Below are 57671 nucleotides of genomic sequence, written 5' to 3' on the forward strand. Positions count from 1 at the left end.
CCGAAACACTGTTTTGCCTCATTATGTATGCATTTTTAAATTAAATAAAAGCTGAATATCAAAGGTCATCGAAGAAGGTGCCAAACGAAGATATCCTTATCTAGCGAATAACGATTTATACTTATACAAATTTACCCTGTTTTTTGTCATTTCTACCAGTGAATGATAAAAATGTCGACTACATTTACATACTAGTGAGCATAGATTTTAGGCATGTTATTTATTCACCGTTGGTCTGACACAGAATTAGCCGTTAATCTAATTTAATAGTTGAAGACCATTAAATTACTATTTTATGGATTCTCGTATCGTTAGAGAAAGCATATTACAGGGCAACACTGCTCTCGGTATTGAACTGGGTTCAACTCGGATCAAAGCTGTATTAATCGATCCAAATTTTGAAATCATTAGTTCCGGTATCTACGATTGGGAGAATAAACTTATCGACGGTTTTTGGACCTACTGTGAAAAAGAAATAATTACGGGTATACAGGAAGCTTTTAGACAAGTTTCAACAGAGGTACAAAGTAAATTTGGTATTCCATTACGGAAAATAGGTTCCATTGGATGTTCCGCAATGATGCAGGGCTATATTGTACTCAATAAATCTGGAAAATTACTGGTGCCATTCCGTACTTGGCGTAATGCAACAACGTCAGAAGCATCTTCACAGCTCACTCGAAGTTTTAAAAGTAAGATTCCCCAACGTTGGAGTATATCTCATCTCTATCAAGCTATTTTGGATAATGAACCGCATGTCAGTGATATCAATTATATCACAACATTGTCTGGATATGTGCATTGGCTTTTGACCGGTGAAAAGGTTTTGGGAATAGGTGATGCTTCGGGCATGTTTCCTGTGGATGAAATAAAAAAGCAATTTGATGAGGGGTTAATTCATAAGTTTGACACTTTGATTGCTGACAGGAAATACTCTTGGACACTATTGGACATCATGCCAGTTGTCCGGATAGCCGGTGAACCTGCAGGAAATCTGAATGGGCAGGGTGCCATATTGTTAGATCCGTCTGGTTTATTAGGTGGAGGTATTCCAATGTGCGCTCCGGAAGGAGACGGCGCAACGGGTATTGTTGCAACAAACAGTATTCAAAAGCGTACAGGAAACATATCTGTGGGTACATCTATTTTTGCACAATTTGTTTTGGAAAAAAAGCTTAGTAACATCTATTCTGAAATAGATATTATGGCAACACCTGAAGGAAATCCGATAGGGATTATTCTGGCTAATAATTGTTCCAGCGATATTAATGCATGGATTAATATATTCGGTGAATTTTGTAAAAGTATGGGATTGAAAGCAGATAGAGACGAATTATTCAACGTATTATTCAATCAAGCAATGTCAGGTGATCAGGATTGCGGAGGTTTAATGAGCTATGGTTATTATTCAGCCGAAAATATTACAGAAATAGTAAAGGGACGGCCACTATTTATTCGCACAGCCGAAAGCAATTTCAATCTTGCAAACTTTATGCGGACGCAACTTTTTTCAGCTTTTGCCGTGCTCAGGATAGGAATGGATATATTAACAAATAATGAAAATTTTTCTTTTGATCACATATGTGCGCACGGAGGCTTATTCAAGACACCGGAAGTCGTACAAAAAATCTGTGCAGCAGCGCTCAATGTACCAATCTCCGTAATGTCAACAGCTGGGGAAGGTGGGGCGTGGGGGATGGCTATTCTTGCTTCTTACGTAAAAGATAGGTTGGAAGGAGAGACCCTCAGCGCTTACCTTTCCAGTAATGTATTTCAAAAAAAGGAATATCAAATAGTGTATCCTGATCGAATGGACAAAGAGGGATTTGATGAATTTTTGATGCGTTATAAAAGAGGATTAGTGATAGCAAAAGCAGCTGAGAATTATTCCTAAAGTGTCACAAGTTGCTTTTAAAATTGGTCTATTAACGGTATCTGTTATTCAATAAACTAGAAACTATACAACCCATAGATTCGATACACCGATCTATGGGTTTGAAGAGAAGCTAGTTGTATGATTAATTCACTATGGCAAACGGATTACATATTAAGTTAATCCGTTTGCTTAAGTATTTCATGTTGTTGATTATTAAATGATCTCTTCCTAAATGTCAGAAGGCTCTGTTGGCGATTGAAGCGGGAGCCCTTCTGCATCATTTGCTTCTTCATCTTCGGCTATGGTTTCATCGTCAAATTCGCTTTCTTCTTCAAAACCACTTTCTTCTTGGATATCCAGATCATCCTCTTCGGCTATGGTTTCATCGTCAAATTCGCTTTCTTCTTCAAAACCACTTTCTTCTGGGATATCCAGATCATCCTCTTCGGCTATGGTTTTATCGTCAAATTCACTATCTTCTTCAAAACCACTTTCTTCTGGGATATCCAGATCATCCTCTTCGGCTATGGTTTCATCGTCAAATTCACTATCTTCTTCAAAACCACTTTCTTCTGGGATATCCAGATCATCCTCTTTTGAGATCTCTGGATCTTCCTCGGATTCATATTCGAAAAGATCTTGAGCGGGGTCCTGTTGCGAGATTATCGCCAATGCAATGATAGGCATACCTTGATGCTGATCGTGCGTAATTTTTTTCCTGTTCATGTTACACATATTTTATTTGTAGGACACCGCATATTAAACAATTGTTGATTGATTAACTACGCTATAAATGCCACTTTATACGTGAAAGTCCAGCTATACGCCGTTTACATTTTTTAATGAGCAACGTGTTTCTACTTTTTGTGACCGATTTATGCGTGAATTGTCGAATCCATTAGCTTTGATCGAACGAAAGTACTGCGGTCGCTGTTAGTTTTTTACAAAATTGTATATATGTGGCGAGCGTAAGATAGAGATTCGCTCACCTAAAATTGATTCAGTCATTATAAATTTATAGAGAAAATGGAAAAACCAGCAAAAATGGATAGACGTAAGGCTTTGGGAGCAATAGGTACTAGTGTGTTAGCTTTAGGATTAGTGGGAGGATGGCGGCCAGCTGAAGCTCAGCAGGGTGGAAATTCTATTTTACAGAATCCAAATGACAAATATCCTAGACCGCCTTTTCAAAAGCAAATCCAGCCTTGGCCTGGATTGAGCAGTAAAATGAATCCAAAACCCGACCACGGAGAAGAATCATATAAAGGAAGTGGTCGATTGAATGGTCGTAAAGCTTTAATTACTGGCGGAGATTCTGGAATGGGGCGAGCTGCCGCAATCGCGTATGCGCGTGAGGGAGCCGATGTGGCTATTAACTATCTGCCAGATGAGGAGTCTGATGCTAAAGAAGTTGTTGCGTTGATCAAAGCTGCAGGGCGAAAAGCGGTGGCAATTCCGGGTGATCTTCGGGAAGAAAAGTTCTGTACGCGTCTAATACAAGAGGCTACAAACCAGTTGGGTGGTTTAGATATTTTGGTCAATAACGCTGCCCGGCAGCAGACAAAACCTTCCATATTGGATATTACAACTGAAGAATTTGATGCGACCATGAAGACTAACATTTATGCTCCATTTTGGCTTATTAAAGCCGCTTTACCACATTTGAAACCCGGTTCAGTTATTATAGGAACAACATCAGTACAGGCGACAGATCCATCGGAAGATCTTTACGATTACGCGCAGACAAAGGCCGCTACAACAAACTATATACGATCTCTTGCGAAACAGCTAGGACCAAAGGGTATTCGCGTGAATGGTGTAGCTCCTGGACCTATTTGGACACCGCTACAAGTGAGTGGCGGTGCAACACAAGAAAAACTTGTGAACTTTGGAGGGGACACGCCCATGGGACGACCCGGTCAACCAGCGGAACTAGCATCGATCTATGTTCAGCTTGCCGCATCGGATGCCAGTTATGCTAACGGACAGATTTATGGAGCTGCAGGAGGCGGCGGGCAACCTTAAGCTGGTACGATCTACTACGGCATCAACTGTTTTGTCAAATATCTATCTAAGTGTTATCTTGTGTTGCAATCGGCGATAAGCTGATTGCAACTCCTTTTGAATATGTGTTCATGATTTTGTCCAAAATCTGAGCATTTTTATTGTGTAAGGTCTTCATTTCTTCATTATACCCATCGCTTAGTTTACCCTCATAAATAAGCTTATCCCTTAATGCTAAGTCTGCATTTTTCAAATCAATTATTTTTTTTGCAATGTCTCTATACTGCATCATAAGTGCTTTTTCGTAAAGGAATGTTTTGATTAAAAATTCTAAGCATATTCATCGTGGTGGTATATAACTCATTTACTCGGCGACACTTTTTACTATAATTAGATGAGAATTACCGAAGGCCGTAATCCTTTATCAAATTTAATATGTAATTGTTGTATTATCAATAAGTGTTGAAATTCTGATGATCAAGCTGTTTATGAAATTTCCATTTATCACATCTATGGGTTCATTGGGCCTCTTCTGAGTGAAGTATCTTCTTTCGATTGAACTTTCAATAAACCTTTTTGTTTTGTATTTTTACGAAAGCACGGCTGGTATCGCTTCAGCAATTCAGGATGTGTCGGATTAATAATGACCAAACGGATAAGATTATGATAAATATCAAGTTATGTGTTTTAATTTTCTGTTATGCATATTTTTTCGCTCACAGCAATTGTAGTGCTCAGCGTACGAGGAAAAATCATGAGGCAGGTATTCAAAGTATCGAAGGTAATTGGTTCGACAAAAAAAATAAAAGACATCTATCGATCTATCATGAAAAGGGACAGGATTATTTTACCATTAACGATTGGTATGAAATCGGCCGGGGTAAGGAACCGATGATTGATGCCTATAGAGCGTGGCCAAGAGGTAATAAATTGGTCATGCTGCAAAGCACTACAGATCTGAGAGCCCCCTATGCAGAGATTCTACCTTCTGGGAAGTTTCTTTTGTACCGTACAAAAAAGATGAATGATGAAAAAGGTCCTTTTATAGACAGCGCTTTCTTCTCTAGGTACAAATAACGGATTTTCCACCGTTCTATTCATGTCATTAAATTATGTCATTAAAATTGAGAGACCGATAAATTTATAGGTGTTGTCTAGATTTTTTAGTGGCAGCTGGTGAGGCAAAAATAGAAAAAATAGCATACGTAATGCGCAAGTTAAGCGTCATTATCATAACTAGAAGTGTCCCTATTGCCCATTTGTAAGATTTTTTAAGAAAATCAATATTCTGTAATTTAGTTAAAACAAATAGGTAGGGTAAAGCGCAAATAAGCAAAAAACTTTGGTATTTAATTTTGATGAAGTTTTAGAGAGCAAATGGAATATAAGAAAGCAAAGCCTTGCAAAGAGTTAGAACCCTATATTCATTTTTATTGGGAACTTAGCGGAAATGAATCTGAAAAGGGGTGGGAGCGGGTTTTTCCCGATGGTTGTGCTGGCATCCTATTGAATTTAGGAAATAAATGTTTGACTGATAATGGTTGTTTCTCAATGGATTATGGAAAAACCTATGTAGTAGGTGCTATGAATGCTTTTAAAGATAGTCTTATTGATAACGATACACATCTCATTGGTGTTTGTTTAAAACCTGCAACTTTTGCTAATTTCTACCGTTTTGCTGCTCAAAATGAATTGACAAACACTACGGTCGAATTTGAAAAAAACATCTCTTTTAATGTCGATAAAGTACTTGAAGAGCATTTCAATTTTTTTGATCGTTTTTATTTCGAAAGAATAATTACCCAAAAAAAACACTTACACACTGTTATTGGGGATATACATGTGTCAAAGGGAAGAATTAGCATTTTTGATCTGGCAAAAAGAAATTGTACAACCGTCAGACAGCTGGAACGAAATTTTAAAAAATTTATTGGACTATCGCCAAAGCAATATTCGAACATTATCCGTTTTCAGCATGCTTTGTCCTTGATCAGAAATTCGACAGACAGTCGCAGTCTGATGGATATCGCTTTTGAGTGTGGCTATTATGATCATTCGCATCTGAGTCTTGAAATCAGACGGAATACTGGCCTTTTACCATCGTCACTTTAATTTTGTCGCATTTTTACAAAATAACTACGATAGCCTAGTCTTAAATTTGCAGAAACTTTAGAACGCTAAACATATGCGAAAAATTTCACTTTTTATTGCAATGAGCCTAGATGGCTATATTGCAAAGCCTAACGATGACTTGAGCTTTTTAAAATTGGTCGAAAAAGAAGGAGAAGACTATGGCTACACTGAATTTATGTGTCAAATTGATACCATCATTGTCGGCAGAAAAACTTACGACTATGTCGTTCGCGAAATTGGGGCCACCCATTACGACAATGGACAGCGAGATGTTTATGTTATCACAAGAACAGAGAAACCAAAAGTGGGTAGGACGATTTTTTACACAGGTGACTTAATCGAATTGGTAGCCCAACTAAAATCACTAGCTGGAAAAAATATCTATTGCGATGGTGGGGCGGAAGTAATCAATGCGTTTTTAAAGTGTGGCTTAATAGACGATTTTGTCATCTCGGTTATTCCAATTCTCCTAGGTAATGGGACAAAACTATTCAAAGACGGAAGACCTGAGCAAGCCCTACAATTTATGACATCAAAAGTCTTTGATACCGGGTTGATTCAACTACATTATAAGTGTACATAAAGAGCGGCCAGCTGAGAAGTTAATTTAAGGGCTATCCTACTTGGTTAAGTATTGAAACTGCTTTTCACATGGCACTCTTCCAATATATTTTGTTAATTCTACTGACATGATTAACATTTTTAAATGTCATTGAATAAGAAGCAAAAAAGAGTGACTCATCATCTTTAGAGTTGCCCTGTAACGTAAAAACGTTTTACAGGTGATGCTGATAAGTATTATTTTTACAACCGCTACTAAAGCTCGTCAACGAATATCGACTTAAGGTCTGAACGTCAAATAATATTAATAAAAATTGGCAACAAATTGAGACATAAAGACTATTGAAATTTTTGCTTTTCATGTATTTTTCTGCAATTGTAAAGCTTCACATGGAATCTCCCAATATTTGAGAAAAACTTCAGATATCAAGTGAATAATTTAAAGCAGGAAATTCCATTTTGTTACCTCGAACGTCATTTTGCGAAAGGTTGATAATCTAAAAATGATAACTTAGGCTAAGTTAATTGAAGTAAAATCGTTGATAAAAAATTGCGATCAAAATAAACCAAAAAAGTAAAGTATGAGATATGGTGAAAACGATAACATTTTTAACTGCAAAGTTGAAGTTCAACTAACCAAAAATAAGCTAACTTATGAAAAGGATGCTATTTATTTTATTCTTGTTAATATCCGCATCGGTTATTTTTCAAGCGAAGGCACAAACACAAAAAAACAATAATTATGATTTTTTTGATACTGTCGTCAACAATCACAATCAGATCTTTTGGCCTTCAGGTATTCCTTCAGCTATCGAAATGGTGCTAAAGTATTGCAAAGCGGTAGATTTTAATTTCTATGACTTGCAACTTAAATGGCAGAATAAAATAGATGGCTCTTTCCGTGATTTTGACCAAAAAGAACTATATGGGATTACTTTTTCTCAGAAATTTGTATTGCCCCGGGATGAAAGTTTTCCAATGGATAGTCTTTTTCAAACGATAGATAATGAATTGAAATCTGGTAAAAAGGTAATTATCGCACTTCAGGTGGAAACAGGCTGGTCCATTTTTGTCGTCTATAAAAAGAGTCCGGATGGTGAATTAGTTTCATACAGCAAACAAGGCAGCCACACAACGATACTCAGAAATACAAAAGAGATTGTAAAGAAATCTAACGGAACAGAAATCATAACGTACAGCATTTCATCTAATGAATAGAAAAATATAATCATGTCTTGCGCTATCATCAAAAATAATTTAAATTATGAAAAAGATGCTCTTTATTTTAAGTGTGTTACTATCCACATCTATCGGTTTTCATTTGAAGGCTCAAACACAAAAAGATGATGATTTTGAGTTCTTTGATACTGTCGTCAATAACCACAATCAACTCTTTCAAATGTCTTGCATCCCATCCGCTGTCGAGATGATACTAAAGTATTATAAAGTGGTTGATTTTGATTTTGACGGTTTACAAAATGAATGGCAGAATAAGACTGATGGTTCTTTCCGTGATTTTGACAATAGAGAATTATACGGTATTACCTTTTCTCAAAAATTTGTTTTGCCCCTGGATGCAACCTTTCCGATCGACAGTCTTTTTCAAACGATAGCTAATGAGTTGAAGTCCGAAAAAAAAGTTATTATCTCACTTCCGGTAGACGGTGGCTGGCATATGTTTGTTATATGCAAACAAACTCCGGATGGAGACTTTGTATCCTATAGCAAACTTGGAAGTCATACGCTAATCTTTAGAAATACAAAGGAGATTGTGAAAAAGTCTAATGGAACAGAAATCTTAACCTATCGCACTCCTCCGGGAATGTAGCCTTTTAGAATTCTAGAAGAAATATGTGAGTGTTTTTCATCGTTTCAAAGGGGTTTTTCGTCGTGGATGTATATCCGATATGGAAATTAATTCATTGTTCGTGCCAAAGGACCGCGATTTGTTCATGTTCATTGTAGTTTTTTATGATTTAAACGTACTCTTTAATTTTATAGGAGATTATACTTTAAGGACGGGAAATTTTAGCTATCCATTTAGTAATCCGATTGTTCAAAATCCAATATGATCTTTCTTATGATAGGTTGCAAGAATTCGACCCAATTGCGGATATCTGTTTCATCAAAATATACCAACCAGATATCACTAGAGTTTGTGTAGATATTCTCAACTTTCTCAAATTTTTTCTTGTACCAAAGCTGTATCTTTTCATCCATACTAAAAATATAATGACTACTCGGTGGAAAACGTAGTTTGTCTTTAACTCTATTTTCGAGTACGGTTACTGTGGTTAGATCGTCCACAGTTAAAAAGAAGGGTATTCTTTCCCTGAAAACAGAAGGTGAACCAATGTCATTGTTCTTACTAATCTGTACTTCAACTACAAATTTAGAACCAGCATAAGCGTCAAAACCACCTTGGGCACATTGGAACCAAATAACTAAATTGTGATCTTTTAATTGCTTGTAAAAGCCTAGCATGCCGCTTTTAGTCTTTTTAAACCCTAAACTTTTTAATTCGGGAAAGATAATTCTGTTGATTATTCGATATACTTCCGTTGATTTCATTTTGCTTTATAAAGTTTTCTAAGTATTTAGCCTCTAATTTAAATAATTTAGTCCTCATTCTCACTAATAATAGATATGAGTTCCTCTTTAGAATAATTTTCTATAACACACTGTTTGGTTTTAAGATAATCAAAGATGGTAAGATTGTCCAGCCAATGTGATTCCCGAAATTTCTCAATGATTGTTTTTAAATAGGTAATGCTCGGTTTAGTCGAGGATTGTGGATCTTGCTCATTTGTTATCGTAAAAATAGGGAAGCCAATTTCTAAACTGATACTTGTAATCGTCTTCTGTCTGGCGATATCTATCAGTTGGCCTTTTGTTACCAAATAAATTTTTCCATAACTAGACGTAATAGGAGCGAATGATGTTCACGTTTTGAAAGTACTCTTTTTTCGATCTAAATACCTGCCAAACCTTTCAGACTTTGGCGTTGTTCATTCGTTGGATGGATCGGTAAAAACTCTTTCGCAAAATGCCGATTTTCTCCATTTTATTAATGAAGATTCCCTAAGGGTACCGACAATGTAAGGCGTTGACATTTGCACTGGCCCTTACAAATTTTGGAAATCAGATATTGTCTGTATTAAAGTAAAAATAAGTATGAAAAAAGCAGCAAGTAAAAAGATTAGACCGTTGCAAAAGCAGGAGCGACCGGGGTTGGAAATAAATATGACACCAGTTCCTGACACTTCTCCGTTAAAGTATCCTGCAGAAGGAAAGTTGAAAAATAAGGTAGCATTAATTACGGGGGGAGATAGCGGCATAGGCAAAGCCGTAGCGTTGTTATTCGCAAAGGAGGGAGCCGATATTGTTATTGCCTATCTTAATGAAACAAAAGATGCAAAACAAACCAAGAAAGAGGTTGAATCCTTCTCTAGAAAATGTACGCTGATTAAAGGTGACTTAGGAAAAGAAAGTCACTGTAAAAAAGTAATTGAACTTACGATAAAATCGCATAAGAAAGTTGATATCATTGTAAATAATGCGGGGCTTCATTGGGAAACAGCATCCATTGAAAAAATTACAACTGAACAGTTACAGAAAACTTTTCAGAATAATTTCTTTTCCTACTTCTGGATTACGAAGTATGCCATACCTTATCTTAAAAAGGGTGCAAGCATAATTAATACATCCTCTGTGACTGCGTATCGAGGCAGTCCAAAGTTGATAGATTACTCTGCAACAAAAGGTGCAATAATATCTTTTACACGAAGCTTGTCAGCAAATCTTATTGCTAAAGGAATAAGGGTTAATGCTGTTGCGCCAGGCCCGGTATGGACTCCATTGATAGCATCCTCATTTGACTCTAAAAAAAACTCGGAATTTGGAAGCGACTCGCCAATGAGAAGGGCAGCAATGCCAAATGAAATTGCACCTAGCTTTCTATTTCTAGCGAGCGAAGATTCAAATTTTATGAGCGGTCAAGTTTTACACCCTAATGGCGGAGAAGTCGTTAATGGTTAGCGAAGGAATAAATCATAGTTTTTCAAAATAGGCAGCGGAAGGTTTAAAGAAAACGCTTTTTTAACATCTTGTAAGCATTGCGCTCATATCCAAGATCCTTATTTATGCTCTTTTTGCCCAGTGATGAACTATTGCAGTCCGAGGAATGTTTACGGAATAAATGCGGCAATCTTGTTAAGATTTAGTTATTTGAAAGACTATGATTGATATAGACAAAATATTTTCGGACGGAGTTGAAGGCTCGTTTCTTGTGGAAATTGCAGCGAGAACGATAATAATGTTTCTTCTGATTTTGATCATACTCAGGCTTTCCGGTAGGAGAGGTGTTAGACAGTTGACTGTTTTTGAAGTTGCGATTATTCTCAGCCTTGGCTCGGCCGCAGGAGATCCGATGTTTCAGGAAGATTTGCCGATTTCCTATTCGGTTGTTGTTTTTATCTGTGTTATTGTACTTTACAAGTTCATAACCTGGCTCACCTACAAGTCTGAGGTGATCACTCATTTATTAGAGGGTAAAGTTTTACCAATAGTGAAGGACGGAGTATTTCACATCAAGCATGAAGATGATGATAATTTTTCGAGATCGGAGTTTTTTTCAGAACTCAGAAATTTAAACGTAGAACATTTAGGACAGGTTAAAGAGGGGGTGCTAGAGATTGATGGGACATTAAGCGTTTTATTCTATGCTGATGATGATGTTAGATATGGATTACCATTATTTCCTTCCTCCTATAAAATGGTTGATGTGTCAAATTCTGAAGGACCATTTGCATGTATGTATTGTGGCCAAGTTGTGTTTAGTTTTGATAGCGATACTCAATCCTGTACTAGGTGTCATCGAAAGCAATGGAGCAAGGCTTTAAATTCAAGAAGAGTTTAGGGTTGTCAATTTCTGTAAAAATATTCATTCTCTGCGCAGACAGCGCTATCTTGCCAAGATGAGCAAGGCTATAAAAATTACTTTATCGAACTTTACTATAGAACAAAGCTGGATTTGAATTAGGTGACAACGTGAGGCTCCAGCTAACATTGCCCCGCTTATGGGTTACAAGTGGGACCTTTTGATTAATTTTTTTAGACTACCCATATAAATGCTGTGTCCAGATATTAACGTCTTTGTGATGTTTGTCGCTATTGTGTTTATATACAAGTTTTTTACGATATTATGGTCTATCATGGATAGGAGCTGACTTAAAACATTTATATTTACCATTGCACTGGTGGCGTAGTTGTGTCTTCAATATAATATTTTTTAAATTCATAATGCCTCACTTTTTTTATGCGTTTTTCCTAATCGTATTGGACGGTAGTGATGTATTTTTGTAAAATATAATTGATTAACAGCTTCAATGGAACTTATCCGAAAATATTTTGAACGGTGGTTTGAGCTAACAGACCAAGATTGGCAGGCCTTTTATTCTAAACTTACAAAGCAGAATTTCCCTAAAAAACATATCCTCTTAAAGTCGGGGCAGATAGAAAATAATCTGTCGTTCATTGAAACAGGCATTGTACGTTTCTATATCCCAAAAGAAGAAAATGACCTTACTTTTGCGTTTGCATTTAATAACAATTTTGTAAGCGGGTACAATTCCTTTTTAACTCGAAAACCCTCAAATTACTATATAGAGACCTTAACAGAAACAACACTTTGGCAAATAACCTTTGATGATCTACAAAAAATTTACAAGGAAACAAAAATCGGTAATGCAATAGGGCGACAAGCAAGCGAAGAATTGTTTTTGAAAAAGTCGCAAAGAGAGCTTTCTCTGTTGAGTGAAACCGCTGAAAGGAGATACTTAAATCTCTTTACCGAGCGACCGGAGCTTATAAAAGAAATACCACTGAAATATATTGCTTCTTATGTTGGTGTTACACCACAAGCATTAAGTAGAATACGCAGACGAATTTCTTAACTTGGGTTCATTGATTTCTCTAGCGCAATAAACGAACTTTGCCTAAAAAAGATGAAACCGTTAATTGTTTTACTTGGTGTGTTTGCTGTTTCCCTTTTGGTTATGAAATTACTTTATGGGACTTATGAATGTGCTTTATCCGGCAGAATAGCTATGTTTGCGATGTTGATATTTTCTGCTATGGGGCATTTTGCATTTACAGAGGGAATGACTTTAATGATCCCTGAATTTATCCCCTTCAAAACAGCAACTGTTTATCTCACAGGAATTGTAGAAATTATTTTTGCGTTTGGACTTCTATTTCCAAATTATCGTACTTTAACCGCTTGGTTACTTATCGTATTCCTAATATTGGTACTTCCTGCAAATATTTATGCTTCCATAAAACAAATAGATTATCAAAAAGCTACATTTAATGGGCATGGACTAACTTATCTTTGGTTCAGAATACCTTTACAAATATTCTTCATCGTCTGGACGTACCTATCGGCGATCAGTAAATATTGATTTAACCATTCCAGAAATAGAGTTAAATATATTTAAAATGGATGTAGATTTTCGAAACGCCGGATTGGTAATGTTATGTAATAATACGAGCTGGTCGAAAACGCTATGAGGAACAAAAAAAACCTTAAGACTGGTAGGATCTCAAGTTTTCCTAATTACTACCTATTTTAAAAGTACTATTAATACAATATAGAATCCTGTTTGGTTTTAAAAAAATAAAAAAAGGCGAGTTACCATTACTCCGCATATATGAATAAATATTATGAAGTCTTTTTCCAAAAATAGTAATCACTCAGGCTCCAGTATTGATAGCGAACGGCGCGACAAGTGTGGACGATCATGGAAGACCTTTTCGATAAACGTCGGTTGTCGTGAACAACTATTCTCTCAAATAAATTAACTTGTGATGAGTACGCATTGTCGGCTTGTACATCTTTAGAAGTATGGTGTTTTTGATATTAGATCATGAGAACACTAGTAATTGAAACAAATAGCAAATTAAAAGTAACATTTTACGACGTTATTTTTGGCTAAGTATGATAATTTTGAAGAGTGATCCAAGACCGTCAACATGCGATTGTTTCAATTAACCGCTTTTAATTATCCAGCGGTTGAGTATATAAAATTGCGTCATCAATAACCAATTGTAAGTAGAAGATCCATCGCTACAGGATTAGATAGATACATACACACATTTGAATAGGAGAAAAAGACGGAAACTGGTTGAAAGATCGAAAAAGTATCTGTTTAATAGCAATATTTTTTCAAAAACCACAGATCAAAGGCGGTTTATTTTAGCAAAAGTATTAAACCTTATGTTTTATGAGAGCTCACATTAGATTTTTGATTTATTTATTACTCTTGAGCGGTACAGTAACAGCGCAAGATCGTCTTTACAAAACTAATTTTGCTCTAGCGGATGTTAAGCTTTTGGAAAGCCCTTTTAAGCATGCGCAGGACCTAAATGTAACCACATTGCTCCATTATGATGTTGATAGGCTATTGGCTCCTTTTCTAAAGGAGGCTGGTCTGCCGCCAAAAGCTCCGAGTTTTGACAATTGGATTGATCTCGATGGTCACATTGGTGGACATTACCTTTCAGCATTGGCCATTCATTATGCTGCCACAGGTAATATACAATTGAAGATTCGTATGGAATATATGCTTTCTGAATTGAAAGAATGTCAGGATAAGCATGGCAATGGTTACTTAGGCGGTGTTCCTGAGGGTAAACATATCTGGAATGAAGTTGGGGAAGGAAATGTAAATATTGTAGGGCGTTATTGGGTACCGTGGTATAATTTGCATAAGACCTATGCCGGTCTGCGGGATGCATGGTTGTATGGGGGTAATGAGCAGGCTAAGGAGATGTTTTTAAAGCTATGTGATTGGGGTGCGCAGCTGATCAGTAAGCTAGACGATACTCAGATGGAGACCATGTTAGCAAATGAATTTGGTGGCATGAACGAGGTTTATGCAGACGCCTACCAAATGACAAGAGACGATCGTTATTTAAAGACAGCAAAGAGATTCTCACATCGGGAAATATTTGACAGTATGCGTAAAAAAGTCGATAATCTCGACAATAAGCATGCAAATACACAAGTTCCTAAGGCTGTGGGATATCAACGTGTTGCCGAAGTGTCAGATGATATGGATTATGCTACTGCGGCGCGATTTTTTTGGGAGACTGTAGTGGGGTATCGTTCGCTTGCATTGGGTGGAAATAGTCGGCGCGAACATTTTCCGTCCCAGAAGGATTTTTTCAGTTACATAGAAGAACGTGAAGGGCCTGAGTCTTGTAATACAAATAATATGTTGAAGTTAACCGAGGGGCTTTTTAGGATGAGACACGATGCCAGGTTAATGGATTTTTATGAACGAGCACTTTACAACCACATTCTTTCAACACAGCATCCTGAGCATGGTGGTTATGTTTATTTTACATCAGCTAGACCCGCACATTATAGAGTATACTCCGGTGTTAACAGTGCAATGTGGTGTTGTGTGGGGACTGGAATGGAAAATCACGGCAAGTATGGCGAAATGATTTATAGTCATCAGAGTGATAGCCTTTATGTAAATCTTTTTGTGCCTTCGGAAGTTCAGTGGAAAGAGAAGAAAATTACGTTAACCCAGCAAGGTAATGTGCCCGTAACCGGTCAAGGCTCACTAACTATTAATCTTGATATGCCCACTCGAATCAAAGTGTTTGTGCGGTATCCGCTTTGGGCACAGAAAGGCGAATTTAAGGTGCAGGTGGACGGGATCAATTATGCAGATAATAGCAAACCAGGAGAGTATATTGTTATTGATCGCATATGGAAAAAAGGAGACATCGTTACATTAGATACAAAATTGAAATTTCACATCGAAGAACTTCCGTTTAACCCGGATTATGTAGCGCTATTTCGTGGGCCTATCTTAATGGGAGCAAAAGTGGGAACTAAAAATTTGGATGGCTTGGTTGCCGATGACCATCGTTGGGGACATATAGCACACGGCCCGCTGGTTTCGCTGTTCGATAGTCCGATCCTTTTGGGAGAACGAGAGGATCTGCTAAAATTACTGAATGAGAGCCCACCGTTAAATAGCGATTCACTCCATTATAATATGAATGCAGCGGTTACAAGGGGAAATGAAAAGAATTTGATACTTCAACCATTTTATCAAATTCATGATAGCCGTTATATGATGTATTGGCTGTCTGTAACAAAAAATAGATTTGATAATCTCCAAAAGGAAATGGAGCATAAAGAACAGGAAAAAATTGGGTTGGATCAGCGTACTGCGGACATGATCAAGCTAGGAGAGCAGCAACCGGAAGTGGACCATGTGTTGAAAGGCGAAAACATCGCCAAAGGTGTTCATCAAGGTGAGTCATGGCGTCAAACGAATAGCGGAGGTAGCTTTTCTTTTGAACTCCAAACCAATAAGAAACAACCATTAGATCTTTTAGTCCGATATTGGGGATATGAGCTTGGGAATAAGAAATTTGATATTTTGGTTGATGACAAGATACTTGTTGCGGAAGATGTCGGTAAAAAATGGGAACAGAGTAGATTTTTCGATATCACTTATTCCATTCCCCAAGAGTGGACTAAAAACAAAACAAAGATTCGTGTTGAGTTTAAGGCGAGGGAAAACAATAGCACAGGTCGGATATTTCAAGTTCGCCTAGTTGAAAGACATCGATAAGACATATAATATTTTTCACCGTAAACAAATTAAATACAAAATATGATATACAGCATAAAAAAAGGAATTCTTGTCTTATTATTGTTGTCTATGACGCAAATTGTCCATGCTCAGCATACTGTATGGTTAGACGAATTGGACCTGAAAGTAGCAACGGTGGGCCATGGGAATCCCGAAGCAAATAAGTCCGTTAGTGGAAACCCACTAACGATAGCTGGTCAAGTCTATAAACGAGGCTTTGGTACACATGCTGAAAGTTCACTTTTTATTCAGGTAGATGGAAAAGCAAAAAAATTCACAGCATTCGTGGGATTAGACGATGCTGTGCGGGATCACGACGCCGCTGTTGAATTTATTGTTTATGGAGATAATAAAAGATTATGGTCAAGTGGTATTATGCGACCAAAAGATGCTGCAAAGAATATTGATGTCGAGCTGAAGGGGGTTCAAAAGTTAGCCTTAGTTGTAACAGACGGCGGAAATGGTCCATATTATGATCATGCCAATTGGGTTGATGCAAAATTTATTGCAGATGAAAAGGCTATTTTCAAAACTTTTGATCCAATAGCATCAGTTCCCTATATTCTTACCCCAAAAGCAAAAGAGACACCACGTATCAATAACGCTTCGGTGTATGGTGTCAGGCCGGGGTCACCATTTTTGTTTAGAATAGCTGCTACTGGCATAAGGCCTATGCATTTTTCGGTCGAAAATTTACCGAAAGGACTCAGTTTAGACCCAAATACCGGAATCATTAGGGGAGATATCGCGAAAAAAGGCACTTATGAGGTGAAATTAGCAGCTCGAAATGGAAAAGGCACTACTTCAAAGCAATTACGAATCGTATGTGGAGATGAAATAGCACTTACTCCAACCATGGGATGGAACAGCTGGAATTGTTTTGGACATGAAGTATCTGCTGAAAAAGTTAAGCGTGCTGCTGATGCTTTAGTCAAAAGCGGTCTTGTTGATCATGGTTGGAGCTATATCAATATTGATGACTCTTGGCAATTTAATAGGGATCAGAAAGATTCGGCTTTTGCGGGAAATATGCGCGATAAAGATGGCTATATTATCACAAACTCTAAATTTCCCGATATGAAGGGTTTGGCAGACTATATACATGATTCGGGATTAAAGATTGGTATTTATTCCTCGCCGGGCCCTTGGACCTGTGGTGGATGTGCTGGAAGTTACGGCTATGAACGGCAAGATGCAGAACAGTATGCAGAATGGGGGATTGACTATTTGAAGTATGACTGGTGCAGTTATGGCGGAGTTATCAATCGGCCGGCCACGAGCGATCCAAAAACTGTTCCTTCTTTATCTTTTCAAGGAGGTGGAGACCTGGAGAAAGGGGTTTATCCATTTCAGCTTATGGGAGACTATTTGAAGAAGCAACCTAGGGACATAGTTTACAATCTTTGTCAATACGGCATGGGCGATGTATGGAAGTGGGGAAATCAAGTTCATGCGCATTCTTGGCGCACTACAAACGATATTACTGACAGCTGGGCCAGTGTGCGAGACATTGCATTGGCACAGGATAAAGCTGCTAGTTACGCAAAACCAGGTAATTGGAATGATCCCGATATGCTAGTTGTAGGGATTGTGGGATGGGGAAACTCGCATCCGACCAGACTCAAACCTGATGAGCAGTATTTACATATCAGTCTATGGAGTATCTTTTCGGCTCCAATGCTTATCGGATGTGATCTTGAAAAGTTAGACGATTTTACGTTGAACCTGTTGACTAACGACGAAGTTATAGCTGTAAACCAAGATGCGCTTGGTCGGCAGGGTACATGTCAGCAAACGATAGGCGATCTTCGGATTTATACCAAGCATCTCGAGGATGGTAGCAAAGCCGTAGCCTTTGCTAATTTTGGACTCGAAAGGCTCAATCTTTCCTATAGCGATTTTAGTAAATTAGGGATCTATGGCAAGCAGATAATTCGGGATTTATGGCGGCAAAAAGATATTGCTCAAATACAGACAGATACGGATGCATTGCAGCTGGAAGTTCCCGCTCACGGAGTACTATTTTATAAACTAAGCCGCACACAATAGTTTTAAAATAATTGTGTTACTAAATTCTAATAAAATATAATACTCACATATCACTAAAACCTATTAATCAAAAAAATGATTCGCTACATATTGATTTTTATTCTCACACCTACTTCCAAAGGAATATTTGCTCAAAATCCAATCATCCAAACAAAATATACTGCCGATCCAGCACCAATGGTTTACAGGGATACGGTCTATCTTTACACCAGCCATGTTGAGGATGACGCGTTTGGTTTCAAAATGAAAGACTGGCTCCTTTACACGTCTACGGATATGGTCAATTGGACAGACCACGGTGTAGTGGCTTCTCTCAAGGATTTTAAATGGATAAATACCGACAACGGTGCCTAGAGGCTATGAGGAATAAAAAAACCTTGAGTCTGGGAGGATCTCAAGGTTCCTAATTACTACCTATTTTTGAAAAGTACTATTAATACAATATCAAACCCTATTTAGTTTTAAAAAAATAAAAAAAAGCTGAGTTGCCATTACTCCAAAAAAATAAATGCTTAAAGCATGCAGTCTGCAAGAATAAAAAAGTAAATCATGTTACAAAAGTTAATCAATAAATCATTTAAAAATAGTTTAAAAGGTTATAGTTCACTTAATATCCTGGATTTTGGATTAGGTTAGGTTCGACTTGAAAGCTACTCTCATGGAAAGGCCAGAGGTATTGATGTGTCAAAAATTTTCTGTCTTCTATTTTAAGCACATCAGTTGTACCGTCTGTACGTTGTCGCATATGACCTAATGCAGGTTGATTAAGAACCACTTCTGCTGTTTTCCATCGCAGGATATCACTATAGCGCAGGCCTTCACCGGCAAATTCGACCCTTCGCTCATTGCGAATTAAGTCGATCCATTCCTGTTGAGATTTTACCGTTAGATTGACATCCGCTACGCTCATATCAAGTCCTGCACGTTGTCGAATCTGATTGATACAGCTTTTCGCTAATTCATCTACGTTATTCAACATAATTTTGGCTTCTGCATAGGTCAATAACACTTCAGCATAACGAGCCAGCGGAAAGTACATATTACCTCCCGTCCGAAATGCATCAGCTTCATCGACAAATTTCTTAAACCAATAACCAGATCGGCTGCTCCGCAAGTTTTGATAATAGAACAGACTCTTTGAGTCATAAATATCTATTTTCTCTTTGTTGAATAGGTCGCCCTGTCCGAAAATACTAGCAGCATAGCGTGGATCTCGATTTAATTTGGGGTTGAGCTCATATTCCTGCTTACTGTATAAGGGGCATTTATCAATTGGCCGCCCTTGTAGCGTCCAATAGCTATCGACCAACGACTTCAAAGGAACAACATAAGATTGTCCATTTCCAGTCTTATATTGTGGCGCAAGATGCTCGAAGGAATTTGTAGCAGAATTATTGTGGCTTTCCATGTCAAATTTGATGATAAACTCCTTATTGGTTTTATCTGCCTGGTAATTGAATAGGCTAGCATATTGAGGGTGAAGTTGGTATTTTCCACTATCCATTATTTCCTTCGCAAGGGTTGCGGCAAGATCATAACGTCCATTATAAAGAGCGTACCTCATGATCAACGTTTTGAAGGAGTATTTGTTGAACATATAGGCGTTTGTGGTACCTTCATTTTCAGGGAGTCTGTTTGCCACATCGTTGCTCATTTCAAATAGCTTGTCCAGTATTTCAGCTTTCGGCGTTACTGGAGGTGTAGCTTCTTCAAGGGTAACCGGTACTAGGACAAAAGGTACGTCACCCCAAACTTCAGTGATCCTGAAATAATGCCAGATTCGGAGTGCCTCTAAGATTGCTTTATATTTCTGTCTTATCGACTCATTTTCCACATAGGGAATATCAATATTAGCGATGTACGTATTGATCCGCCCCACGTGTTTATTATATAATGTCCAATAGTACTCCGCCAAGCGTGCATTGCTTGTCATATTACCATTGGCAATGACCATATGGTGGTCTGTCTCTATTCGAGCATAGGAGTTATCGCTACGACCATCTGACATATAAAAGAGTAGGCGCCGATCGCCAGGTTCCATAAAAACATCCAAATAACTACTGTATACTACCCGGCGCAGATCTTCTTCTGTGTTGAAGAACTCGTCGAAAGATGTTGCGGTAGGATCTCGTTTATCAAGAAATTTTTCGCAGCTACTTAACGTTGCTAGCGCAATTATCAAGGTTAAAATTTTCTTTTTCATTAGCATAGTTTTTAAAAAATACTGGCACTCAGTCCGACACTGTAGGTTGCCATACGCGGATAATTTCCGTTCCCGTCATTTGTTCCAGGGCTATCGACATCAATACGTTCGGGGTCAAGGCCTTCCCATTTCGTGAACGTGAACACATCTTGTGCATTAACATATATTCTAAAATTTTTTATGCTTTTGCCGATTTTAGGAAATGTATAGCCAAGCTGCAGAGACTTGATGCGGAAAAAGGCTGCATTGCTAAGCCAAACATCACTGAGTAGCGTATTAGGGCTTGGGCCTGTCCATAGACGTGGGAAACGGCTATTCGGATTGTCGGGACTCCAATGGTTTGCTACATATTCAACGCGTGGTGCACCGAGGTCGTTACTATTTCCGTCAACATAAACTGGATAGGCTTCTTGCCCAATCAAGCGGCCCGTGCGCTTTCCGATCCCCTGACCCAATGCTGAGAAATCCCAGCCTTTATAGCGAAAGTCCAGATTTATAGCATAGTTATAATGGGGAAGAGGGTCTGCCAGGTAGCTTCGGTCCTCATCATTGATAATACCATCCTGATTTTTATCTACATAGCGGATATCTCCAGGTTTTGAATTTGGCATTTTAGCAGGAGTTGCATCCACTTCCGCCTGCGTTTGGAAATAGCCATCAGACTGGAAACCATAATAATTGTTGATTGGGACACCTTTGTACCATATTCGGTTATTATCGCCTTTAAAGATCAATCTATCGTTTTCATTGTAACCAGCTTTGAGCATTCGGTTGCGGTTATCAAAAAGCATTCCACCGATGGTATACGAAAAATCGTCCTTTTTGTCTGACCAGCTTGCAGATAGTTCCCAACCATTATTTTCCACGGCGCCGATGTTGACTGCAGATTCAAGACTATTTGATCCCGTGAGCGGAGGAACGGCAAATTGATCATAAATAAGATCGTATGAATTTTTATGATAAATTTCAGCAGTAAAGGATAGTCTATTTTTAAATGCATTGACGTCTAGGCCCAGGTTCCATTGCTTCTGTTTCTCCCAAGAGAAATTTGGATTGGGAACACGTATTGTCCAGCCCCAGGTGTCTACAGATTCCTGCCAGAGGTATGGCGCTACATTTTCGTTTCCTATAAGTCCATAGGAAGCTCGTATCTTAATGTTATTAACTGTTCCCGATTCGAGAATAGGTTTAAAAAAATGTTCGTTATGTAAGTTCCAGGCGAAAGCTCCCGAGGGAAAAAATCCCCAACGATGACCAGGGGCAAACTTGCTGCTTCCGTCTGAACGTCCGGTTAATTCCAAAATATAGCGGTTGTTAAAAGAATAATTTAGTTTACCGAAAAATGAAGCTTTGCTAATTTCTCTAAAATCAGTGAAGGTATAATTCATCACCTCTGACCCTGCAGTAAGATAAATCTTGTCTTTGTCCTGGCGGAGCTCCTTGTTGAAGTTAATCAGCATCCGTGCAGTAAGCTGGCTTTCACTAACACCTTGTGAGGCATTGACATCATTTCCCCAAATTGCTGCCGGAGCACCATTTTCATCAAAGAACTTATAGGTCAGTCTTTTTTGTTTATTGGCCGATTTGTTAATCATGTAGGACACGTTTCCTTCAATATTAAAATTGCTGTTGATGTTATATTTGGGACGTAAGTTGATTGTACTGCGATCATACATATTGTTTTTTGTACCACCGTGTTTTATTGAAGCAATTGGGTTGATATTGTTATGCAGAATATAGTGTTCGGGAAGTTCAGAATCATAAAAAATTTGTTGCGTTGGGTTCAAGCGCCAAGCCTGTTTATAAAGGCCGTGTCCGTCATCATTTGCCAATAATCGATCTACCTGTAAACGGTGTGCGTAGAAGTCGGCCATTAATACAAATTTATCGGCGATGTTAATATTCGTATTGAAGCGGGCTGAAAACTTTTGAGTGCCTTCAATCTTATTGAGGCCATTTTCTTTTATATGGCCGAGCATTAAATTAAAAGTACCAACGCCACCACCCCCGGATATACTCGCGTTATTATTAATCGCTGTCGAAGTCCGTTCCATGACCTGATCGAGCCAATTGACCTCCTTTAATTCTCCGGAGGCATATTGGTTAATTGTTTCTTCGGGGTAGATTGCAGGTTGACCCTGTTGGATTAAGGTTTCGTTTCGCAATTTCATGAAATCGACAGCACCGACAAATTTCGGAAGATCAATCGGTTTGTTGACTGCAAACCAGTTGTTGGTAACGACTTTAAATTGTCCCGTCTGTCCACGCTCCGTTTCGATGATGATAACACCATTTGCACCACGGGAACCATACATGGAGGCTGAGGCGGCATCTTTTAAAACGGTAATGCTTTTAACCTGATTGGGGTCAATGTCGTGGATGCTCTGTTCCATACCGTCGACGATGACCAAGGGATCTGCATTTTGTAAGGTACTTATTCCGCGAATAGAGATGGTAGCCGGAACACTTCCTGGCATACTGTTTCCGCGCATCATTGTGACTCCTGGGATCGTTCCTGAAAAAGCATCTTGCATTTTAAAAATTGGGCGATTTTTAATTTTCTCCATATCCATTTGGGATACGGAAGATGCAATGTGTTTTTTGTCTACTTCGGAGAAGCCAACAACCACAACTTCATCAAGTCCCACTTCATCCGCGTCCATAATAACATTGAGCTCCGATTTATTGTTAATCGGGATTTCCAGCTGCTTAAATCCGACAGCACTAAAAATCAGGGTTCCTTTTTTGCCATCGGGGAGTGTCAGTTGGAACTCTCCTTTCGTATTCGACGAAGTTCCTGTATTGGAACCTTTTAGCAGGATGCTGACAGCAGACAATAGATTTCCCTTCGTATCATGTACTTTTCCTTTTATGACTTGTTGCTGCAGATTGGATATGCCGGAGGTACTTTGTTCTGGCAAAGAAATATCTTCATTTTTACGCTTGATAACAACAGTGCCACGATGTAACATGTAATAAAAAGCGCTACTCTTGAAAATTTGATCCAAGGCCTTATCGAGTGATACAGCTGTGATTTCAACGGTTGCTTTTTCATTTTTCAGCAATCCTTCTTTAAAGATAAAATGTATACCAGTCTGTTTGGTAATGCTTTCCAGCACAGTTTCAATCCTGGTATTCTGGGCATGTAAAGTAATCTGAGCGGAGCTTGAAGCGTAGGCGCCCATCATGGATGTCGCCAATAAGATTCCTGTCAGTTTCATTTTTAATAAATGGTTCAGAGTTTTCCCTTTGTCAACGGGACATAAGGTCCCTTTTGAATAAAATAAATTATTCATAAATTGGTATAGAATTAATGGTTTATGATCAGTGTTAATTCAAATTTGATGCAGGAGTATTTGCCGTACTTCTGCATTTTTATCCTATTAATTTAGGTTTTTCGCTTTTTTACATACAAAGTCCTCCTTAATAAGTTTATCGGTTTACAATTAGTTATCTATTTAAAATTAGTTATCAGTTTACAATTAGTTATCGGTTCACAATTAGTTTATCCTTGTCAATGGTCAATTTATAACCTGTCAAATCTTTTAGTACATTACAAAGTTCCGCCAGCGTTACATCTCTTTTCATGCTACCTTCATATCGTTCATTATTTAAAGGGATTTTGCAATCGACCTGAATTCCATACCAGCGGCTTATTTCATCAAGTATCTGTTGCATATCTTTATTTTTAAAATAAAAATAACCGTCTTTGAAGGCTGTGGCTTCGGCTTTACTGGCTAAAGGAAAAGTTTTCAGTTTTTTTTCGATAATCTGCGTCTCGCTACCGGCATTCATATAGATTTCGTGTTCTTCGTTGCTGACTTTAAGCTTTCCTTCTGTCAATGATACTCTCGTATTTGCACGATAGGAATTTACATTGAAAGCTGTTCCGATCGCTTGTATATTGATATGATTTGTTTCAACGATGAAAGGCCTATGTACATCTTTCGCAACTTCAAAATAGGCTTCACCTTTTAGTATTACTCTCCGCTCTTTTTTATCAAAATTTGCTTTATAGCTGAGCTCTGAGGCAGCATTTACCCACACTTTAGTGCCATCGCTAAGGGTTAATACCATAGTAGACCGTTTGGGAACTATTAAGGTGTTACGTAGGTTTTCTGTTGAGTTGGATGCGTATACAAGTTGCCCATCTTTTAATTCGATACCCTGAGCAAAATATTGGATGGCTTTTTTTTCGGTTAATCGTATTTCTTTTCTCCCCTCAATTTTTAAAATTGCACCTGCTCCACCGGGAAGAACATCATTTTTGTGTCCATATATCTTGTCAGGAATTAAATAGCTTACCGACTTTTCGCGCTGTTGCTTTTGCCATAACAGTGTTAGGGCAAGTATTACAGCAGCCGCTATTCCAATAATTTTGTACGGTATTTTGTTTAAGGAGAGGTATTTCTTTTTTGGTTGTAAAACAGTCTTCTTTGCCGTGAATTTTTGCTGTGTGATTAGCCATTCTTGTTTTACATCAGTACTGCGAAGATCAAATGGAGCATAAATATCAGTATGTGATAGCCGACGAGACAAGCTATCCCTTGCGCTGGGATATTTTTGTAAGAGATTTTTTAATTGGTCTTCTTTGTCGGATGGTAGCTCACCATCTTTTAATAGAAGAGCAATCAGTTCTGCTAATAATATTTTGTCGGTTTTTATCATAATTCATAAGCTAAATAACTTGAAGGATCGATATGGGTGATCGTTCCATCGAAAAAAGTGGAGGATTATTTGTAAAGCGTTGTGTGTTAGAATGTAAAAAACGTAAAAAGTATGTTTAGAAATTTCCTTTTTAGCAGATTTATCGCACGCATCCGTTGTGTTTTTACCGTATTTACCGAAACATTGAGTTCCTGTGCCACCTCCTCGTACTTCATTCCGTCCAGATAGATTAAGCGGCAGACTCGTTGACAACCTTCGGGCAATTCATTGAGTTCCCGGTGAAGAGCTCCGATCAATTCTGCATTTATTAAATTATCCAGGATATCGTTTTCATCCGGCTGGTCAGTATTAAATTCGCTCCGTACACGATCAAATACCACATTTCTTCGCTTGATATTCATCGCTAAATTTTTTACAGCGCTATAGAGGAAGCTTTTAATGACGGGCTCTCCCTTTAGTAGCAAGTCCTGTCTACCCATTAGAACGACAAATGCGTCCTGCACGATGTCTTTTGCAATTTCCTCTGAGCCAACCCATGGAAATGCAAATACGCTGAGTTGCAGAAAATATTTGTTAAAATAATATTCTGTGGATAACATATCGTTTGCTTTTTTATGTAAAATATAAATTTTAAAAGTGATATAAAGAATAATATTAGAGATTTTATGTAGGTAAAACCTTTTACAAATTTGAAGGTTCATGACTGCTGTTCCACTCGTCAGCAGCATAATTCATCGCTTTTACGAGCTGGCACTTGGGTGAAGTGTTCTTTATTTCCTTTGCGAACCATATTCCGATTTCATTGATCAGCAGAAAACCGAGAATTATTTTTGAAATTTATGCATAATCATTTGGTTATCATATATATCCTGGTTGTAGCGTACTTATCAATGTACGTGAAAATAACAGCCCATTAATGGAGTTATTAAAAAAACTGTGCTTATGGCTTGCCGTAAAATAAGAGAATATTTTTCTTAGTATTGTATAATACTATACCAAATTGATCAAATGATGAAAAGAATACTGGGACTTGAATTAGGGACCAGTTCTATTGGTTGAGCATATGTATTGAAAGCGTAGGACAATGAAATTTTCAGGATTGAAAAATTGTGTGTATGCGTCAATCCATTAACGACAGATGAGCAACAATTGTTTAATACTAAAATCCAAAAATGGTTTAAAAAATTGTGTCAAATAAAATTTATATTCTGCAAAAGACTACAAAACTCCTGAAAATTATACTTAGTGATACAATGCTATACGTAATTGAGCGAATTGAGATGTGTTTCAAACTCAATATCGAATTACTTCCATCGTTGATAAGTCAATGGTCACTTACAGTGTATTGCCATTGTTAGCCACAGTTACTTTTTTGATGTATAATATTCTTTCCAGGTTTTTATCCTTGCAACAAACATTTTTAGGTAGTTTTCCGTCAAAAAGATATTCGACCAATCAAACCTTTGTGCTTGAACGCCGAGATAAAAAGCAAAAATAGCTGCCCCAGCTTCTGGAATTAGTTTAATTTCTTTTTTCGTAATCGCTCTTACCTTTTGGTAACCATTAAGGAAGCTTTCAACTTTTGATTCATAGCTTTCTTTATTTATCTCTATGTGAAATAATTGGATAAAGAAATAACCAATATCTAAAAACAAAAAGCCATTACCGCAATTGTCAAAGTCGAAAATGGTTATTTCTTCTTTATTATTTACACTTACATTATCATACCAAATATCGAGATGAACTATTCCTTTCTTAACTTCTGATTGTTCTATTTCTCGAAATGTATTGGAGATTTCAAAACCTATTTCTTTAAGATATTGCATCTCGCTCAAATCCTCTGCGAAATAATGCTTTAATAATTCGTATGATTTATTTAAAAGTAATTCTGAATTATAGTTGGTTCTATTTATGTTTTTATTTGAAGTAATGGTGTGAAACCTTGCCATTAGAGATCCCATTTCATAACAAGTTTCATTATCCATAAATCTCATCTTTTTTCCTTCAGCATATGAAAATAGTACAATGTAGCGCTGCCCTTCAGGAGCATTGATTTCTTGTATCAGATTATTTTCCTTATCTGGAATAGGGAATGAAACAGAAACACTATTTTCTTTCAACAGTTTAAGAAGCCACAATTCTTCTTGAATTTCAGTTTTCGTTCTCCAACCATGGCAATATACTCTTATTACATACTTTATTTTTTTGTCAGAGATAAAGTAAGTATGATTTACACCTGTTCGGAATAATGTACACTTAAATCCCTCGCTGAGATCGTATTTATCTTTAATAAATTCACCTAAGTTCTTCTCTGATAATACTGATGTTATAACTGGAAAAATGGACATCAAATTTTGGTCGTATTTAATTCTTTGTAAATGACTATTTGATTTTTATCCCCGCGAATATACATAAATACGAAAGGATTCGAACATTTTCGCGTATTAATCATTTTGAATTAAAAGCCACGTCGGGTAAATGAATGAGATCATTCCTTTGATTTTGATGGCCAAGTATGGTATCTTACTAATGGTATCTTAAATACTTTGGCTATCAAAAAAAGCTGGAGTAAACACCTCAGCTTTTTTTGAATCGGATTGTTTAAGATTCTATTCAGTAATTTTGAGTGATTGAATAAGCCCATTAGACAACTGAAAATGAAATTTTAAAATGACTGGACTTCCAGGAAAAGATCCAGAAATTTCCGCGGACAGCATATTTTCTTTTTCGTCATAATTCAATGGCTCCATAGTAGCGTTATACTCCTTATTGGATTTATCTATCCATTGTTCAATTTCCGCTTTACCGTTATGGGTTTTTCCTTCATCAAATACTACCGCGGTTTCTGTAAAGCATCGGGCATAAGCTGCACTATCGAAGTTGTTTTGTTTTTTTACTAACTCGGCGATTATTCTCGGTAAGTTCATATGTTTTATTTTTAAATAATATTAAATTGTTGGTACTGTTCCACCATCGATTATATATTCGGTTCCTGTTAAATAGCTGGCTCTCGGTGAAACAAGGAAACCAACGAGTTCAGCCACTTCTTCAGGTTCGGCTGGTCTTCCGAAAGGGATTCCACCCAAAGCGTTTATTACGCCTTTTTGCGCTTCTTCTACTGTACTGTTGGTGTTTCTTGCAATTTCGCCCAGCCATGCTTCCGATGCTGTGGTATTGATCCATCCAGGCGAAACAGTCAGTACACGAACACCTTTTGGAGTCACTTCATTCGATAAACTTTTGCTGTAGTTTCGCAGTCCTGCCTTTGCTGCGGCATACGGCAAAGTCGAATCATATAGAGGCAATTTCCCCTGAATTGAAGCTATATGGATGATAACGCCTGTTTTCCGATCGATCATTTGCGGTAAAAATCCTTTATCTAGACGAATCGGGGCCAAAAGATTCGCCTGTAGCGTAGATTCCCAATCCGCATCGCTGAGTGCCGCAAACCCGCCGGCGGGGGTTGATGACCCACCAAGATTGTTTATCAAAATATCCAATCTTCCATAGTTAGTAAGTACCTCGCTAACTACGTTTTGGGCACCTTCTGTTTTACTCAAATCGGATGCGATGAAATGCAGGTTACTGTTTTCTTTCTCAGGTGCGTTTCTTGCGGTTACTATCACTGTTGCTCCAGCCTGTAGCAGTCTTTCTGCAATTGCTCTTCCGGCACCTTTAGTGCCGCCGGTCACCAAGGCTATTTTGCCTGATAATTCATTGTTGAAATTGAATTGTTCCATTTTTACGAATTGTTTATAGGACAAAATTGGATTATAAAAACAGTTAGCACAAGTACGGAAATACGATTCATATAGGGATAAATTTTTCCCCTATTGTGCAATTCAGAACATACCTTTAATTTTGGAATATGTATGAGAGAAAAATAATTCCGAACCTGAACTGTGGTCTTGATCTGATCGGTGAAGTGCTTTACGGCAAATGGAAAATACGTTTGCTCTGGTTTATTGATCAGGGATATCGACGACCAAGCGAATTGCAGCGTAAAATTCCGGATGCTTCGCGTAGGGTTTTAAATATTCAGTTAAAGGAGTTGGAAGACCACGGATTAATTACAAAAAAAATATATCCCGTTGTACCGCCAAAAGTTGAATATAGTCTTACGGATTTCGGCAAGACATTGATTCCGATTATTTCTGCATTGGGACGCTGGGGAGATGAACATGAAGAACTTCTGCGTTCTCTGATTTTAAATCGTTTAAAGTCGGAAAGTTGATTATTTTTTAAAGTTTCAGCATGACCTTTTTTTATGCGCTTACCGCCTATGCTAAAGAAAGGTAGGATTTTGCCAATGCTTTAATTAAATTTGGTCGAAAGCATAGAGATAAAATTAAAGCAAAATGAGATTTCTATTTTAAAAGCTCATTTTTTGATTATAGAACTATCATGCACTTTGCTATAAAATTCTGACTGGTCAGAATCAAATTTGAAACTCATACTGAAAAAACTATTTCCTTCAGCAAGTCGAATCTGTACTAGTTCCCATCCCAATATTATCTCCCATAGATACCCGTTTACGTATAGAACGTGCTCGTTTCCATTTAAAGACAGTGTATCCGTTCAAGGAAATGCAACGAAAAGACTGATATAAGCGCATTTGCCAAAACTTTTATCATACGTTATCATTTACTAGAAAATGGTATCAGTTATTCATTTGAGACAGTAATGAGTCATCCATTCAAACTGGTGGAAATCGATGAAGCAATTGAAAGAAAATTTAGGACTTATCTTTATTTTGTTTACTTGGATAATCCATTGATTAATATTTCCCGGGTTGAAATTAGAAAGGAAAAAGGCGGCCATGGTGTGGCAGAGGATAAAATCGTCGACAGGTACTATCGTACGCTGAACAATTTATTACCTGCAATAAAGCTTGCGAAAAAGCTTAATTATTTGATAACTCTGGCAAAACAATGGTTTTGATAACGGAAGTATTGCAAGGAGGGATCGCCATTTTATTGCCAGAAAACAAGCTTCCACATTGGTTTATCAAATACGTGGTCAATAAAATTAATTTATAAGCTTTCCGTATATGCTATTTGGCTTACTAAGGAACAGGTTATCTTTTGAATTCTATGTGGTGGCAGAAACAATTTGTTAGTACCATATAAATACAAAAGCCATAAAACAGATATGTACAAATAGGTGACTGTTAATTCTCTTCATTATCCAAATTATTTTTGTGAAATCTCAATGTCTTTATCGCTTTGAGAAAATCCTCTTCTGTTTGTATTTTTAAATCAACATCACTGAATGATAGGGTGTATGTATAGCCGTATTTTACGGCACGTCCAATTAAAGTTGTTAGAAAGGGTATTACTTTTCTGCCTGTGTTTTTATTGCTAATTATTTTAGTAATTTTGAATTTATTATTGTATATTTGCCTGATAACCAATTTTTAAATGTTATGGCTAGATCAAAAAAACATTTGGGTAGATATGTAGATCCACGTACCGATTTCGGTTGGAAATTTTACTTTGGTAGGGAGGACAACAAAATCTTACTGATTGAGTTTCTCAATAGTCTATTTCATGGAGAGAAGATAATTTCGGATCTAAGATATAAGCCTGTAGAACATGATGGTGATTATGAGGAAATGCGTCGTGTTGTATTTGATTTACATTGTATCGGCAGCGATGGTGAGGTTTTCATCATTGAGATGCAGCAGCTCTTTCAAGAATTTTTTAAGGACCGCGCGGTGTACTATACCTCACGTCTCATCAATAAACAATTAGCGCGAGGTAAGAAGGGTAGTGATTATTACCTACCTGAGGTTTACTTTATTGGTATTTTGGAGTTTGACATGGATAGAAATGGAGGTTCCGGTATATCCCGTGTCACAGAACGCCCTTATTTCTATGATGTGGCGCTGTGTGACAAATTGACCAGAGAAATATTCTATGATAAATTGGGATATAATAATGATTTCGCTCCCATTATTTAATAAACAGCCAGAAGAACTAAAGACAGTTATGGATCAGTGGTTGTACTTACTTAAACACTTGAGTACCATGGATAGATTGCCAACATTTTTGGATAAAAGAATATTTGGTCTTATCTTTGAGATAGGAGAGATAGGTAAATTAACGGAGGAGGAGCTAATGTCATACGAAGCAAGTTTAAAACATAAGCGTGATGCTGAGAGCGTATTTAATTCGGCCAAGAAATCCGGAGAAGCTTTAGGTCACGCTAAGGGTCTAGCAGAAGGAGAGCGTAAAAAAGCTCTTGAGACTGCTAAAGCATTTAAGGAAATGGGGCTACCTATAGCTGATATTGCTAAAGGCACTGGACTTTCTGTCGAAGAGGTTGAAAAGCTCTAAGTTTTGGGAAGTGTAAAGTAAATTGCGTCACTCTTTTTCAATTTAAAGAAAGTATATCCGATCAAGGGAAATATCGCTGAGAGAATAATTTAGATGCATTTCGCTTGAAATTGCAAATTTATATCCAATGGGAGCCACATTTCCTTGATGTGATGTGCTATTAAAACATCATATGCTATGTAATAAGCGTCTTTAATCAACCATAGAATGGTGATACCTATATTTGTGTTAAACTGATAATTTCCCGTTATGAGTATACAAAATATTAACATCAGTAGTCCAATCAATGTTGGCCAAAATATGGAGAATATCTTTCTATTTCTCTGAGCCTGTAGGTATCCTGCATACATGAGTGCTGCAACTTGAAATCCAAAGATAATCAGGTTAAAATTTAAACTCCCCGTAAAATACCTCAGCCAATCTCCGTCTGTTAATACAACATAAAATGTTAAAGCCATAAAACTGAGATGTACAAATAGTGGTGCGTTAATTCTCTTCATTATCTACATTACGTTTGTGGAATCTCAATGTCTTTATCGATTTAAGAAGATCCTGTTCTGTTTGCGCTTTCAGGTTTGAACCATGAAGGTTAAATCGGACTTTTGAAAAGTCTGCCCATAGGTTGCCAATATACACTCCGGTGGTTCCTTTTCCGGATATTCTCGGAAATACGATTTTTGCTCTTTTGTTATCAACGGTATCCCAGGATACATTTTGTTTTCTGTACAGATCGGCATCAATATTCATCGACATGATATCTTTAACAACAATGAAATCGGAGGAGTCCAAGTTATTTTCCTCCATCATTTGCCTTGTAATTACCTGAATATTTGGTTCTGTCAACGTATTTGAATACATACCCAGATCGAAGTAAAGCGTATCGTTGTTGTCTACAGCAATTGCGCCGACATAACTGTCGATTCCGTTTTGTTTGACCTGCTGCCATTTATAGGGAGCTTCAAGCGTAAATAGACCAAAATCCATTGTTTTTGTGCGTGATGGATCTTTGCAAGCAGTAACGAGGATAGTAAGGGCAGAAATGTGGAATAGTTTTATGAACTGTATCATACTATGGCTTATACGTTGAATTTACAAAATCCAGCTGAAAAGTACAAGGAGTTAATGAATTAAGTAGGTTGTTTATAGCTCAATAATAAAGCTGTTATTAAATCCGTTATAAACTTCATTAATATAACCATGCGGATTGCAAATGATTTCGGTGTCACCTATTGAATAACGTGCCGGATCATGTAAATTGCCATGGATCCTTTCAATCATGTGAGGAGGGATATCCGCGATTGAGTCATCCAAAACAAGTGACTGACCGACAGCCTGCGACAATATGCTTATCGATAAAATACACATAAATGATAACTTGTGAACCTCAAAAAATCCCATTGTATTAATATATAACGCAGTAGCTAATTTATGTATCTATTTTGTATCTTGATACAACATGATTAATCTAATTATACGGAAAGTTTTGAATGACTATGTTGCTTTCATTAACGACTTCAAATACCAGTTCTCTCCAAATGTGGATGAATTTGAACAAGAAAGCAGTCGAAATCGCTCGTGACAAATTGGTGGATTCAATTACCAGTTTCATGGTGCAGGGTGCCGCTTAGAGAAAGACGGTATAGTATGTGAATTTGATTTTATGCCTACAAATGAATATTCCATAAAGTTCAGCCTTTGGAAAATGCGTGAATTTATTTTGACCAATAAAGCATATGGAATAGTTAAATTGGAGGAGTCTGAATTACATGAGGTACTATATCCACTCGTTGGAGATGGGACTATTGTCAAATTGGTATTGGGGGGCGTAGTTTGGGAGATATACCAGATTTAATTCTATTTCTTTTTTGCGGGTAACTCGGGCACTTGAACAAATCATAGACTCGTGGGGCAAACCGCTTTGTTTGAGCGTAGATAATGGGCCTGAATTCATCAGTCATCATTTTGAACTCTGGTGTCAATAACTTCCAGAGATTTATCTATTGTCCACCTTATTTTTGCACTAAATTCCACTTGCAGCAACAATTCTTTGTATTCAAAAAAAGTAAGTTGATCATTTTCGCTAAAACCTGTGCTGACATTCTCATTAATTGGAAGAATTATCAATATAAGTTACTTGTCTACTTGTTTTTTTACTAATAATTTTAGTAATTTTGAATTTATTATTGTATATTTGCCTGATAACCAATTTTTAAATGTTATGGCTAGATCAAAAAAACATTTGGGTAAGTATGTAGATCCACGTACCGATTTCGGTTGGAAATTTTATTTTGGTAGGGAGGACAACAAAATCTTACTGATAGAGTTTCTCAATAGTCTATTTCATGGAGAGAAGATAATTTCGGATCTAAGATATAAGCCTGTAGAACATGATGGTGATTATAAGGAAATGCGTCGTGTTGTATTTGATTTACATTGTATCGGCAGCGATGGTGAGGTTTTCATCATTGAGATGCAGCAGCTCTTTCAAGAATTTTTTAAGGACCGCGCGGTGTACTATACCTCACGTCTCATCAATAAACAATTAGCGCGAGGTAAGAAGGGTAGTGATTATTACCTACCTGAGGTTTACTTTATTGGTATTTTGGAGTTTGACATGGATAGAAATGGAGGTTCCGGTATATCCCGTGTCACAGAACGCCCTTATTTCTATGATGTGGCGCTGTGTGACAAATTGACCAGAGAAATATTCTATGATAAATTGGGATATAAAATGATTTCGCTCCCATTATTTAATAAACAGCCAGAAGAACTAAAGACAGTTATGGATCAGTGGTTGTACTTACTTAAACACTTGAGTACCATGGATAGATTGCCAACGTTTTTGGATAAAAGAATATTTGGTCTTATCTTTGAGATAGGAGAGATAGGTAAATTAACGGAGGAGGAGCTAATGTCATACGAAGCAAGTTTAAAACATAAGCGTGATGCTGAGAGCGTATTTAATTCGGCCAAGAAATCCGGAGAAGCTTTAGGTCACGCTAAGGGTCTAGCAGAAGGTAAAGCTAAAGGTCTAGCAGAAGGTAAAGCTAAAGGTCTAGCAGAAGGTAAAGCTAAAGGTCTAGCAGAAGGAGAGCGTAAAAAAGCTCTTGAGACTGCTAAAGCATTTAAGGAAATGGGGCTACCTATAGCTGATATTGCTAAAGGCACTGGACTTTCTGTTGAAGAGGTTGAAAAGCTCTAGAGTTCGCTATTTGGGGACAGTCTGGGTAGTCCAGCTTATTCAATTTTTGATTAAGTCTTCCCGAGTTATCTGTATGGCTTCTATGTATTCAGCAGTGCTGATGTAACTGTTGAATAATTGTATCTAAATTCTCTATTCAGGTCGCTAATAATATGGATTTTCATTATAGATTATATTAGTCAATCAATGCCAGTCGTAATAACAAAAACGACATTGTTTTCCTGTTGGAGTTCTGGCTTGCTTCCCATTATTGGGACAGTAATTAAAAAAATTCAGAAGCATGATCACGCATATACGAGTTACTGTATCTTCATTAAATTTCTCTAGTCCATTATTCAATAAATTTAGTGCATTTTCGTCTCTGGTTAGCCATCCAGCTTTAAGTAAGCTCTCTTTATTTTATCTAAACATTGTTATTGTTCTTTTGTGCATGGGGAATAATTCTCACTGTTTAATTCATTACTACACCAAATGACCTATATTTTAAAGAATTTTCTGAGCATTTTATACCCGTACAATCAGCCACAACACGGTTTGAGCGATTTATGCTATATACTCGCAAGTTAAACGGATATTTAGGACGGAAACAATTTCTCTGGAGTTTAATTATAAAACCTTTCTTTCGTGGAGATAGTTTTCAAACAACATCAGATAGGAATTATCGTTCTTACCAATAATCTTGAAACCCACGCTTAAATAACGCACCTATTGAAGTTCGTAGGGCTGTATTAAGTTCCGCATAACCTACAAGACCAGAACCCTCCACGATATTTTTCCAAGGTATTACTTTACCATTCCTAAAAATTTCTTCATCGTAAGGATATTGTTCATTTTCGTAATTATAGATTGCCCGATTCGCTTCGGGAAGGTTTTTTAAAAAATCAATTTTCTTCAACGCTTCTTCATGCGATAGTAGCTTAGCCTTTTTTAGATTACTTTTATCAGTTTCCTCCCTGTCAAGGTGAAAGAAGGGGAGGAATGCAACGAAAACGCTGTCATAATAATCTTCAAAATGTTTTTTTATTGCACCTTCATAAGGATATAATTTTTCTTGGTCAAATATGTTGCCCATAAAATCTTGGTTAATAATGAATAGCTTTTATATCAAATCTAATATATGTAATTTGATGGAGAGCTGAAAATTTAAGAAAGTCGCCCAAACCTTTGAAACAAAGAATATATCATATCTGCCGCTCAGGGGCGAATGAGCTTCTCTTAATTGGAAAATTGGGTACAGTTTATTGGTCAGTTTCGAAAACTTATGGGTATTCAATTCGGGCAATTCTAACCTAACTAAGATAAAAGCGAGAGGTTTCAATGCCTGAAAGATTCACAAAGCATCTATTTTATAATTTGTTGAATGCGTATATTTGAGAGCTATGTACAATAATACTAACACACCTTGACAGTAGTAGAAAATTATAAAACTGAACTCGATTTAGTTCGACAGAATCCGCAATTGTTATACCATTATCGCTTTGACAAAGATGCAATAGATTCAAAACACTTTGACCGGTTAAGACTCAATATTGCGATTTACAATGACCTTAAGCAAACGGACTATGAAATCGTAAAATATCTATTTAATGAAGAAAAGGAGTGGCGAAAATATGGAAAAGACGGAGAAGTTGATAATTTATATTTCTGCGCCTTCATACTGACACTTTTTAATTCCCCTGAAACCGTCTGGTTGTTTTTCGAAGCTAAAAATATCGATTTTGACAGCGGAATTGGATTTGATGGCGAATATTTGGTTTCGGCAGGAATTAAAGAAACCTACCAATATTTAAAATCAGCTGACAACCCAAAGAAAACTGAACTGTTAAAGTATATTGGAGAAACGGAAGAAAGCTGTATTTATTCGCAAGAAGACATTGACGATTGGAAAGAACATAAAAAGTCCTATTTCAAATCTTACAAATTTCCAATTCAAGATGAGCTGTATTTTCTCTATTCGACAGATGAACGAGAACTATTTTTGAAGAAACTACCTGAATGGATCGATCAAGAAAGAGCATGGACTTGTAACGAATTAAGTTTATATAGAACATACGCGAAATATGCAGACGACAAGGTTTTAGAAATTGAAGCATTCAAATTGACACTCAAAAAAAATGATAAAGATTTTCTAACCGACATCTATAACCGACAATTGGCAGAGTTATATGTAGAGACTGGTGAAAATACTAAAGCTCTTGAAATCCTTGAGCGCATAATAAATGCAGCAGATAACAGAAATATTGTACGAGATTGCATTGAACAACTTTGCCGGATAATTATTAGCGCAAATAGCTCATCAGACGAGATAGCTAAGCAATCATATCATATTATAAAAGTTCAATATAAAAAGTACAGAAATTTTTCACCAATGGTGGACGGTTTAATTAAGGACGTTACAGAAATCATGGGGGAGGAAAAAATTACTGCACACAACAGCAACTTGCCAAAAGCGGGGCGTCAGTGGTGGCAAAGGCTTTTTGGCTCTGAATAAACTAAAGTAGTCAAGACTTAGTGTGAGAGTTGCAGTAAATTAACAATCTTACTGGAATTCTTTAATTTTGGGTGTACCTAGCCAGGGTAGATTACAATTAGTGTTTACATTTGTAATCTACCCTTAGAGGTTATATTAATTTTTTTTTAAAGTAAATTCGAGAATGGCCTCTTGTGTAATTTATAATTCTACCAAAAACTTGATACCCATTTTTTAGATAGAAATCTTCTGCCTGGAAATCGAACGTATCCAACACTGAAACCGTTGCGCCATTATTAATTGCAATATTTTCCATGTGTTTAAGGAGTTGTGAACCCAAACCTTTCTTTCTGTAGTCGTGATGGACCCATCCTCAGGGTTACTATAGAGCAGACAATGGTTGCTTATCCTAGAAAATGTGGTCGAATGTTCAGCATCAACATGGCTTATATAACCTATAGTTTTTAATGCCTTAGCTTATTGCTTCAATACCTACTCCAATCGCATTCTCTGAGTTTTTTAATAGCGTGTTATTTACCCCTAAAATTTTCACTATTGCAGCAATTTCGAAACTCCAATAGGCAAAGAATACATCATTTTTATCATTATCAAACCAATACGTTAATTTCATCTTTTTGTACCAAGTCTTATTGAGATACATTTTCCATTAGCTAGCTCCACCCAAAACTAAAGAATTTCAATCAGAATTGGTACTGCAATCCTGTTGGTGTTGACTGCCTCAAGGAAGAACAGATGATCTATGATTCGTAAAATTTACTCTTTTTCATTGTCCCTAATTTATAAAACTACATTAATAATCTTAGCTATTTTTAGGGGAGACTATTATTTCTGGATGTTGAAAACGGACTAGCCATCGAAAAGCTTTCTGTTACCGGATTTCTGACGATAAATGATCTAAGCACCAAAAAATATTTTACATTGACGGATCAGGTGTGGATGATCATGGAAGAACTTTTTGATAAAAGACGGTTGTCTTTATCCAAGAGTGGGTTGATCTGGTGTAATCGTGAGACTGACAATAATATCCGATGAGATAAAATAGCATTTCAGAATGAAATTATTATTAAGTGGCAAGTTTTGGATAAGATTTTCAGCGGAATGAACAACTATTATCTCATAATAATTTATGATCTTTAAACTAGATAAATGCCCAAAGCCGGTTATCTAGCTCAAGAGGACATCTAGCCAAAACTGCCTCCCTTTTCGGTCATAAGGGAGGCAGTTTTTGTTTAATTATTTACCTTTATTTCTTATTGAACTATTGGATCATCAGTTACGGTTTCGCGTAGCCATGACTTCTTTCAAACTCATACCTTAGCCTTACATATTGTAATCATCTTGAAAATTAATATCTGTAAACAGTAGCGTCCTGAATGTGATTTAAAAGTGGTGGTGAATGATATAGCAGGGAATGCTATATTTAGTTTGCTAAAACAGATCACAACCATGGTAAATATAAACGTATTTTCTAAGATTCTCTCGCTTATCGACCGCGAGCATTTCAATTTTTTGGTGCGCAAGCATAATTCAGACAAGCACCATAAAGGTATCAACAGCTGGACACATTTGGTAAGCATGCTTTTCTGCCATTTATCGTCTGCAGATTCGGTTAGAGACATCAGCAACGGTTTGCGGAGTACAACGGGCAATATGCGCCACATGGGTATCAGCAGGGTGCCCAGCAAGTCCAATCTGTCCTACATGAATGCGCATCGTGACCACGTGTTGTTTCGAGACCCATATGTGGAGTTATTGGACACGCTCTGGCAGAAGCAGACACAATCAAAATCCCTTTTTTATATTTTTTTAATAAGTGGTCAGCATCAGGTATGCTCACATTCCTTCTGATAATTTTAATCTGATTTAGAAATCCATTACTGTGTCCAAGCCGCGTTTGAGTCCCTTAAATGTATCTATTTTATTTAAAGCTATAAAAATGCCTTTAAGATAAGGTGCTGCGCCGCTTCCTGCTTCGTGTTTAATATTCAGTCTTTCGTCTTCCATACCAAAGATTGCTTCGACACCGAGTATATGACCCGGAAGGCGAACTGCGTGGACTTGAATGCCATTGACTGTAGCTCCCCTCGTTTCTTTATAACCAATGGTGTTTTCTACAGGCACATCCAAAACTGGTTTTTGAATCTTAGAAAGGCGATAGGCAAGTTCAGCAACTGTTCCACTTGGAGCATCTACCTTCTTCTGGGAAGCATAGTCTATTATTTCGAAGTGATCAATATATTTTGCTGCAGTTTCCGAAAATCTTTGTAACAAAACAGCCGTTATTGAAAAATTACCAGCGGCTAACACAGATACATTTTTTTCTTCTGCAAGCGAGCCGATCTCTTCATATTCCAGATCTGAAAGCCCCGATGTACCAACAATACTATTTTTTCCATTCTTAATTGAAGCTATAATATTTTCCTTTGCAATTTTTGGGGATGTAAAATCAATCAAAATATCAAAATCCACCTTTTCAATCGCTTTTTCAATTGAATCAAATAGCGGAATTACCGCTTGATCTAAACCTAAGATGTCCGATAAATTTTCTTCGGATCTTGAAAGCCCACCGACTAATGTATAATCTGAACTAGCCACGATCGCTTTGCTCAATTCTTTACCGACCCAACCTGTGGCTCCGGCTATAAAAACTTTTTTCACACTAATGTCTATTTTATTTATTCTACTTCAAATACAACCTGTAATTCTACAAATAAATTTTTCGGTATAAATGAGTGACCAAGTGCTACCATGTTCATTTTTTTCATGCCTACCGATATTGTTAAATTAAATTCAAGTTTATAGTTATCTATTAGACACTCGAATGTCTCATCCTTAAAAAAGAAAATGTAGTGTCTTTTGTTGTCTAAATCATCACTTGACTGTACAATCGGTTCAGGCAATTTCCCATCTAAGCCGCTAATTATTTCGTAGAATTGTCCCCATTCAAGTTGCTTCCAATTTATTCGATACTGTCCATAATAGTACCCCTCGTCATTGCAAGAGTTTAATGAACATTACAAAGTGATTTCAGCTTTTCAAAATCTTCGTCTACTTCAAAATGGGGATTTTTCTGAAGGTTTAGAGACAACGCTTTTTTAAAATCTTTACAAGCATTGCTCTCGTCACCAAGATCTAAATGGATGGACGCCCGATTAAAGTAACCCATAGCATAGTTCCTATTTGATTTTAAAGCTTTCTCTATTTCCACTAGTGCCTCTTTAGGTCTATTGGTTTCTCTATAGATATTCGCTCGATTGTTATAAAGTATATGAAGGTCTGGCTGATTAGGAAATTCATTTAGTAATTTATCATAGTCCACAAGCGCTTCTTCAAATAGTTTTAATTCCTTTTTAACGTTTATCAGATTTGCAAGCGACTTAAAATCTTTCGGCGATATTTTTAATTGTGCTATTAGATCATTTTTTGCGTTTTCATAATCTTTTAATCTGATATAAGAATATGCTCTGTCAAAATATATGTCCGTGTAGGATGGATTTATTTCAATTACCCTCGAATAGTCAAAAATTGCTTTGTCAAATGCAGCAACTTTTTTATAAACACATGCTCTAGCATAGAGCACATCGATGTTCATGGGAAAAAAATCCAGAAATTTTGAATAATCAGTTATTGCAAGGTCGTAATTTCCTCGAAACCGGTGAATGTTGCCTCTATTTACGTAGGTACCGGGTGAATTAGGATACAGATTTATTGCTTTATCGAAAGCTGAAAAAGCCTCGTCAAATTTTTCTTTTTTAGCATATTTTATACCTAGCGCATTTAATTCTTCTATGGTCTGGGCGCTCAAAATTTGACAGAACAAAATTATGACAATGAGCGAAAATATTTTTTTCATTTCTTGGGATATATAAAGCTAGATAATATGGGTTTGTGCGGACAATATACAAAAAGTTCCATAAATTATGTGTTGCAGGGTTACTACTTTTGTGCATTTTCCGAGTAATTATAAAAGTTACGCTAATTTATAAATCCACGGGGCGTGATGCATATCAGTGCTTCCATTCTATTCCATTAAGCTTTCCCATAACTATCCATTCTTTCAAAACCATAGCTTAGCGCTCGCAGTGTCTGAGATCATCCCTGAAAGTTCGTTTATGTAGGCCTAGCCATTCAGAGTATACTGTGACCAATTCTAAGGTTCCAATAGCGGCAATATTGTCCTAGTTACAATATTTTAGCGATGTATGAGCGAGCTCTATAGATATCTTTTGCGCGCTATAGCAGCTATGAGAATAAGATACAGGAAATGTTTAAGCGATCACAAATATTTAAATGGAAATTTTGTAAGTTTAATGCTAATACAACATTGAAAAAAATATAAACCAGTTATTTCTATGTGAGTCGAAAGCTGTTCGTTTGACTGCAGTTGGAAGCGACGGATACATTGACTGATTTTATACGGTCTCCATTGGACAAAATGAAAAAGCACATGTCCTTTTAGAATTTGAACAAAAAGCTTATTATAGAAATCAAAAAACATCACAATATGCGCACACTAGCCATTGCACTATTTTCAGTGGTATTTATTTTTTCGTATAACTCTTGTACTTCCATATCGCCAAAGTATTTAGCACAGAATGCTGCGGCACATAGCGTTTCGAAGGTAGGAATGAAGGAGACATACATTTTTGATAATCATCCCCAGAAGATAATTGGCCATAATCATAGCCGTCAAGAGAAGAGTGCAGCCTATAATGAATACTGTCTATGGAACTATATTGAACCAAATTATTATAAAACGGATAGTCTGCATTATCTTTACAAAACTTCATTGGAGCTCACCAAAAAAAATAAAATCCATTTCAAACTAATTGATACTTTAGGAAATGTCGTGCGTGAAAGAACGAGGAAAGTTAAGTCCGAACCACAAAACTTTGTTTCTTTCAGAAATACCGATCTTGAAATCTATGTATTAGTCAATAGATTCTTCACCGAAACTATTTGCTTTGCACTAGATAAACATGGTGATTTAGTAGTGCCCAGTGAGTCGACAGCAGCAGGATTTCTTATTCTCTTTCCACTCGCGGGCGCCCTTAACCATGATGCTTATACTTATTGTCGTGTAGATACAATTGCCAATTAAGGCTTATGGTAAATCAGATCCTATTTGGAAAGAAGAAGGCGATCATCTTGTGCTAGAGTTTCCTGGGTTTGGAGTGAGGGTGTAAGTGATGGTGTAAATGAGGGAGCTACACATCAATGGAATTATCTCTAAAACCTATTGTTCACCATAGACCGCAAAATTATCTAATATCATTCTTTATACACTTCAATTTCCCACGTTGGATCATGGCGATGTAATTTTGCGCGTGATCATCGGTTAACAGGCTATTATATTCAATGTGGTAATTGAATTGCTTGGTGAAGGTGAAATATTGAATACTTCCTACATAGGCATTATTGAGATAGATATGCCAAAGGCTATATTCCTTCGCTCGCACCTTCACTATCTGCCGTTTTCCATGATGGTAAAATAATTCAGGAACATCACTATCAAAACGAAGTATAAGCGCATCAATGCAAGCTTCCTTGATATCATCCGCAAGCTCTCCATAGGCAAGCTCCCAAATGCCCTGAGATTTCCTGAAAACATAGAAATCAAGGCCATTTTGCTGTAAAGATGATAGTCTTTCATGCCCATGCTCTTATCGTGTACAGTCATTTGGACGTACATAACACGGTTGCGGCAATAGACTTCGAGCTGCTTCATAAAATCAAAAATACTAACAAATTTAGTAAAACAACAGATCCAATTGTACATTTGTTTTATGAAACTCAGCAAGCAACCGTCTACGGGTTAGGTAGATAATGTCAGGAAAACGGCTCTATCAGCAGTACAAAGCGTTGGATCAGGTTCTTGCTAATGTATCGACTATAAAAATTGGTTCATTAAAAATTTCATCCTCTTCCAGATAACCAGAATAATTGGCTCCGTTAAATTCTTCTATCTCTTTATAAGCCATTTCCCTTGGTAACCATTCAGCATCTATGAATGGCATGACTACCATGGTATAAATACAATCAATAATATTTGATTCGCCCTTTTCAATATATGTTTTCGAAGAGAAAGGAATTTCATTACCTAATTTCCATACCAGGAAAAAGTTAAAAATACTCACCCAGATCACATAGACCTCTGATGCTCCAATACATACTTCAAAATTTATCCCACGATCTTCTTTAATGAAAGGCCTAAACCTCTTGATCTGATATTGTGGGAAATAGTTTTGAAACTTATCCAAAATTTTATTCACAAGATCAGGATTTTCCTGTTCGAATTTGTCACTCCTTTTATAGATATCTATTAATTTAGGAGATCCATTTTGATAGTGTTTCCAAAAGAAATCCCTATCAAAATAATTATTAATTATGTCCTTAATTTTTTCCATATATAAATTATTGATAACCTGTCATTGGAATTTCGGGACCGTGAGGCCACTCAGATTCAAAGATACTGTTACTTCTGGATATATTTCTTGTCTGCAATACCATTCTGTTATGAAATATACAGGGAATATATGCTCAAATTGTATTTAAGGCGATTTTAATAGTTACTTTCGGATGTTAATAAGTAGTCATGTTAGACTTTAAAGGAAGTGTATTTATAGAAGATTAGATTATAAAAACATTACAACAATACTATAGTGAAGTTGGTGAATATGGCCGCAAATTATATTTAAGGAATGAAGCAATCCGTGCAGGCAATTGAGATTTGTACGAAGCGACTTTAAGAAAGACTTTTCCGCTGATGCTGACGAAGCGATAAGATAAGCCAAGGTTGCGGGAGAAAGAGTTGTGCTAATGTCAAAAGATCAGCTTCGGGAGTGGATTGCTAAGCACAGGGTAAACATGATTACATCGGATTTATTTATGCTAGATGAAGGAACAATATTGGAGTGTTGAGTCGACGAGTCCGCTGAAGCCCTGAAATATGTCCTTGGCGATGGATTAGAAGATATTATCGAATGTCGAGTTTCTCCTAGTGATATACTCACATTGACGGATCATAAGGTGTATTGCGTTGATCCTATGGTAAAAGCCTAGATTTTTGGTCTAGGCTTTTGAGTTTATAATGGCATTATATTGATTTGCATTGAAGTACTTACTGGACCACATTCGCTATCCATGGTACATTTTAAAGTTATCCAATCACCTTCCATAGGATCAGTAACTTGATATGAAGAAGGGACACTTAACTTTACTGTTGTACCATTTGGAACCATCGTGATTCGGTTATCGCTTATTGTCCATTTATGGTTAGTATATGGGCCCCCGCTTGTAAAAAGTGAATAAAGCCTATTACTCCAACCTCTTTTTAATGCTACATCACCCTCTATTTGACCTTGAAAAATCGGTCCGATATGGATATTCATTTTAAATAACTTTCCATTCGATGTAGAAACTAGATTTATGGGGCCATTCGCTGTACCAATCCTAGTCACTTTCCACTGATTATTTCCTAAAGCAGTCAACGTCGCAATCCCCGATGCGTTTTCAAGGGTTATGGTACCGGGGCTGGTAATTGTGTAGATTCCTTCAGAGCAAATAGACGACGGTCCTGTAAATACAGGGGTATATACTATATCAAATTTAAAGGTTTCCCCCCATTGTGGACACGTAGAACTCTTCCCAGCAACGGTAATCCACTTCAATTGATCATCGGTGATATTTACATTAAACGATGGAGTAGTCGTTGTCGTCTGAATACCCGTATTCGTAGTCCATATAAATGATGCGGCAGGAAAATTTGAATTAACTATTTGCGCTGTATAAGTTTTATTCCCACTAAAATCACCTGGAATTTCTCTATCCCCAGTTATAACATAGCGCGAAGGTATGTTCACCTTCACATCTTTATCCAAATAAGTGGAACCTCCTGATGTTCCATCAAATTTTATCGTTTCGTATTGAACACGAAGTTTCCATTTTCCATTTTCGGTCACCTTGTTATACCATCTAACAACAACGGTATTTGAATTTTGGCTAATAATTTGACCATCGGTTATCGACCATAAAAAATAATTGCCGAAGGAAGGTCCACTAAAAGAGTAGGTATAATTTGTCTCGGGACACGGGTTTGCCTCACCACTAATCACTTGTCCTATTACCCGATTTAATAAAAGGCTAAGGAAGAGTATTAACGTCAGTTTTATTCTCATTTCTCTATTATTTTTGGTGACCATTCTTCAAATTCTCTTTCTTTCGCATCAAATGAAAATATTTTGTGCATATAATATTTTCCATATTCTTTTATGGTAATCTCTTTACTGCTGTAGGCTTTTTTACCCTGCCCTTTCTCGTCGCTCATAATCACAGCTATCAGATATTTGCCCGGGTAATAATCTTGAAATGTAATGCCGGAAGCGATTGTGATATTATCTGTTTTGACTTCAGTATTCGACTCTTTATCAATCGCAATGCCTTGAATAGCCTTGTCGACATCTTTTACGACTAATGTTTTGTCATGGCTTGGCCACATCACAATAGTCATTTTTTCTGGTGATACGAAGAAGTTTTGCCATTGGTTGTAGTTAACAATACTGGTTTGCACATGTACCACAGACGTCTTTTCCGGAATTCCCAAAAATGGATCTTTAGGAGCTTGATAAATACTGTCCAACTGGTTTTTCTCCTCAGGAATAAAAGGATCGTTTACCCTTTTCGAACAACTTATTAAGATTGCTAATAAAGAGGGGAATAGTAATAATTTACTCTTCATGCTGATTATTGTTTATGTTATTAATTAATTTTAGGCTTAATGACTCTATAATATCACACACACATTTGTTGTGCAATAAATACTAGATATCTTTTCACTATGGTAATATAATTAGTTGGTAAGATAAGTAAAATTGAGAAAAGGTGTGTGGTTGAGCTGTGAGTTCTACACAAAAGTGTGGTGCAACAAGGCCTGAAATCATCACGGCTTTACCTTTCTGTATCATTATCAGCAATATGTTGCTTTGGTGTCAAAATAATATAGCTACCGCCAGTTTCTAGAACATTATCGTCGTAAATATCGATGAACCGCTTTACCGCCCATTAATGGAGTTATCTATCAAACCTGTGGTTCACCATTGATCGCAAAATTATCCAATATCATCCTTCATCCACTTTTATTTCTCACGTTTGATCATGTCGATGTACTTTTGCGTTTGATCATCGGTCAACAAGCTATTGTCTTCAATGTGGTAATTTGAATTGCTTGGTGAAGGTGAAATGCTGAATACTTCCTATGAGGGCCTTGGTAGTTTCTTCAGGAGATCTTCAATTTCTTATCGGCGATAGATTGGAAGATATTATAGAATGTCGAGTTTTTTCTATTGATATCATCACATTGACGGATCATAAGATGTATTGGGTTGATACAATTGTAAAAGCCTAGATTCTTAGTCTAGGCTTTTAGATTAATATTTTCAATTATGGCATTACTGGATCTATTCCAACGTAAATTTTATAATACCGTGTTTCTTGGGCACAACCATTGGTTATTTCACATTTTAAATTAACCCATCCTCCTGAACCTTTGGAGCTAACTGATAAATTAGGACCTGCACCACTCCAAGATACGATTGGATTGCCTGGGGATTTAGAAACTAATGACCAGCTATAATCTGTGTATCCAGTTGAATTTAGATTTGTAATAGTCATGCTGCCAGAATATTTAAGATTTCCAGTTCCAGGTAGCACCTTAAAATATTCATGATCAAATGCCTGTATATTAATTAAGTTGTCGAATCCAGTTGCTACAGATCCGCCGATTATTATTTCTTTATCGAAAATTTTACCGTTTTTTATTGATCTCAACCTAACAACGCCATTCGCTGTACCTATCCTAGTCACTTTCCACTGGTTATTTCCCAAAGATGTTAATGTCTCAATCCCTGACGCATTTTCTAAACTAACAGTATAAGGATTAGAAATTGTATAGTTACCCTCATCGCAAATAGAAGCTGGTCCATTGAATGTTGATCCTGGTATTTGATTAGGATTTAATTTTACAGGGGTATACATTTTATCTATCCAATCAGTCCATCCATTGATATTATATGGGCTTGGATATCCCTCTTTGTAAAATCTCCATCTTGCCAAAATACTTGTATTTGGATTCGCCAGGGTGACTGCACCTGCTGGAATGACTATTTTTTTTTAACGACTTTAGAAGCCGCATACTGTGGCCCATACCAGTCAGAATTTGAGACGTTTATAACACTAATCTGTGTATTCGGACCGGAAGAGTTTAAAAGGTACAAACCAATTTCAGCTTTGATTGGTAAGTCTGGCCAAAGATTCGTTGTAGCTGATAGTGCCCTTGATACAGTAAAAGTTGCGTAAATCGTTGTAGGTTGATTATAATTTAGCAGAATTTCACCATTTTTTTTTGGTGCAAATGGATACATCACAGTTTCTAAATTGATAAGTTGGGCAGTAGCGAATTTACTTAGAATTAGTAGAGCAATGACACTTAAAATTTTAACTAATTTCATAACTTTTCTGCTCTAGCCGTTCTCAAATCTTGCGCAAATACTTTCAAATCAATTTTTAATTCAAGATAATCTATATTCAGGGTATATGTCGCAGCACTGTAGTAAATACTGTCTTTCGGTACATTCAGTATTTTTGATGTTGCCCTATAAACGAATTCTTTTTCGAAATCTTCTCCGTCAATTGGGATGATATCATCTTTAGGTTTGGTCGATTCTTCCTTCTTTACACGCGCCAAAGCCTAGCCCTAGCAACGCAATAAATATTAAATATCTTTTCATTGGGTAATATAATTTAGCCATTAAGATAAATAAATATGCGATGGAAAGTGTCATTAATGGAGAATTACTACCCAAAAGTGTAGAGTGAGGAATAGTAAAGCCATAGATATACATCCTTTGCACTTGTGCCAATGTAACCAATATAACCTGGTTTGGCGATAATATTATTCATTTTGATCCTTTGATAGGTGCAACCTACTTATTTAAACGTCGTGATGCTTGTTGGAGAAAAATTAACTTAAAACTATATCTGCTAACAATTAATTCAGGTAAGGTTTCCCGTAACCCACCATTCTTTCAGACTAATAACTTGATCCCAAAAATCATAATAATCTTGAAAGTTAATATATGAAAACATGTTAATTCAGAATAAATAATGTATATTGGTGTGATTTAAATTAATGATGAAAAGAATTGCTCTATTATTTATGATAGTGGGACTAGGTTTCACTTCATGTAAAAAAACATCTGGGAATTTAGAGTCTCCCTTAGACCTAAATCTGAAAGCAGGAATAACACACCCTCCGACAGATCCTTTGGATCCTAATGATGATCCTGGTTACGAACTTTCTTTAGGCGGGTTAGGGGATTGTATACAAAATAACTACACTGACGGTGATGCTTTAAGGGCATGTATCGCAAATGTTCCAGTGAATACAAGTAAGTTTGTATTTCCATCAAAAACCAAGGGTCAGAAACCGTTAGGACCTCCTTTATCTACAAATAGCACAAATACAGCGCATTTTATGACTGAGGGGACCTTTCAAGATTTAATAGCAGATGCTGTAGGAGTTACAATATCACAAAATCTGTCTTCACCAATAACTTTATCTACTCAAGACAGTATTGACCTTTTTCTAACACTCTATGAAGATGCGGATAAAGCAATCAAAAAACTTCATGATCCATTACTTGGAACTACAATACAAGATCAAAATGGAAAAACTATTTTCCATCTCGCTTTAAGCAATGCATTTACCTATAATTTATTTAATAGTGGAGGAGGAGTATTATATCCCAGTTATGGTTACAGATATGTTGTATCATATGCTAAAGGGACATTGAAATTACCATTAAGATGGAAACAATATGGTTTCGATTTCCAAGGCACTTATACCAATTTACTTTAGTACATTATAATTTTAAAAAAATAAACATGCCACTACCCAAAGGCATGTTTATTTTTTAAATTTCTGTATGTTTTACTTAAATAATGGTTGTTTGCAATTTTTGTAGTAAAATATTCCCATTGCAATAATTGCCGCAAGCAAAACTAAGATTCATAGTTTATTCCTCTATCTAAGGCAATAGAGATATTGCCCATATGTGCCTCATACATGATCTTATTGAAATGCTAGGTAGTGGAGCAAAAAGGATGGTTAAAGACTGGTAGGCTTATGGTCTAGCATATCCTATTTAGAAGAAGGACGGTGATCATCGTTTGCTAGAGTTTCCTAGGCTTGGAATTGGTGAGGGTGTAGGTTATGGTGTAAATGAGGGAGTAAGTGATTTTGTTATACCTAGCGCAAGTGAGGATGTAAACGGTATGCTAAAAATACTTGTTACCCCAATACAAACCCGCCATCCCTTGGTTGTGATATATTTGTTATAAAGTACTTAACAATGTCTTTAGGAGCTTGATAAATACTGTCCAACTGGTTTTTCTCCTCAGGAATAAAAGGATTGTTTACCCTTTTCGAACAACTTATTAAGATTGCTAATAAAGAGGGGAATAGTAATAATTTACTCTTCATGCTGATTATTGTTTATGTTATTAATTAATTTTAGGCTTAATGACTCTATAATATCACACACACACACAAACATTTGTTGTGCAATAAGTACTAAATATCTTTTCCCTATGGGAATATAATTAGTTGGCAAGATAAGTAAAATTGAGAAAAGGGGTGTGGTTGAGCTGTGAGTTCTACACAAAAGTGTGGTGCAACAAGGCACGTAATTATCCCTGCTTTACCTTTCTATATCATTATCAGCAATATGTTACTCTGGTGTCACAATCATATAGCTACCTCCAGTTTCTAGAACATTATCGCCAAATATCGACGAACGCTTTACCACCCACTAATGGGTTATCTCTCAAACCTGTGGTTCACCATCGATTGCAAAATTATCGAATTTCATTCTTTATCCATTTTAATTCCTCACTTTTCATCATGGCGATGTACTTTTGCATTTGATCATCGGTCCAAAAGCTATTGTCTTCTCGAGAAATTTTAATCTGTCAGTTTTGTCTGCGGAAAAGCCGTAGGTCATAGTTTAAGTTCTTTGTCGTTTTAATTATGATCGTAATTCATTATTTGCTGGAGATGGAGGGCATTACTTGGTGAAGCAATAATCTTTGCCTGTCAAATATGTTTCTGATAATATATTGTTTAATTAAGACTCGCCTATTTCAGATTCAATGTATGTAATTTGATGGATATCTGAAAATTGGAAATGGACGTTTGAACTCTTAATTTCAAATATACATCAGTGCTCAGATCAAAATAGTGAAATACCTTGATAAACACTAGCTGTAAATATTGTTCTCTTTTGGCTAGTACAAAATCAAGGTATTTCCATTAATTATGATTTTAAAATCAGTTTTTTATCAATTTTAATTATTCAATTGTCTCACCAGGATCCTACCCTTCACCATTACTGGCTGGTATCCAATAATTATTAGATATGTATGAGGTATCACATCTGTTCGTATAGGTCAGTTTAACATTGAAGTTATTGGTGGCGCCATTTGAATTATGGTTAGCAGTAGGTCTCAAGACTACATTTTTGTTCCTTGTCCTAAAACAATAATTCCACCTGTTACCTTCCAGAAAAATGTACTACCATTCTCATTTATTGATGCAGATAAACCATTATTTATACCACCCGTAAGCGTGTTAGCTGCTAAATTAATAATGTCATTATAGGCTCCCGTATTAATTCCTTTCTCATAGATTTTACCATTCGAACTAGACCTTATTTTAATTATTCCGCTAGCACTACCGACTCGTGTCACTTTCCATTGATTATTTCCTAGAGCAGTTAATGTTGCAACACCGCTTGCATTTTCAAGAGTCATCGATCCTGGATTAAAGATACTATAAACACCCTCGGTATATACCGTAGCCGGTCCATCCAATACCGAAGGCCCAGACAATAATGCCGCTGATGCGTTAACTCGGCCATATCAGAAAGTATTGTCGAAGCCCATTGGCCCCATGTCAGTTGCGTTTTGTATCAAAAGGTTATTTACCTAAGCAGCAGTGAGATTTGGAAATTTAGCCAACACCAACGCCTGCATTTAATACATAAGTCTTATTCATACACAATTGTGTAGTATTTTTATTTTTTTTAATCATAAAAGAAATAAATACTATATTCAATTATAAGTACTTTATTGAAAAATTGTATTTATTTCGTAACTAACCATAATATAGATTTAACCACTTAAGATTATGTATAAATTTTTAAAGGTGTTCACTTTACTAATTTTGTTTTTCTCCTGTAAGCACACCGAAACTTATGAAGGTACATCTGATGACGAAATTATCGTTGCGTTTGATAAGGCGAGACAGAGTTCTATTAAAAGAGATATTAACTATTTACCAAGATGGCAAGATCGCATCGAATTTGAAGGCAGTTACTATATTCCTTTAAATACAGATAAAAGAATATACTCCTTTACGCCTGATAGTGTAAAATATTCTTTGGTAGATAAAATTTGGCTAAAGGCAAATAAACAGGGGGATGTATGGAGTTTTACTAAATTGATCGTGTTACCTAATGATATCCAAAACAGTAGAGGTTCGGGTTTGTTTATCTATGAAGATTGGCAAACGGGAGCATTGAGTTATGAAGGATATATCGAAGATAAGCTTTTTAGTCCCATTACCTATAAGGTTAACCTTAGAATGACTGCATATGGTAAGAAAGCAATGAATAACCCTAATATTCCTTGTCAAACTGTACCATTTCAAGTTTGTGCAGGAATAGGAGGGCCATATGAGTCATGTACAACTCATTATGAGACTATTGGCAACTGTAATGACGGAGGCGGAAGCACAGGTCATTATGGCGGAGGTGGAAATAGTGGTGGCGGTAATCATGGTGGAGGTGGTGGTAGTACTCCTCCTATTATTCCTCCCGATAAAGATGATGACGATGCTGATAAAGAAATCATAGATTCGCTGCAGGGATATCCTTGTGCACAAGCTATATTGGTAAAATTACCTAATTTGCAGAATAAAATATCTGAGTGGTTGGGAAAGACATTTGCAAATACAGATCAGTTTAACATAACATTCAGCACTAGTAAAACGCTCAGCGAAACAGTTGATGGTGAACATTACGCATCCAATGAGTCAGGTTCCACACAAGAAATTATATTAAATGGAAATATGCTGTTAAATGCTTCCCAAGAATATATCGCTGCGACAATGTTCCATGAAGCTTTACATGCGTTCTTACATAATGAACGGTTCCGCTTAAAAGAGAATGGAACGCTAGAACAGTTTGGAATTCTTTATCCAGGCATAATGCCCACTGAGATTGGGAATCAGACAAGATTTGTATTGGAACATTCAGCCTATGGTACTTTGCTTGAGGATTTAAAAAAGGCAATAAAAAGTTTTAACCCAAATATAAGCGATTACGATGCAATGGCTCTTGCAAAAGGTGGAGTTATTAAAGATTTAAATTCAGTTGAATTATCAGTCAATTATGCACATAAAAAAGGAACTTCAGGGACAAAATGCAATTAAGCTTTTGTTTCTTTTCATACTGCTACTAATATGCCTTGATAAAACTCAGGCACAGACAAAGTATTTTCTTTTAGAGGATACTTCCAAGAATTATAAAGTTCATCAAGTTACCATGTCTGCCAAGGAGTTATATGGAATTGATGCAAAGGTGGAATGCTTCAATATATTGTATGATGGATATGCTTTAGATAAGAAAGCATTCAAAAAAGGTTATGATCAAAATCTGATCCTATTTTCGGTTCTCCCTGATCTGGAAGGCAAGGAAACCTGGAAAGAAATAGCATTGGATTCTATTCAAAAGTCTATAATCAAATTTGGTACCTTAAACAATTTATTTGAATCACATACATATTCATTATTCTTTAATAAATATGGTAATAAGACAAAATTTCTAAATGAATATAAAATTATTGTAAACAGAAAGGGCAAATTTTACGTACCAACAACTTGTTTGTTACAGTTCTATGCGATAAGGAACCGAGCAGAAATATTTACAAATCCGTTTGGCACCATAAACACTGATTTACATGAGATTTCAATAAAAGAGGTGGAAAAGATATATATGGACAGGTATCCGTATAGCGAATTTCCATTATATGGCATAGGTGAATCTCCTTACAGAATTATATCTTTTGACAGGCTTAGGGACAGGCGAGAATACCTGTCAAAAAAGATTAATTTGAAAACGGGTGAAATTGGATATCAGTTTTGGACATTTACAGATTGGTACGAGCACTCTCATAATTACGAATTAGAGCGGGGCATTGATCGTTTCCTATATACACCCGGAAAGGGAATTATTGGCGGTTCATTCGACTTCTATTTTTATTTCAATAGAAAAAAATTGCCAATAAAATATATGGACTTCTTGAATAATATTAAAGAGGAAAAGGTTATGATGGGTGATGATTTTAAATAATAAATAAAATCTCACTCACCAATTCCTCTAAGTTTCAAGTGAGTGGGGTTTTATTTTTATTGATTATAAAGACGATATTATCAATCTTAGTTTCAAATGTAATATTTCATTCCGCAAAGATGTTGCCTCTAACTTTGCTACTTAAAAATAGCTATGAATTTGCTCTGTATCCGCCCGACCAAGTACATATTCTATAGTTGAGTTATTTTCGCGAGCTTAGCTGCATGAACAAAGAAGAAAAAAGAGCACATATGCTTTCGATGATCTCCGACTAGCTCCAGAGTGGTATGAGCAAGAAGCGATACTGCGAGGAAAATGGATCAATGAAGCGACGTTTTGATAATGGTTTTCACGCAGCAGAGAAAACGGCTCGTCCAGCGTAGGCCTTATAACGATCGACAATGCCGGCGAAAATTGTGAAGTTGAGGTTTTATATCCCAATGGTGTGCGGATCAAGGCAGATACTTTGGTCTTCTCTCGCAGTTGATCCTCCTATACTAATGTTCTCACTAGGCTCTTCGCACCGTTTCTATCTGTACAATGGCTGATGCTGACAAAGAGATAAGACAAGCCGAGGGTTCGGGAGAAAGAGTTGTGCTAATGTCCAAAGATCAGTTTAGGGAGTGGATTGTTAAGCACAGGGTAAACATGATTACATCTGATTTATATGTGCTTGATGAAGGAACAATATTGGAGGGATCAGTCGAGTCCGCTGAAGCCCTGAAGTATGTCCTTGGCGTTGGATTAGAAGATATTATCGAATGTCAAGTTTCTCTTAGTGATGTACTCACATTGACAGATCATAATTTATATTGGGTTGATCCAATAGTAAAAGCCTAGATTTTTGGTCTAGGCTTTTGATCATTAAGGGTTTAATGTTAATGTCTTGTTTATTTGTGTTACTACTCCGCAACTGCTCGTAAAAATACCTTCTATTAGAACCTGTTTATTTTTCTGGTTATGTAGAAGTTCAGCTGTTCCGATCAATAGATTAGGGCCGGTATCTCCAAAAGACATATCAACCAGATTTGAATTACATTTCCATTTAATAGTCCCTTGGCCAATATACTCCATAGTAAATTCAAACATTTCTCCGCCATGTCCATTAGATGGACCTTCAACTGCAGTCGCATAACCTCCACCAATAATAATATCCTTATCAAAAGTTTTACCTTGCGATGCGGATCTCAACTTTATTGTTTTTGCGACTCCAGCACCACCAATATTAGTCACTTTCCATTGATTATTTCCTAGAGCCGTTAAAGTTGCAACTCCTGAAGCGTTTTCAAGGGTTACCACATCAGGTCTTTCAATTGTATAGGTAGCTGCGTCACATATTTGAGATGGGCCTATAAAATTAGGAACTTGAACAACAGTGATATTCCGCTTATAATTGGTTTCGAGTCGATTTTGCCAACCTCTGTTCACTGCATCGTATTCCGACATATAATAAGTCTTTAATTTTCCTGATTTTAGATATTCTTTATATAAAGTAAGATCAACCTTTACATAAGGAGAATACATACTTCCGGTCATCGGTCTCCACTCATTTTTACTAAGGTCGATACTAATAGGTAAAGGATTAAAATCGAATCCATTTGCATGCTCGTACATTATACTTGCGTAACTTCGCTGGGGAACCATAAAAAAATTTCCACTTCCATAAGCTCCCTTTAGTTTAAACCGTACAAAAACTGGCAAGGTAACATTAACACCTGTATTATACACGGTATCCATAACATTTCCGTTGTACGGTTTGATTTCGAAGTCGGCAAAGAAATCCGCTACTTTAACAGGATTGGTTTGAGCAAACGTTAAAATTGAAACAAAAAGATAGATGGCAGATAATATTATTCTCTTCATTATTTTTTCAGTGTTAGATAATCCGATGGCAATACTTTTAAAAAATCCTTATAAATGAAGACTTCCTCATCTTGAAGGAATTTTAGATCTTCTTTTGCCAAGCCAGAATATTTGGCAAATACTGTAACAGTCGAATCTTTTGGATAATAGTGACCTGCAATTTTGATAGTTTCAACTATTGGCTTCTCAGGCTCAGCAGCCTGCTCTTTCTTACACGCGCCAAAGCCTAGCCCTAGCAGCGCAACAAATACTAAATATCTTTTCACTTGGTAATATAATTTAGCCATTAAGATAAATAAATTTGAGACGGAAAGTGTCGTTGATGGACAATAACTACCCAAAAGTGTAGAGTGAGGAATAGTAAAAAACATAGATTTAGCCCCCTTCGCACTAGTAACAATATAACCAGTATATTCTTTGGAGATAAAACTATTCATTTTGATCCTTAGATAAGTGAAGCCTTTTTATTTAAACTTCGTGATGCTTGTGAAAGAGATTTTAATTTAGCTCCATATCTGCTAAAATTTCCTCCTATGATTACCGAGGGAAGAAAGATATTAAAGAATATTACGGTTGATGTATCAACGGAGGGAAAATTATTTGTAAATCAAGTTTTGGCTATATTAGAATAGTTATCCAATTTAGCGAAAAAGAGCCCAGATTTTTAGACTGCGCTCTTTCTTTATGTTCAATCTTATAGTCTTTGACTAAGGCAATACTGGCTCAATTCCAAAATAAAACCTATAATATCTAGTCTCTACATTGCATCCGTTAGTCACTACGCATTTTAAAATTAGCCATCCACCGGCACCTTTGGAGAAAACTTGCAAATAATTTCCATTAGAAGTCCAGAGTACTTGTGGATTTCCAGAAGATTTGGAAAATAACGACCAAGAATAAGTAGACTGGCCTGATGAACCGGAGTTAAAAAGTGTCAAATTACCCTGATAAGTATAACTTCCATTGCCAGCAAGGACTTTAAATGTTTCATCATCATATGCTTGCAGATGGTTTAAGTTTTCAAAGCCAATATTAATGGAGCCTCCAATAGTCACTGTCTTTTCAAAAAATATACCATTTAAATTTGATCTCAAAGCGATTATTCCGCTAGCACTACCGACTCGTGTCACTTTCCACTGATTATTCCCTAGAGCAGTTAATGTTGCAATACCGTTCGCATTTTCAAGAGTTATCGATCCAGGATTAAAAATAGTATAAACACCCTCATTACATATCTGAGAAGGCCCTTCTATTACCGAAGGCCCGGACAATAATGCCGCGGAAGCGTTAACCCGTCCATATCCGAACGTATTATCAAATCCTATGGCTCCCATGTCGGTTGCGCTTTGTATCAAAACGTTCTTTACCTCAGCCGCAGTGAGATTTGGAAATTTAGCCAACACCAACGCCGCCACTCCACTTACCTCTGGTGCAGCAGCAGAAGTTCCAGAAAAGGAAGAAGTATAGTTTCCACTAGAATAACCAGGTGCACCCATCCTGTCAATAGTCCATACATCTCCAATACCATTTTGTCCAGAAGGTGCAACAAGGTCAATTTCCGGTCCTCTTGAACTATATAGCGCTATTGCCCCATCTCTAGCTACTGCACCGACTGCTATTACATTGGGCAAGTTTGCAGGGAATGCCACACCATTAAACTTGACCGCCGAACTTCCGTCAGGATGATAATTCCCTGAACTAAAAACAACTACACATCCCTTTCCATTCCGTCCATTCGTATAGGCATTGTTTACAGCATTTTTTATAACATCAACTATTACTGTATTTCTAGCAGACCACGAATTTTGGAGAATATCGGCTCCGCCTTGATCCCATGCCCAATTGATTGCGTTAGCTATATCAGAATCAGATTCACCCCCATAAAATATATTTACAGGAATTATCTGAGCAAAGTCAGCAATGCCCGCTATTCCAATATTATTGTCGCGTTTTGCCGCCACAATGCCCGCTACTGCTTGTCCGTGTGCAGATCCAGCAGTGGGGGCGCCATAACCTGAAGGTGATTTAGGAGTGTACCCTGATAGTAATCTACCTGTAAGTTCCTCGTGTGCTTCGACTCCATCATCGATTACAGCAACTTTTACCGGAGAGGTTGTAGTACCCAATAATGCCCAGG

55 protein-coding genes and 1 pseudogene (2 of these 56 only partly in view) are annotated in these 57671 nt (G+C 36.8%); 27 read left to right on the forward strand and 29 right to left on the reverse strand.

From position 1 onward, the window contains the following. Window positions 1-22, reverse strand: partial view of an MFS transporter gene (locus QE382_RS11035; RefSeq protein ID WP_307185931.1) — the start only. Its footprint begins 1181 nt before the window's first position; the window shows 22 of its 1203 coding nt (coding positions 1-22); it begins with the start codon at window positions 20-22; its stop codon lies off the left edge, out of view. A gap of 273 nt (window positions 23-295) precedes the next feature. On the opposite strand from QE382_RS11035, the gene QE382_RS11040 reads away from it, so the two are divergent. Further along, a complete protein-coding gene (locus QE382_RS11040) occupies window positions 296-1894 on the forward strand; it encodes a xylulokinase (protein WP_307185932.1) in 1599 nt (532 codons plus the stop codon). Window positions 1895-2104: 210 nt separating this feature from the next. Here the strand turns inward: QE382_RS11040 and QE382_RS11045 are convergent, their stop codons facing one another. Further along, the gene (locus tag QE382_RS11045) at window positions 2105-2602 is read right to left on the reverse strand and encodes a hypothetical protein (protein ID WP_307185933.1); all 498 of its coding nucleotides are present in this window, start codon (window positions 2600-2602) and stop codon (window positions 2105-2107) included. Window positions 2603-2920: 318 nt separating this feature from the next. Here QE382_RS11045 and QE382_RS11050 point away from each other — a divergent pair, with 318 nt between their 5' ends. Beyond that, a complete protein-coding gene (locus tag QE382_RS11050; protein WP_307185934.1) occupies window positions 2921-3901 on the forward strand; it encodes an SDR family oxidoreductase in 981 nt (326 codons plus the stop codon). A 46-nt stretch (window positions 3902-3947) separates the two neighbouring features. Here QE382_RS11050 and QE382_RS11055 read toward each other — a convergent pair whose 3' ends face one another. Further along, the gene (locus QE382_RS11055; RefSeq protein WP_307185935.1) at window positions 3948-4172 is read right to left on the reverse strand and encodes a hypothetical protein; all 225 of its coding nucleotides are present in this window, start codon (window positions 4170-4172) and stop codon (window positions 3948-3950) included. Between the two features lie 371 nt (window positions 4173-4543). Here QE382_RS11055 and QE382_RS11060 point away from each other — a divergent pair, with 371 nt between their 5' ends. The 5 genes from QE382_RS11060 to QE382_RS11080 all read left to right on the forward strand — a co-directional run bounded on the left by QE382_RS11060 (window position 4544) and on the right by QE382_RS11080 (window position 8402). Continuing rightward, entirely contained in the window at window positions 4544-4957 is a 414-nt protein-coding gene (locus QE382_RS11060) for a hypothetical protein (protein ID WP_307185936.1), read from the forward strand. A gap of 300 nt (window positions 4958-5257) precedes the next feature. Next, window positions 5258-5992, forward strand: a complete 735-nt coding sequence (locus QE382_RS11065) for an AraC family transcriptional regulator (protein ID WP_307185937.1) — start codon at window positions 5258-5260, stop codon at window positions 5990-5992. Window positions 5993-6065: 73 nt separating this feature from the next. After that, window positions 6066-6596, forward strand: a complete 531-nt coding sequence (locus QE382_RS11070) for a dihydrofolate reductase family protein (RefSeq protein ID WP_307185938.1) — start codon at window positions 6066-6068, stop codon at window positions 6594-6596. 632 nt (window positions 6597-7228) lie between these two features. Then, window positions 7229-7792 carry a hypothetical protein gene (locus tag QE382_RS11075; RefSeq protein WP_307185939.1) on the forward strand — a complete coding sequence of 188 codons (564 nt, stop codon included), beginning with the start codon at window positions 7229-7231 and terminating at the stop codon, window positions 7790-7792. 46 nt (window positions 7793-7838) lie between these two features. Next, the gene (locus tag QE382_RS11080) at window positions 7839-8402 is read left to right on the forward strand and encodes a hypothetical protein (RefSeq protein ID WP_307185940.1); all 564 of its coding nucleotides are present in this window, start codon (window positions 7839-7841) and stop codon (window positions 8400-8402) included. A 212-nt stretch (window positions 8403-8614) separates the two neighbouring features. Here QE382_RS11080 and QE382_RS11085 read toward each other — a convergent pair whose 3' ends face one another. Further along, window positions 8615-9145: a hypothetical protein gene (locus tag QE382_RS11085; protein ID WP_307185941.1), complete on the reverse strand. Its 531-nt coding sequence runs from the start codon at window positions 9143-9145 to the stop codon at window positions 8615-8617. A 603-nt stretch (window positions 9146-9748) separates the two neighbouring features. Here QE382_RS11085 and QE382_RS11090 point away from each other — a divergent pair. From QE382_RS11090 to QE382_RS11120, 7 genes are all read left to right on the forward strand, one after another. Further along, window positions 9749-10612: an SDR family oxidoreductase gene (locus QE382_RS11090; protein WP_307185942.1), complete on the forward strand. Its 864-nt coding sequence runs from the start codon at window positions 9749-9751 to the stop codon at window positions 10610-10612. A 199-nt stretch (window positions 10613-10811) separates the two neighbouring features. After that, window positions 10812-11492 (forward strand): DUF421 domain-containing protein, encoded by a 681-nt coding sequence (locus QE382_RS11095; RefSeq protein ID WP_307185943.1) that lies wholly within the window; start codon window positions 10812-10814, stop codon window positions 11490-11492. Between the two features lie 469 nt (window positions 11493-11961). Further along, the gene (locus QE382_RS11100) at window positions 11962-12528 is read left to right on the forward strand and encodes a Crp/Fnr family transcriptional regulator (RefSeq protein ID WP_307185944.1); all 567 of its coding nucleotides are present in this window, start codon (window positions 11962-11964) and stop codon (window positions 12526-12528) included. Window positions 12529-12579: 51 nt separating this feature from the next. Next, window positions 12580-13035: a DoxX family protein gene (locus QE382_RS11105; RefSeq protein WP_307185945.1), complete on the forward strand. Its 456-nt coding sequence runs from the start codon at window positions 12580-12582 to the stop codon at window positions 13033-13035. 822 nt (window positions 13036-13857) lie between these two features. Next, the gene (locus QE382_RS11110) at window positions 13858-16233 is read left to right on the forward strand and encodes a glycoside hydrolase family 127 protein (RefSeq protein WP_307185946.1); all 2376 of its coding nucleotides are present in this window, start codon (window positions 13858-13860) and stop codon (window positions 16231-16233) included. A gap of 42 nt (window positions 16234-16275) precedes the next feature. Further along, complete coding sequence (locus QE382_RS11115) at window positions 16276-18303, forward strand: NPCBM/NEW2 domain-containing protein (protein WP_307185947.1); 2028 nt, start codon at window positions 16276-16278, stop codon at window positions 18301-18303. A 75-nt stretch (window positions 18304-18378) separates the two neighbouring features. Next, window positions 18379-18657, forward strand: coding sequence for a glycoside hydrolase family protein (locus QE382_RS11120; RefSeq protein WP_370877875.1), 279 nt, complete (start codon window positions 18379-18381; stop codon window positions 18655-18657). 253 nt (window positions 18658-18910) lie between these two features. On the opposite strand, the gene QE382_RS11125 is transcribed toward QE382_RS11120, so the two are convergent. From QE382_RS11125 to QE382_RS11155, 7 genes are all read right to left on the reverse strand, one after another. Further along, a complete protein-coding gene (locus tag QE382_RS11125) occupies window positions 18911-20506 on the reverse strand; it encodes a RagB/SusD family nutrient uptake outer membrane protein (protein WP_307185949.1) in 1596 nt (531 codons plus the stop codon). 11 nt (window positions 20507-20517) lie between these two features. After that, window positions 20518-23802: a SusC/RagA family TonB-linked outer membrane protein gene (locus QE382_RS11130; RefSeq protein ID WP_307185950.1), complete on the reverse strand. Its 3285-nt coding sequence runs from the start codon at window positions 23800-23802 to the stop codon at window positions 20518-20520. Between the two features lie 190 nt (window positions 23803-23992). Beyond that, complete coding sequence (locus tag QE382_RS11135; protein ID WP_307185951.1) at window positions 23993-25174, reverse strand: FecR family protein; 1182 nt, start codon at window positions 25172-25174, stop codon at window positions 23993-23995. 86 nt (window positions 25175-25260) lie between these two features. Continuing rightward, window positions 25261-25773, reverse strand: a complete 513-nt coding sequence (locus tag QE382_RS11140; protein ID WP_307185952.1) for a sigma-70 family RNA polymerase sigma factor — start codon at window positions 25771-25773, stop codon at window positions 25261-25263. A 765-nt stretch (window positions 25774-26538) separates the two neighbouring features. Further along, window positions 26539-27522 (reverse strand): phosphotransferase, encoded by a 984-nt coding sequence (locus tag QE382_RS11145; RefSeq protein WP_307185953.1) that lies wholly within the window; start codon window positions 27520-27522, stop codon window positions 26539-26541. A gap of 261 nt (window positions 27523-27783) precedes the next feature. After that, a complete protein-coding gene (locus QE382_RS11150) occupies window positions 27784-28101 on the reverse strand; it encodes a nuclear transport factor 2 family protein (RefSeq protein WP_307185954.1) in 318 nt (105 codons plus the stop codon). Between the two features lie 21 nt (window positions 28102-28122). After that, a complete protein-coding gene (locus QE382_RS11155) occupies window positions 28123-28914 on the reverse strand; it encodes an SDR family oxidoreductase (RefSeq protein WP_307185955.1) in 792 nt (263 codons plus the stop codon). Between the two features lie 128 nt (window positions 28915-29042). Between QE382_RS11155 and QE382_RS11160 the strand changes: the two genes are divergently transcribed. The 4 genes from QE382_RS11160 (at window position 29043) to QE382_RS11175 (ending at window position 31512) form a co-directional block, all read left to right on the forward strand. Beyond that, window positions 29043-29408 (forward strand): winged helix-turn-helix transcriptional regulator, encoded by a 366-nt coding sequence (locus QE382_RS11160; protein WP_293887865.1) that lies wholly within the window; start codon window positions 29043-29045, stop codon window positions 29406-29408. 470 nt (window positions 29409-29878) lie between these two features. Then, the gene (locus QE382_RS11165; protein WP_307185956.1) at window positions 29879-30115 is read left to right on the forward strand and encodes a hypothetical protein; all 237 of its coding nucleotides are present in this window, start codon (window positions 29879-29881) and stop codon (window positions 30113-30115) included. Window positions 30116-30599: 484 nt separating this feature from the next. Continuing rightward, window positions 30600-31136 carry a PD-(D/E)XK nuclease family transposase gene (locus QE382_RS11170; protein WP_307185957.1) on the forward strand — a complete coding sequence of 179 codons (537 nt, stop codon included), beginning with the start codon at window positions 30600-30602 and terminating at the stop codon, window positions 31134-31136. Window positions 31137-31164: 28 nt separating this feature from the next. Then, window positions 31165-31512 (forward strand): PD-(D/E)XK nuclease family transposase, encoded by a 348-nt coding sequence (locus QE382_RS11175; RefSeq protein WP_307188022.1) that lies wholly within the window; start codon window positions 31165-31167, stop codon window positions 31510-31512. Between the two features lie 89 nt (window positions 31513-31601). Here QE382_RS11175 and QE382_RS11180 read toward each other — a convergent pair whose 3' ends face one another. Together QE382_RS11180 and QE382_RS11185 are read right to left on the reverse strand one after the other, a co-directional pair. Beyond that, window positions 31602-32012, reverse strand: a complete 411-nt coding sequence (locus QE382_RS11180) for a hypothetical protein (protein ID WP_307185958.1) — start codon at window positions 32010-32012, stop codon at window positions 31602-31604. Further along, entirely contained in the window at window positions 31999-32580 is a 582-nt protein-coding gene (locus QE382_RS11185) for a hypothetical protein (protein ID WP_307185959.1), read from the reverse strand. Before QE382_RS11185 ends, QE382_RS11180 begins: the two co-directional genes overlap by 14 nt. A 514-nt stretch (window positions 32581-33094) precedes the next feature. On the opposite strand from QE382_RS11185, the gene QE382_RS11190 reads away from it, so the two are divergent. Then, window positions 33095-33364 carry a DUF6896 domain-containing protein gene (locus QE382_RS11190; RefSeq protein ID WP_370877892.1) on the forward strand — a complete coding sequence of 90 codons (270 nt, stop codon included), beginning with the start codon at window positions 33095-33097 and terminating at the stop codon, window positions 33362-33364. 366 nt (window positions 33365-33730) lie between these two features. Further along, window positions 33731-34714, forward strand: a complete 984-nt coding sequence (locus tag QE382_RS11195) for an Rpn family recombination-promoting nuclease/putative transposase (RefSeq protein WP_307185961.1) — start codon at window positions 33731-33733, stop codon at window positions 34712-34714. Window positions 34715-35381: 667 nt separating this feature from the next. Here the strand turns inward: QE382_RS11195 and QE382_RS11200 are convergent. Then, a complete protein-coding gene (locus tag QE382_RS11200) occupies window positions 35382-35786 on the reverse strand; it encodes a DUF2711 family protein (protein ID WP_307185962.1) in 405 nt (134 codons plus the stop codon). Between the two features lie 330 nt (window positions 35787-36116). On the opposite strand from QE382_RS11200, the gene QE382_RS11205 reads away from it, so the two are divergent. Then, window positions 36117-37205 (forward strand): hypothetical protein, encoded by a 1089-nt coding sequence (locus QE382_RS11205; protein WP_307185963.1) that lies wholly within the window; start codon window positions 36117-36119, stop codon window positions 37203-37205. A gap of 130 nt (window positions 37206-37335) precedes the next feature. Here the strand turns inward: QE382_RS11205 and QE382_RS23545 are convergent. Both QE382_RS23545 and QE382_RS11210 read right to left on the reverse strand, forming a co-directional pair. Continuing rightward, window positions 37336-37542, reverse strand: a pseudogene (locus QE382_RS23545) (GNAT family N-acetyltransferase); the annotation flags it as partial. A 114-nt stretch (window positions 37543-37656) separates the two neighbouring features. Next, window positions 37657-37845: a PoNe immunity protein domain-containing protein gene (locus QE382_RS11210; protein WP_307185964.1), complete on the reverse strand. Its 189-nt coding sequence runs from the start codon at window positions 37843-37845 to the stop codon at window positions 37657-37659. 806 nt (window positions 37846-38651) lie between these two features. Between QE382_RS11210 and QE382_RS11215 the strand changes: the two genes are divergently transcribed. Next, a complete protein-coding gene (locus QE382_RS11215; RefSeq protein ID WP_307185965.1) occupies window positions 38652-39053 on the forward strand; it encodes a DUF4372 domain-containing protein in 402 nt (133 codons plus the stop codon). 15 nt (window positions 39054-39068) lie between these two features. On the opposite strand, the gene dapB is transcribed toward QE382_RS11215, so the two are convergent. Beyond that, window positions 39069-39863, reverse strand: coding sequence for a 4-hydroxy-tetrahydrodipicolinate reductase (gene dapB / locus QE382_RS11220; RefSeq protein ID WP_307185966.1), 795 nt, complete (start codon window positions 39861-39863; stop codon window positions 39069-39071). Between the two features lie 346 nt (window positions 39864-40209). Further along, window positions 40210-41058 (reverse strand): tetratricopeptide repeat protein, encoded by an 849-nt coding sequence (locus tag QE382_RS11225; protein ID WP_307185967.1) that lies wholly within the window; start codon window positions 41056-41058, stop codon window positions 40210-40212. A 651-nt stretch (window positions 41059-41709) separates the two neighbouring features. On the opposite strand from QE382_RS11225, the gene QE382_RS11230 reads away from it, so the two are divergent. Then, a complete protein-coding gene (locus QE382_RS11230; protein WP_307185968.1) occupies window positions 41710-42306 on the forward strand; it encodes a hypothetical protein in 597 nt (198 codons plus the stop codon). 363 nt (window positions 42307-42669) lie between these two features. On the opposite strand, the gene QE382_RS11235 is transcribed toward QE382_RS11230, so the two are convergent. The 7 genes from QE382_RS11235 to QE382_RS11265 form a co-directional block, all read right to left on the reverse strand. After that, complete coding sequence (locus QE382_RS11235; protein ID WP_307185969.1) at window positions 42670-42933, reverse strand: hypothetical protein; 264 nt, start codon at window positions 42931-42933, stop codon at window positions 42670-42672. A gap of 139 nt (window positions 42934-43072) precedes the next feature. Continuing rightward, complete coding sequence (locus tag QE382_RS11240; RefSeq protein WP_307185970.1) at window positions 43073-43612, reverse strand: hypothetical protein; 540 nt, start codon at window positions 43610-43612, stop codon at window positions 43073-43075. A 678-nt stretch (window positions 43613-44290) separates the two neighbouring features. Beyond that, window positions 44291-45382: a hypothetical protein gene (locus QE382_RS11245; protein ID WP_307185971.1), complete on the reverse strand. Its 1092-nt coding sequence runs from the start codon at window positions 45380-45382 to the stop codon at window positions 44291-44293. Then, entirely contained in the window at window positions 45379-45942 is a 564-nt protein-coding gene (locus QE382_RS11250) for a hypothetical protein (protein WP_307185972.1), read from the reverse strand. Before QE382_RS11250 ends, QE382_RS11245 begins: the two co-directional genes overlap by 4 nt. A gap of 701 nt (window positions 45943-46643) precedes the next feature. Further along, complete coding sequence (locus tag QE382_RS11255; protein WP_307185973.1) at window positions 46644-47315, reverse strand: hypothetical protein; 672 nt, start codon at window positions 47313-47315, stop codon at window positions 46644-46646. 47 nt (window positions 47316-47362) lie between these two features. Further along, a complete protein-coding gene (locus QE382_RS11260; RefSeq protein ID WP_307185974.1) occupies window positions 47363-47710 on the reverse strand; it encodes a hypothetical protein in 348 nt (115 codons plus the stop codon). After that, window positions 47707-47946: a hypothetical protein gene (locus QE382_RS11265; RefSeq protein WP_307185975.1), complete on the reverse strand. Its 240-nt coding sequence runs from the start codon at window positions 47944-47946 to the stop codon at window positions 47707-47709. The genes QE382_RS11260 and QE382_RS11265 overlap by 4 nt, the downstream gene beginning before the upstream one ends. A 444-nt stretch (window positions 47947-48390) precedes the next feature. Here QE382_RS11265 and QE382_RS11270 point away from each other — a divergent pair, with 444 nt between their 5' ends. Further along, entirely contained in the window at window positions 48391-49119 is a 729-nt protein-coding gene (locus tag QE382_RS11270) for a hypothetical protein (protein ID WP_307185976.1), read from the forward strand. 1652 nt (window positions 49120-50771) lie between these two features. Here QE382_RS11270 and QE382_RS11275 read toward each other — a convergent pair. Further along, window positions 50772-51071 carry a DUF951 domain-containing protein gene (locus tag QE382_RS11275; protein ID WP_307185977.1) on the reverse strand — a complete coding sequence of 100 codons (300 nt, stop codon included), beginning with the start codon at window positions 51069-51071 and terminating at the stop codon, window positions 50772-50774. A 376-nt stretch (window positions 51072-51447) separates the two neighbouring features. Between QE382_RS11275 and QE382_RS11280 the strand changes: the two genes are divergently transcribed. From QE382_RS11280 to QE382_RS11290, 3 genes are all read left to right on the forward strand, one after another. Then, window positions 51448-52752, forward strand: coding sequence for a hypothetical protein (locus QE382_RS11280; protein ID WP_307185978.1), 1305 nt, complete (start codon window positions 51448-51450; stop codon window positions 52750-52752). Further along, window positions 52694-53671, forward strand: a complete 978-nt coding sequence (locus tag QE382_RS11285) for a hypothetical protein (protein WP_307185979.1) — start codon at window positions 52694-52696, stop codon at window positions 53669-53671. The genes QE382_RS11280 and QE382_RS11285 overlap by 59 nt, the downstream gene beginning before the upstream one ends. Window positions 53672-54211: 540 nt before the next feature. Then, complete coding sequence (locus QE382_RS11290; RefSeq protein WP_307185980.1) at window positions 54212-54511, forward strand: hypothetical protein; 300 nt, start codon at window positions 54212-54214, stop codon at window positions 54509-54511. A 24-nt stretch (window positions 54512-54535) separates the two neighbouring features. On the opposite strand, the gene QE382_RS11295 is transcribed toward QE382_RS11290, so the two are convergent. From QE382_RS11295 to QE382_RS11305, 3 genes are all read right to left on the reverse strand, one after another. Then, entirely contained in the window at window positions 54536-55534 is a 999-nt protein-coding gene (locus QE382_RS11295) for a hypothetical protein (RefSeq protein WP_307185981.1), read from the reverse strand. Then, entirely contained in the window at window positions 55534-55971 is a 438-nt protein-coding gene (locus QE382_RS11300; RefSeq protein ID WP_307185982.1) for a hypothetical protein, read from the reverse strand. The genes QE382_RS11295 and QE382_RS11300 overlap by 1 nt, the downstream gene beginning before the upstream one ends. 270 nt (window positions 55972-56241) lie before the next feature. Next, on the reverse strand, window positions 56242-57671 hold the 3' portion of the coding sequence (locus tag QE382_RS11305; RefSeq protein WP_307185983.1) for a S8 family peptidase. 661 nt of this gene lie beyond the right edge of the window; the window shows 1430 of its 2091 coding nt (coding positions 662-2091); its start codon lies off the right edge, out of view; its stop codon occupies window positions 56242-56244.

The sequence above is a fragment of the Sphingobacterium zeae genome (assembly GCF_030818895.1).
Classification (GTDB): domain Bacteria; phylum Bacteroidota; class Bacteroidia; order Sphingobacteriales; family Sphingobacteriaceae; genus Sphingobacterium; species Sphingobacterium zeae.

Excerpts from the sequence above, each read along its gene's own strand:
- QE382_RS11065 (WP_307185937.1), top strand. The coding sequence starts at position 5,258 with ATGGAATATAAGAAAGCAAAGCCTTGCAAAGAGTTAGAACCCTATATT.
- QE382_RS11040 (WP_307185932.1), top strand. The coding sequence starts at position 296 with ATGGATTCTCGTATCGTTAGAGAAAGCATATTACAGGGCAACACTGCT.
- QE382_RS11295 (WP_307185981.1), bottom strand. The coding sequence starts at position 55,534 with ATGAAGAGAATAATATTATCTGCCATCTATCTTTTTGTTTCAATTTTA.
- QE382_RS11245 (WP_307185971.1), bottom strand. The coding sequence starts at position 45,382 with ATGAGAATAAAACTGACGTTAATACTCTTCCTTAGCCTTTTATTAAAT.
- QE382_RS11075 (WP_307185939.1), top strand. The coding sequence starts at position 7,229 with ATGAAAAGGATGCTATTTATTTTATTCTTGTTAATATCCGCATCGGTT.
- QE382_RS11180 (WP_307185958.1), bottom strand. The coding sequence starts at position 32,012 with ATGAAGAGAATTAACGCACCACTATTTGTACATCTCAGTTTTATGGCT.
- QE382_RS11155 (WP_307185955.1), bottom strand. The coding sequence starts at position 28,914 with ATGGAACAATTCAATTTCAACAATGAATTATCAGGCAAAATAGCCTTG.
- QE382_RS11105 (WP_307185945.1), top strand. The coding sequence starts at position 12,580 with ATGAAACCGTTAATTGTTTTACTTGGTGTGTTTGCTGTTTCCCTTTTG.
- QE382_RS11085 (WP_307185941.1), bottom strand. The coding sequence starts at position 9,145 with ATGAAATCAACGGAAGTATATCGAATAATCAACAGAATTATCTTTCCC.
- QE382_RS11130 (WP_307185950.1), bottom strand. The coding sequence starts at position 23,802 with ATGAATAATTTATTTTATTCAAAAGGGACCTTATGTCCCGTTGACAAA.
- QE382_RS11135 (WP_307185951.1), bottom strand. The coding sequence starts at position 25,174 with ATGATAAAAACCGACAAAATATTATTAGCAGAACTGATTGCTCTTCTA.
- QE382_RS11225 (WP_307185967.1), bottom strand. The coding sequence starts at position 41,058 with ATGAAAAAAATATTTTCGCTCATTGTCATAATTTTGTTCTGTCAAATT.
- QE382_RS11060 (WP_307185936.1), top strand. The coding sequence starts at position 4,544 with ATGATAAATATCAAGTTATGTGTTTTAATTTTCTGTTATGCATATTTT.
- QE382_RS11050 (WP_307185934.1), top strand. The coding sequence starts at position 2,921 with ATGGATAGACGTAAGGCTTTGGGAGCAATAGGTACTAGTGTGTTAGCT.
- QE382_RS11045 (WP_307185933.1), bottom strand. The coding sequence starts at position 2,602 with ATGAACAGGAAAAAAATTACGCACGATCAGCATCAAGGTATGCCTATC.
- QE382_RS11125 (WP_307185949.1), bottom strand. The coding sequence starts at position 20,506 with ATGAAAAAGAAAATTTTAACCTTGATAATTGCGCTAGCAACGTTAAGT.
- QE382_RS11160 (WP_293887865.1), top strand. The coding sequence starts at position 29,043 with ATGTATGAGAGAAAAATAATTCCGAACCTGAACTGTGGTCTTGATCTG.
- QE382_RS11195 (WP_307185961.1), top strand. The coding sequence starts at position 33,731 with ATGGCTAGATCAAAAAAACATTTGGGTAAGTATGTAGATCCACGTACC.
- QE382_RS11070 (WP_307185938.1), top strand. The coding sequence starts at position 6,066 with ATGCGAAAAATTTCACTTTTTATTGCAATGAGCCTAGATGGCTATATT.
- QE382_RS11175 (WP_307188022.1), top strand. The coding sequence starts at position 31,165 with ATGGATCAGTGGTTGTACTTACTTAAACACTTGAGTACCATGGATAGA.
- QE382_RS11215 (WP_307185965.1), top strand. The coding sequence starts at position 38,652 with ATGGTAAATATAAACGTATTTTCTAAGATTCTCTCGCTTATCGACCGC.
- QE382_RS11095 (WP_307185943.1), top strand. The coding sequence starts at position 10,812 with ATGATTGATATAGACAAAATATTTTCGGACGGAGTTGAAGGCTCGTTT.
- QE382_RS11300 (WP_307185982.1), bottom strand. The coding sequence starts at position 55,971 with ATGAATAGTTTTATCTCCAAAGAATATACTGGTTATATTGTTACTAGT.
- QE382_RS11185 (WP_307185959.1), bottom strand. The coding sequence starts at position 32,580 with ATGATACAGTTCATAAAACTATTCCACATTTCTGCCCTTACTATCCTC.
- QE382_RS11145 (WP_307185953.1), bottom strand. The coding sequence starts at position 27,522 with ATGTCCATTTTTCCAGTTATAACATCAGTATTATCAGAGAAGAACTTA.
- QE382_RS11090 (WP_307185942.1), top strand. The coding sequence starts at position 9,749 with ATGAAAAAAGCAGCAAGTAAAAAGATTAGACCGTTGCAAAAGCAGGAG.
- QE382_RS11240 (WP_307185970.1), bottom strand. The coding sequence starts at position 43,612 with ATGGAAAAAATTAAGGACATAATTAATAATTATTTTGATAGGGATTTC.
- QE382_RS11250 (WP_307185972.1), bottom strand. The coding sequence starts at position 45,942 with ATGAAGAGTAAATTATTACTATTCCCCTCTTTATTAGCAATCTTAATA.
- QE382_RS11080 (WP_307185940.1), top strand. The coding sequence starts at position 7,839 with ATGAAAAAGATGCTCTTTATTTTAAGTGTGTTACTATCCACATCTATC.
- QE382_RS11290 (WP_307185980.1), top strand. The coding sequence starts at position 54,212 with ATGGCTGATGCTGACAAAGAGATAAGACAAGCCGAGGGTTCGGGAGAA.
- QE382_RS11120 (WP_370877875.1), top strand. The coding sequence starts at position 18,379 with ATGATTCGCTACATATTGATTTTTATTCTCACACCTACTTCCAAAGGA.
- QE382_RS11270 (WP_307185976.1), top strand. The coding sequence starts at position 48,391 with ATGATGAAAAGAATTGCTCTATTATTTATGATAGTGGGACTAGGTTTC.
- QE382_RS11110 (WP_307185946.1), top strand. The coding sequence starts at position 13,858 with ATGAGAGCTCACATTAGATTTTTGATTTATTTATTACTCTTGAGCGGT.
- QE382_RS11235 (WP_307185969.1), bottom strand. The coding sequence starts at position 42,933 with ATGAAGCAGCTCGAAGTCTATTGCCGCAACCGTGTTATGTACGTCCAA.
- QE382_RS11055 (WP_307185935.1), bottom strand. The coding sequence starts at position 4,172 with ATGATGCAGTATAGAGACATTGCAAAAAAAATAATTGATTTGAAAAAT.
- QE382_RS11210 (WP_307185964.1), bottom strand. The coding sequence starts at position 37,845 with ATGTATCTCAATAAGACTTGGTACAAAAAGATGAAATTAACGTATTGG.
- QE382_RS11260 (WP_307185974.1), bottom strand. The coding sequence starts at position 47,710 with ATGAAATTAGTTAAAATTTTAAGTGTCATTGCTCTACTAATTCTAAGT.
- QE382_RS11150 (WP_307185954.1), bottom strand. The coding sequence starts at position 28,101 with ATGAACTTACCGAGAATAATCGCCGAGTTAGTAAAAAAACAAAACAAC.
- QE382_RS11115 (WP_307185947.1), top strand. The coding sequence starts at position 16,276 with ATGATATACAGCATAAAAAAAGGAATTCTTGTCTTATTATTGTTGTCT.
- QE382_RS11100 (WP_307185944.1), top strand. The coding sequence starts at position 11,962 with ATGGAACTTATCCGAAAATATTTTGAACGGTGGTTTGAGCTAACAGAC.
- QE382_RS11230 (WP_307185968.1), top strand. The coding sequence starts at position 41,710 with ATGCGCACACTAGCCATTGCACTATTTTCAGTGGTATTTATTTTTTCG.
- QE382_RS11200 (WP_307185962.1), bottom strand. The coding sequence starts at position 35,786 with ATGGGCAACATATTTGACCAAGAAAAATTATATCCTTATGAAGGTGCA.
- QE382_RS11275 (WP_307185977.1), bottom strand. The coding sequence starts at position 51,071 with ATGACTCTTGAAAATGCAAGCGGTGTTGCAACATTAACTGCTCTAGGA.
- QE382_RS11280 (WP_307185978.1), top strand. The coding sequence starts at position 51,448 with ATGTATAAATTTTTAAAGGTGTTCACTTTACTAATTTTGTTTTTCTCC.
- QE382_RS11170 (WP_307185957.1), top strand. The coding sequence starts at position 30,600 with ATGGCTAGATCAAAAAAACATTTGGGTAGATATGTAGATCCACGTACC.
- QE382_RS11140 (WP_307185952.1), bottom strand. The coding sequence starts at position 25,773 with ATGTTATCCACAGAATATTATTTTAACAAATATTTTCTGCAACTCAGC.